This window comes from Gottfriedia luciferensis (genome assembly GCF_002156865.1).
Lineage (GTDB): Bacteria > Bacillota > Bacilli > Bacillales > Bacillaceae_G > Gottfriedia > Gottfriedia luciferensis.
This window is the reverse complement of the sequence record NZ_NCTA01000006.1, coordinates 115,343-173,013: the sequence shown is the minus strand read 5'-3', so window position 1 is coordinate 173,013 and position 57,671 is coordinate 115,343. Positions and strand designations below refer to the sequence as shown.

General features: G+C 31.2%; 58 protein-coding genes and 1 other annotated feature (2 of these 59 running past the window's edge). Of the genes, 37 read left to right on the top strand and 21 right to left on the bottom strand.

The genetic code is table 11. The annotated features are described in order from the left end of the window. The 5 genes from B7R67_RS07455 to B7R67_RS07435 form a co-directional block, all read left to right on the top strand. Window positions 1–21 carry the end of a response regulator transcription factor gene (locus B7R67_RS07455; protein ID WP_088069048.1) on the top strand. It extends 654 nt beyond the left edge of the window, so 21 of the gene's 675 nt are visible here — the last part of the coding sequence; its start codon lies beyond the left edge, outside the window; its stop codon occupies window positions 19–21. A 1-nt stretch (window position 22) separates the two neighbouring features. Beyond that, on the top strand, window positions 23–1,357 hold the full coding sequence (locus tag B7R67_RS07450) for a sensor histidine kinase (RefSeq protein WP_088069047.1): 1,335 nt from the start codon (window positions 23–25) through the stop codon (window positions 1,355–1,357). Between the two features lie 22 nt (window positions 1,358–1,379). Next, entirely contained in the window at window positions 1,380–2,027 is a 648-nt protein-coding gene (locus B7R67_RS07445) for a VTT domain-containing protein (RefSeq protein WP_088069046.1), read from the top strand. Window positions 2,028–2,270: 243 nt separating this feature from the next. After that, window positions 2,271–2,801 carry a hypothetical protein gene (locus B7R67_RS07440; RefSeq protein ID WP_088069045.1) on the top strand — a complete coding sequence of 177 codons (531 nt, stop codon included), beginning with the start codon at window positions 2,271–2,273 and terminating at the stop codon, window positions 2,799–2,801. Between the two features lie 31 nt (window positions 2,802–2,832). After that, window positions 2,833–3,963, top strand: a complete 1,131-nt coding sequence (locus B7R67_RS07435) for an MGDG synthase family glycosyltransferase (RefSeq protein ID WP_088069044.1) — start codon at window positions 2,833–2,835, stop codon at window positions 3,961–3,963. Window positions 3,964–4,500: 537 nt separating this feature from the next. Here the strand turns inward: B7R67_RS07435 and B7R67_RS07430 are convergent. Then, window positions 4,501–5,043 carry a polysaccharide deacetylase family protein gene (locus B7R67_RS07430; protein WP_088069043.1) on the bottom strand — a complete coding sequence of 181 codons (543 nt, stop codon included), beginning with the start codon at window positions 5,041–5,043 and terminating at the stop codon, window positions 4,501–4,503. Window positions 5,044–5,215: 172 nt separating this feature from the next. Between B7R67_RS07430 and B7R67_RS07425 the strand changes: the two genes are divergently transcribed. The 3 genes from B7R67_RS07425 (at window position 5,216) to B7R67_RS07415 (ending at window position 6,442) form a co-directional block, all read left to right on the top strand. Continuing rightward, window positions 5,216–5,806: an AAA family ATPase gene (locus tag B7R67_RS07425; RefSeq protein ID WP_088069042.1), complete on the top strand. Its 591-nt coding sequence runs from the start codon at window positions 5,216–5,218 to the stop codon at window positions 5,804–5,806. Between the two features lie 85 nt (window positions 5,807–5,891). Further along, the gene (locus B7R67_RS07420) at window positions 5,892–6,212 is read left to right on the top strand and encodes a YbjQ family protein (protein ID WP_088011817.1); all 321 of its coding nucleotides are present in this window, start codon (window positions 5,892–5,894) and stop codon (window positions 6,210–6,212) included. Then, entirely contained in the window at window positions 6,212–6,442 is a 231-nt protein-coding gene (locus B7R67_RS07415) for a hypothetical protein (protein ID WP_088069041.1), read from the top strand. Before B7R67_RS07420 ends, B7R67_RS07415 begins: the two co-directional genes overlap by 1 nt. Window positions 6,443–6,530: 88 nt before the next feature. Here the strand turns inward: B7R67_RS07415 and B7R67_RS07410 are convergent, their stop codons facing one another. Then, entirely contained in the window at window positions 6,531–7,598 is a 1,068-nt protein-coding gene (locus tag B7R67_RS07410; RefSeq protein ID WP_088069040.1) for a pyruvate kinase, read from the bottom strand. A 174-nt stretch (window positions 7,599–7,772) separates the two neighbouring features. Here B7R67_RS07410 and B7R67_RS07405 point away from each other — a divergent pair, with 174 nt between their 5' ends. Continuing rightward, on the top strand, window positions 7,773–8,327 hold the full coding sequence (locus B7R67_RS07405; protein ID WP_208615635.1) for a class I SAM-dependent methyltransferase: 555 nt from the start codon (window positions 7,773–7,775) through the stop codon (window positions 8,325–8,327). A gap of 220 nt (window positions 8,328–8,547) precedes the next feature. Here B7R67_RS07405 and B7R67_RS07400 read toward each other — a convergent pair whose 3' ends face one another. Continuing rightward, a complete protein-coding gene (locus B7R67_RS07400; RefSeq protein ID WP_088069036.1) occupies window positions 8,548–8,964 on the bottom strand; it encodes a hypothetical protein in 417 nt (138 codons plus the stop codon). Between the two features lie 157 nt (window positions 8,965–9,121). On the opposite strand from B7R67_RS07400, the gene B7R67_RS07395 reads away from it, so the two are divergent. After that, the gene (locus tag B7R67_RS07395; protein WP_088069034.1) at window positions 9,122–9,667 is read left to right on the top strand and encodes a GNAT family N-acetyltransferase; all 546 of its coding nucleotides are present in this window, start codon (window positions 9,122–9,124) and stop codon (window positions 9,665–9,667) included. A 95-nt stretch (window positions 9,668–9,762) separates the two neighbouring features. Continuing rightward, entirely contained in the window at window positions 9,763–10,551 is a 789-nt protein-coding gene (gpmA, locus tag B7R67_RS07390; protein WP_088069032.1) for a 2,3-diphosphoglycerate-dependent phosphoglycerate mutase, read from the top strand. A gap of 78 nt (window positions 10,552–10,629) precedes the next feature. On the opposite strand, the gene B7R67_RS07385 is transcribed toward gpmA, so the two are convergent. Next, window positions 10,630–11,976 (bottom strand): MATE family efflux transporter, encoded by a 1,347-nt coding sequence (locus B7R67_RS07385; protein ID WP_088069031.1) that lies wholly within the window; start codon window positions 11,974–11,976, stop codon window positions 10,630–10,632. Window positions 11,977–12,082: 106 nt separating this feature from the next. Here B7R67_RS07385 and B7R67_RS07380 point away from each other — a divergent pair, with 106 nt between their 5' ends. The 5 genes from B7R67_RS07380 (at window position 12,083) to B7R67_RS07365 (ending at window position 15,028) form a co-directional block, all read left to right on the top strand. Then, complete coding sequence (locus B7R67_RS07380) at window positions 12,083–12,775, top strand: SDR family oxidoreductase (protein ID WP_088069029.1); 693 nt, start codon at window positions 12,083–12,085, stop codon at window positions 12,773–12,775. A gap of 72 nt (window positions 12,776–12,847) precedes the next feature. Next, a complete protein-coding gene (locus B7R67_RS22065) occupies window positions 12,848–13,012 on the top strand; it encodes a hypothetical protein (protein ID WP_158095051.1) in 165 nt (54 codons plus the stop codon). 163 nt (window positions 13,013–13,175) lie between these two features. Beyond that, window positions 13,176–14,108 (top strand): manganese-dependent inorganic pyrophosphatase, encoded by a 933-nt coding sequence (locus tag B7R67_RS07375; protein ID WP_088069027.1) that lies wholly within the window; start codon window positions 13,176–13,178, stop codon window positions 14,106–14,108. Window positions 14,109–14,185: 77 nt separating this feature from the next. Next, window positions 14,186–14,698, top strand: coding sequence for a YfiT family bacillithiol transferase (locus tag B7R67_RS07370; protein ID WP_088069025.1), 513 nt, complete (start codon window positions 14,186–14,188; stop codon window positions 14,696–14,698). Window positions 14,699–14,833: 135 nt separating this feature from the next. Then, window positions 14,834–15,028, top strand: coding sequence for a hypothetical protein (locus B7R67_RS07365; RefSeq protein WP_088069023.1), 195 nt, complete (start codon window positions 14,834–14,836; stop codon window positions 15,026–15,028). 144 nt (window positions 15,029–15,172) lie between these two features. Here the strand turns inward: B7R67_RS07365 and B7R67_RS07360 are convergent, their stop codons facing one another. Beyond that, window positions 15,173–15,703 carry a GNAT family N-acetyltransferase gene (locus tag B7R67_RS07360; protein ID WP_088069021.1) on the bottom strand — a complete coding sequence of 177 codons (531 nt, stop codon included), beginning with the start codon at window positions 15,701–15,703 and terminating at the stop codon, window positions 15,173–15,175. Window positions 15,704–16,242: 539 nt separating this feature from the next. Here B7R67_RS07360 and B7R67_RS07355 point away from each other — a divergent pair. The 4 genes from B7R67_RS07355 (at window position 16,243) to B7R67_RS07340 (ending at window position 20,528) form a co-directional block, all read left to right on the top strand. After that, window positions 16,243–17,811 carry a flavin monoamine oxidase family protein gene (locus tag B7R67_RS07355; RefSeq protein ID WP_088069019.1) on the top strand — a complete coding sequence of 523 codons (1,569 nt, stop codon included), beginning with the start codon at window positions 16,243–16,245 and terminating at the stop codon, window positions 17,809–17,811. A 113-nt stretch (window positions 17,812–17,924) separates the two neighbouring features. Then, window positions 17,925–18,110 (top strand): twin-arginine translocase TatA/TatE family subunit, encoded by a 186-nt coding sequence (tatA, locus tag B7R67_RS07350; RefSeq protein WP_088069017.1) that lies wholly within the window; start codon window positions 17,925–17,927, stop codon window positions 18,108–18,110. Between the two features lie 333 nt (window positions 18,111–18,443). After that, window positions 18,444–19,634 (top strand): multidrug efflux MFS transporter NorA, encoded by a 1,191-nt coding sequence (norA, locus tag B7R67_RS07345; RefSeq protein ID WP_088069016.1) that lies wholly within the window; start codon window positions 18,444–18,446, stop codon window positions 19,632–19,634. 51 nt (window positions 19,635–19,685) lie between these two features. Next, window positions 19,686–20,528, top strand: a complete 843-nt coding sequence (locus B7R67_RS07340) for a MerR family transcriptional regulator (protein ID WP_088069014.1) — start codon at window positions 19,686–19,688, stop codon at window positions 20,526–20,528. A gap of 62 nt (window positions 20,529–20,590) precedes the next feature. On the opposite strand, the gene B7R67_RS07335 is transcribed toward B7R67_RS07340, so the two are convergent. Next, the gene (locus tag B7R67_RS07335; protein WP_142289528.1) at window positions 20,591–21,739 is read right to left on the bottom strand and encodes a tyrosine-type recombinase/integrase; all 1,149 of its coding nucleotides are present in this window, start codon (window positions 21,737–21,739) and stop codon (window positions 20,591–20,593) included. A 270-nt stretch (window positions 21,740–22,009) separates the two neighbouring features. Here B7R67_RS07335 and B7R67_RS07330 point away from each other — a divergent pair, with 270 nt between their 5' ends. Together B7R67_RS07330 and ltaE are read left to right on the top strand one after the other, a co-directional pair. Beyond that, entirely contained in the window at window positions 22,010–23,017 is a 1,008-nt protein-coding gene (locus B7R67_RS07330) for a helix-turn-helix domain-containing protein (protein ID WP_088069010.1), read from the top strand. A gap of 114 nt (window positions 23,018–23,131) precedes the next feature. Then, window positions 23,132–24,154: a low-specificity L-threonine aldolase gene (ltaE, locus tag B7R67_RS07325; RefSeq protein ID WP_088069008.1), complete on the top strand. Its 1,023-nt coding sequence runs from the start codon at window positions 23,132–23,134 to the stop codon at window positions 24,152–24,154. A gap of 73 nt (window positions 24,155–24,227) precedes the next feature. Here the strand turns inward: ltaE and B7R67_RS07320 are convergent, their stop codons facing one another. Beyond that, on the bottom strand, window positions 24,228–25,415 hold the full coding sequence (locus B7R67_RS07320) for a M20 metallopeptidase family protein (RefSeq protein ID WP_088069007.1): 1,188 nt from the start codon (window positions 25,413–25,415) through the stop codon (window positions 24,228–24,230). A gap of 682 nt (window positions 25,416–26,097) precedes the next feature. Between B7R67_RS07320 and B7R67_RS07315 the strand changes: the two genes are divergently transcribed. Beyond that, on the top strand, window positions 26,098–26,910 hold the full coding sequence (locus B7R67_RS07315) for an MBL fold metallo-hydrolase (protein ID WP_088069005.1): 813 nt from the start codon (window positions 26,098–26,100) through the stop codon (window positions 26,908–26,910). Window positions 26,911–26,959: 49 nt separating this feature from the next. Next, window positions 26,960–27,193 carry a cyclase gene (locus tag B7R67_RS07310; protein WP_088069003.1) on the top strand — a complete coding sequence of 78 codons (234 nt, stop codon included), beginning with the start codon at window positions 26,960–26,962 and terminating at the stop codon, window positions 27,191–27,193. Window positions 27,194–27,353: 160 nt separating this feature from the next. Here the strand turns inward: B7R67_RS07310 and B7R67_RS07305 are convergent, their stop codons facing one another. Both B7R67_RS07305 and B7R67_RS07300 read right to left on the bottom strand, forming a co-directional pair. Further along, entirely contained in the window at window positions 27,354–28,004 is a 651-nt protein-coding gene (locus tag B7R67_RS07305; RefSeq protein WP_088069002.1) for a DUF1062 domain-containing protein, read from the bottom strand. 341 nt (window positions 28,005–28,345) lie between these two features. Next, window positions 28,346–28,825 carry a PaaI family thioesterase gene (locus tag B7R67_RS07300; protein ID WP_088068999.1) on the bottom strand — a complete coding sequence of 160 codons (480 nt, stop codon included), beginning with the start codon at window positions 28,823–28,825 and terminating at the stop codon, window positions 28,346–28,348. Between the two features lie 249 nt (window positions 28,826–29,074). On the opposite strand from B7R67_RS07300, the gene B7R67_RS07295 reads away from it, so the two are divergent. Continuing rightward, window positions 29,075–29,371: a hypothetical protein gene (locus B7R67_RS07295; RefSeq protein WP_235822111.1), complete on the top strand. Its 297-nt coding sequence runs from the start codon at window positions 29,075–29,077 to the stop codon at window positions 29,369–29,371. Window positions 29,372–29,439: 68 nt separating this feature from the next. Here B7R67_RS07295 and B7R67_RS07290 read toward each other — a convergent pair whose 3' ends face one another. Next, complete coding sequence (locus B7R67_RS07290) at window positions 29,440–30,498, bottom strand: DUF3900 domain-containing protein (protein ID WP_088068998.1); 1,059 nt, start codon at window positions 30,496–30,498, stop codon at window positions 29,440–29,442. A 273-nt stretch (window positions 30,499–30,771) separates the two neighbouring features. Here B7R67_RS07290 and B7R67_RS07285 point away from each other — a divergent pair, with 273 nt between their 5' ends. The 3 genes from B7R67_RS07285 to B7R67_RS07275 all read left to right on the top strand — a co-directional run bounded on the left by B7R67_RS07285 (window position 30,772) and on the right by B7R67_RS07275 (window position 33,959). After that, on the top strand, window positions 30,772–31,704 hold the full coding sequence (locus B7R67_RS07285; protein ID WP_158095050.1) for a DMT family transporter: 933 nt from the start codon (window positions 30,772–30,774) through the stop codon (window positions 31,702–31,704). A gap of 63 nt (window positions 31,705–31,767) precedes the next feature. Beyond that, window positions 31,768–31,977: a binding site (T-box leader), on the top strand. Between the two features lie 141 nt (window positions 31,978–32,118). Further along, window positions 32,119–33,552: a proline--tRNA ligase gene (gene proS, locus B7R67_RS07280; RefSeq protein ID WP_088068994.1), complete on the top strand. Its 1,434-nt coding sequence runs from the start codon at window positions 32,119–32,121 to the stop codon at window positions 33,550–33,552. A gap of 47 nt (window positions 33,553–33,599) precedes the next feature. Continuing rightward, on the top strand, window positions 33,600–33,959 hold the full coding sequence (locus B7R67_RS07275) for a nuclear transport factor 2 family protein (protein ID WP_088068992.1): 360 nt from the start codon (window positions 33,600–33,602) through the stop codon (window positions 33,957–33,959). A 175-nt stretch (window positions 33,960–34,134) separates the two neighbouring features. Here the strand turns inward: B7R67_RS07275 and B7R67_RS07270 are convergent, their stop codons facing one another. Continuing rightward, the gene (locus B7R67_RS07270; RefSeq protein WP_088068990.1) at window positions 34,135–35,379 is read right to left on the bottom strand and encodes a helix-turn-helix domain-containing protein; all 1,245 of its coding nucleotides are present in this window, start codon (window positions 35,377–35,379) and stop codon (window positions 34,135–34,137) included. Window positions 35,380–35,582: 203 nt separating this feature from the next. Between B7R67_RS07270 and B7R67_RS07265 the strand changes: the two genes are divergently transcribed. Both B7R67_RS07265 and B7R67_RS07260 read left to right on the top strand, forming a co-directional pair. Beyond that, complete coding sequence (locus B7R67_RS07265; protein ID WP_158095049.1) at window positions 35,583–36,854, top strand: ATP-grasp domain-containing protein; 1,272 nt, start codon at window positions 35,583–35,585, stop codon at window positions 36,852–36,854. A gap of 142 nt (window positions 36,855–36,996) precedes the next feature. Beyond that, the gene (locus B7R67_RS07260; RefSeq protein ID WP_088068987.1) at window positions 36,997–37,227 is read left to right on the top strand and encodes an excisionase family DNA-binding protein; all 231 of its coding nucleotides are present in this window, start codon (window positions 36,997–36,999) and stop codon (window positions 37,225–37,227) included. Between the two features lie 66 nt (window positions 37,228–37,293). Here B7R67_RS07260 and B7R67_RS07255 read toward each other — a convergent pair whose 3' ends face one another. After that, window positions 37,294–37,545, bottom strand: a complete 252-nt coding sequence (locus B7R67_RS07255; protein ID WP_088068985.1) for an alpha/beta-type small acid-soluble spore protein — start codon at window positions 37,543–37,545, stop codon at window positions 37,294–37,296. 130 nt (window positions 37,546–37,675) lie between these two features. Between B7R67_RS07255 and B7R67_RS07250 the strand changes: the two genes are divergently transcribed. The 3 genes from B7R67_RS07250 (at window position 37,676) to B7R67_RS07240 (ending at window position 40,170) form a co-directional block, all read left to right on the top strand. Further along, entirely contained in the window at window positions 37,676–38,083 is a 408-nt protein-coding gene (locus tag B7R67_RS07250; RefSeq protein ID WP_088068983.1) for a cytosolic protein, read from the top strand. A 265-nt stretch (window positions 38,084–38,348) separates the two neighbouring features. After that, window positions 38,349–39,254 carry a beta/alpha barrel domain-containing protein gene (locus tag B7R67_RS07245; RefSeq protein WP_158095048.1) on the top strand — a complete coding sequence of 302 codons (906 nt, stop codon included), beginning with the start codon at window positions 38,349–38,351 and terminating at the stop codon, window positions 39,252–39,254. A gap of 136 nt (window positions 39,255–39,390) precedes the next feature. Continuing rightward, entirely contained in the window at window positions 39,391–40,170 is a 780-nt protein-coding gene (locus B7R67_RS07240; protein ID WP_088068979.1) for an undecaprenyl-diphosphate phosphatase, read from the top strand. 82 nt (window positions 40,171–40,252) lie between these two features. Here B7R67_RS07240 and ypeB read toward each other — a convergent pair whose 3' ends face one another. From ypeB to B7R67_RS07225, 3 genes are all read right to left on the bottom strand, one after another. After that, the gene (ypeB, locus tag B7R67_RS07235; protein WP_088068977.1) at window positions 40,253–41,572 is read right to left on the bottom strand and encodes a germination protein YpeB; all 1,320 of its coding nucleotides are present in this window, start codon (window positions 41,570–41,572) and stop codon (window positions 40,253–40,255) included. A gap of 15 nt (window positions 41,573–41,587) precedes the next feature. After that, window positions 41,588–42,322: a spore cortex-lytic enzyme gene (sleB, locus tag B7R67_RS07230; protein ID WP_407920384.1), complete on the bottom strand. Its 735-nt coding sequence runs from the start codon at window positions 42,320–42,322 to the stop codon at window positions 41,588–41,590. 263 nt (window positions 42,323–42,585) lie between these two features. Continuing rightward, window positions 42,586–42,969, bottom strand: a complete 384-nt coding sequence (locus B7R67_RS07225; protein ID WP_158095047.1) for a peptidoglycan-binding domain-containing protein — start codon at window positions 42,967–42,969, stop codon at window positions 42,586–42,588. Between the two features lie 158 nt (window positions 42,970–43,127). On the opposite strand from B7R67_RS07225, the gene B7R67_RS07220 reads away from it, so the two are divergent. Further along, the gene (locus B7R67_RS07220; protein WP_088068971.1) at window positions 43,128–43,466 is read left to right on the top strand and encodes a DUF3889 domain-containing protein; all 339 of its coding nucleotides are present in this window, start codon (window positions 43,128–43,130) and stop codon (window positions 43,464–43,466) included. A 957-nt stretch (window positions 43,467–44,423) separates the two neighbouring features. Here B7R67_RS07220 and B7R67_RS22740 read toward each other — a convergent pair. Then, window positions 44,424–48,566, bottom strand: coding sequence for a S8 family serine peptidase (locus B7R67_RS22740; protein ID WP_088068969.1), 4,143 nt, complete (start codon window positions 48,564–48,566; stop codon window positions 44,424–44,426). A 340-nt stretch (window positions 48,567–48,906) separates the two neighbouring features. On the opposite strand from B7R67_RS22740, the gene B7R67_RS07210 reads away from it, so the two are divergent. Continuing rightward, complete coding sequence (locus B7R67_RS07210) at window positions 48,907–49,797, top strand: LysR family transcriptional regulator (RefSeq protein ID WP_088068967.1); 891 nt, start codon at window positions 48,907–48,909, stop codon at window positions 49,795–49,797. A 112-nt stretch (window positions 49,798–49,909) separates the two neighbouring features. On the opposite strand, the gene B7R67_RS07205 is transcribed toward B7R67_RS07210, so the two are convergent. After that, window positions 49,910–51,364 (bottom strand): DUF1254 domain-containing protein, encoded by a 1,455-nt coding sequence (locus B7R67_RS07205; protein WP_088068965.1) that lies wholly within the window; start codon window positions 51,362–51,364, stop codon window positions 49,910–49,912. 322 nt (window positions 51,365–51,686) lie between these two features. Further along, the gene (locus B7R67_RS07200; RefSeq protein WP_088068963.1) at window positions 51,687–52,571 is read right to left on the bottom strand and encodes a LysR family transcriptional regulator; all 885 of its coding nucleotides are present in this window, start codon (window positions 52,569–52,571) and stop codon (window positions 51,687–51,689) included. 183 nt (window positions 52,572–52,754) lie between these two features. Between B7R67_RS07200 and B7R67_RS07195 the strand changes: the two genes are divergently transcribed. Both B7R67_RS07195 and B7R67_RS07190 read left to right on the top strand, forming a co-directional pair. Continuing rightward, complete coding sequence (locus tag B7R67_RS07195; RefSeq protein ID WP_167374907.1) at window positions 52,755–53,498, top strand: acetoacetate decarboxylase; 744 nt, start codon at window positions 52,755–52,757, stop codon at window positions 53,496–53,498. Window positions 53,499–53,513: 15 nt separating this feature from the next. Continuing rightward, complete coding sequence (locus tag B7R67_RS07190) at window positions 53,514–54,584, top strand: ketopantoate reductase family protein (protein ID WP_088068960.1); 1,071 nt, start codon at window positions 53,514–53,516, stop codon at window positions 54,582–54,584. Window positions 54,585–54,787: 203 nt separating this feature from the next. Here the strand turns inward: B7R67_RS07190 and B7R67_RS07185 are convergent, their stop codons facing one another. The 3 genes in view from B7R67_RS07185 to B7R67_RS07175 are tightly spaced (at most 21 nt apart) and all read right to left on the bottom strand, a layout consistent with a single transcriptional unit that may run on beyond the window. Continuing rightward, complete coding sequence (locus B7R67_RS07185) at window positions 54,788–55,885, bottom strand: GerAB/ArcD/ProY family transporter (protein ID WP_088068958.1); 1,098 nt, start codon at window positions 55,883–55,885, stop codon at window positions 54,788–54,790. Between the two features lie 21 nt (window positions 55,886–55,906). Further along, window positions 55,907–57,118: a Ger(x)C family spore germination protein gene (locus tag B7R67_RS07180; protein WP_158095046.1), complete on the bottom strand. Its 1,212-nt coding sequence runs from the start codon at window positions 57,116–57,118 to the stop codon at window positions 55,907–55,909. Continuing rightward, on the bottom strand, window positions 57,105–57,671 hold the 3' portion of the coding sequence (locus tag B7R67_RS07175) for a spore germination protein (RefSeq protein ID WP_088068954.1). Its footprint extends 999 nt past the window's final position; 567 of the gene's 1,566 nt are visible here — the last part of the coding sequence; its start codon lies beyond the right edge, outside the window; its stop codon occupies window positions 57,105–57,107. The genes B7R67_RS07180 and B7R67_RS07175 overlap by 14 nt, the downstream gene beginning before the upstream one ends.

Here is a 57,671-nt window from a genome sequence, read left to right as displayed (position 1 = left end):
GGCTATACAATCGAAAAATGAGATGTCATTATTTCAAAAAATTAGTAAACGATTAACCTTTTTTAACCTTAGAATTTTAATCATTTTTATTATTTTATTTAATATTTCAGTGGGGGTAGCACTTTCGTTTTATATCTATTTAGATCAAAAAAGTGACTTATTAACTGTTTTAAAGGGTGAAATAAAAGAAGTAAAAATGAAAGAATCAACTTTAAATCCTGATTATGATAATAATCACCATGAACACAAACAACATAAAAACGTTTATTTTAATTATCTATTAAATAAACATAACGATTTTGAAATTTACGATGAAACAGCACCAGGATACACAAAGGATATTGAAAAAGTATTAAGAAAAATTGATCCAAATCAAAATAGGGTAGTAATTAAGCGAATTGCTCCACATCATAAAGAAGAGCTAAATTTAATGATTATCACAGAAAAAGTTTATAATTCTTCCCATCAATTAATTGGCACAATCTATAGTGGTAAAGATTTATCATCAGTTGTTTATTTAATAAAACAATTTGTGAGTATTTCATTTTTATTATCAATTATCTTTTGTTTTATGGCGTATTACTTTGGGAAGAAAATCACTAACCAAGCAATGGAACCAATTATCGCATCATATAAAGAACAACAAGAATTTGTAGAAAACGCATCCCATGAATTAAGAACACCATTATCTGTATTACAAGCGGGGATTGAAGTATTAAGTATAGAGGAAGACAGGCTTTCAGATTTTGGTAAAGAAACATTAATGGATTTAAAAAAGGAATTGAGTGATACGCGGAATCTTGTACACCAATTACTGTTCTTAGCAAGAATTGATAATAAACAAATTGCTAAAATGAATATTGAAGAGTTCCAATTAGATACTTTTACAGAACAAATTCAAAAAGCTTGGCAATATAAAGCATCAGAAAAAAATCAAAAAATAGAAATAAAACAACTCCATAAATTAACGGTTCAAACTAATCAGGAAAGTTTTAAACAATTAATAAATATTTTCGTGGATAACGCTATTAAATATTCTCCATCAAATTCTACCATTACTTTGAATTATTTTGTCCAGTCAGAAAAGAAAACAAAGTATTTATTATTTGAAATTAGCGATTGTGGTATAGGCATCAAAAAAGAGCTGCAAGAGAAAATATTTAATCGTTTTTACCGAATCGAAGAACATAGATCGAGAGATGAAGGAAACACTGGTTTAGGCTTATCAATTGCAAAATCGATTATTGAGTCATTTAATGGAAAAATCATTGTTCAAAGTCAGCTTGGAAAAGGTAGTACATTTATTATGAAAATACCAGTCTCCGATATATTTAAATTAAATAAAACAGTGTCATAAAAGTGAATTTTGGAGGCTTTAAATGGAATTGATTAAAAAAATTATTGATCTTATTTTGCACTTGGATCAACATCTTATTTCTTTTGTCCATCAATTTGGATCATTAACTTATTTCATTATATTTATCATGATTGTGCTTGAAACAGGATTAGTTGTGACACCATTTTTACCAGGTGATTCATTAATTTTTACAGCTGGTGCACTAGCTGCTCTACATTTTTTAAATCTAACTGTGTTATTGATTATTTTAATCATAGCAGCAACATTAGGAGATTCGTTAAATTATTTAATTGGTCAGAAACTTGGGTTGAAAATTCTTAATAGTAAAAGAATGAAAATAATTAATGTTGAACATATTAAAGAAACTCAAGAGTTCTATAAAAAGAAGGGCGCAAAATTCATAGTATTAGCTAGATTTATACCAATCATTAGGACTTTCGCACCTTTTGTAGCAGGGATAGGAGAAATGAATTATTCAACATTTATAACCTACAACTTACTTGGCGCGACACTTTGGGCGAGCTTAATGGTTATTCTTGGTTATTTCTTTGGTAACATTCCAATCATAAAAAATCATTTTGGATTATTAACAATTGGCATTGTCATTATTTCAATCATTCCAGTTGTAAAAGATTTAATAAATAAATCTTCGAAAAAAAGCAAAATTTAACATAATTAAATTATTATTTAACAAAAAACGTATAAATTTTCACTTTATTTTCATTTTTCTTTTATACAATAGTTCGTGTAATCACTTGTAAGCATACTTAAATGAAATGAACAGACAAATAAAAATCATCTTGCAGCTAGTGTTCTAGATTATAGCAAATGATTTTCACATAATAAACAGAAATGAGATTTGAAAAAAGTTTAAATTATATATTATTTTTCGAAAATGAAAGGAAATACTGCAATGCTAAAAAATTGGGTGAAAAATAAAAACGAAAGAAAGTTAATTTATTTAAGTTTAATCATATCAATCATTATTTTGGGGTTGGGATGTTGGACAATTTTACATCAAAATGAACTTAATTTACAATCACATAATCCTTTAAAATCTTATGCAAAAAATAAGGGTTCCCTAGGTAGAATTGGAGTCTTTACTGCCTTTGCAATGTTTCCTTTATATTACTTAATAAGATTAAAGAAATTAAATGGACAAATAAAATTTAAAAAATTTATAGGTAAATTATTAAAATGGTGCAAATTAATACATGTACCGGTTTCTTTAATTGCATTTGTTTTGATTACAATCCATTCAGTTATCATGACATTTTTTCAATGGAAAACCAATGCAGTCTATATATCAGGTGTAATTACTTATTTATTATTAATTCCATTAGGAATTTTAGGATTCTTAAGATACAAACGAAAAGACAAAAACTGGCATTATTACCTTTCATTTGCTGTTGTCATTTCAATGCTTATCCATACCTTTATTTAATTATATTGTTTTTTATGAGAGGTTGATCATTATGGTATTGCAGCCTAAAATACTTGTCGTTACATCAAGTTTTGGAAACGGGCATAAGCAAGTTTCAAAAGCGTTAAAAAGCGAATTTGAACAATATAACTTTAATGATGTAACAATCATAGATATTTATGAAGAAGCTTATCCTAAAATCAATATTTTTGCTAAAAGTATTCATATGCAGTTATTCCAACATGCTCAAACAATCTATAAATGGTTCTTTTATGGAACCGAAAAATTATTTGATAGTGTTTTTTTTGACAGGTTATTGGAATTAAGTGGAAAGAGCATCAAAAGTATTCTACAAAATGAAAAGCCCGATATTATCATCACTACTTTTCCTGTTGGTTCAGTAGCAAAATGGAAAAAATATTCAACTCATCCATGTAAACTCTATACAGTAGTAACTGATTATTATATTCATCGCTCTTGGATTCACGATGAAATTGATCGGTACTACATTGCAACTGAGGAATTAATCGATCAAATGGTAAAATTAGGCGTTTCAAAATCAAAAATATTTGTTAGCGGTATTCCGCTTCGTGAAGAATTTAGAGATGTAGTTTCAATAAAAAAAGATAATAAATGTATTTCTAGAACAAGTCATCAAATTCTAATTGTTGCTGGTGCATTAGGGATTCTAAAAGATGTTGTAAAAATGGCAAAACAATTGATTCAACATACGAATCTTAATCTAATCGTTGTATGTGGAAATAATCAAATACTTTATAAAAAATTGATAAAACTGAAAGAATTGAATGAGGGTCGATTACAAGTTTTTGGCTATGTAAATAATATTCGAAGCTTATACAACAATTCTGATTTATTAATAACGAAACCGGGCGGAATTACATTATCGGAAAGTATAGCATGTAGTTTGCCGACTATTTTATATAAACCTACACCTGGTCAAGAGAAAGAGAATTCACGAATATTTGAAAATGCTGGAGCTTCAGTAACGGTAAAATCGGTTCAAGAGTTAATTGATTATATTCAACAATTTCTTTCAAAACCAAATTATTTAGAACAAATGAAATCTTCATTGACCTCTTTAAATAAAGGGTTTAGTTCACAGTTAATTGTGAATGATATTTTTGGATCATCGTTTATAAATAAAAAAGAGAGGGTTACTTAACTCTCTCTTTTTTATTGTTGTAGAAAAATTAATTACTGTAACAATTAAGTTATTTATATAAATTATTTTTCAGCGAATATGTGATTTGATGAATTCCACTGCAGGATGCTCGCTTTCCGTGGGGCGTGAGCTGAGTCTCCTCGGCTAGCCTGCGGGGTCTCAGCCTTCCCGCATCTCCCACAGGAGTCGAGTATCCTTTCGTTCCATTCAACTCTGAAAACATTTTATTATCACTTTTAAAGTAACACTTTCAAAGTTCATTAGAAAATAAAAGTATCAGCATTACAATTTAAACATGAAATTAAACTAATATTTAAAGTGAGATAGTCTTCTGATTAGTCTTTGTAAGAGGTAGACTTATTTTTCTCTTTGTTTACACTTTTCATCGATTCTTACAAATTGAAAATCGTTTCGAAAGCAATAATCTATAAAGTCTTCTAAAGCTTTGATTGTATTAGTAGGTGCATCTTCATCTGCTCCAAAAGTATTTCCATTGTCGTGTAGTAAAATGATTGAGCCCGGTTTGGTTTGTTTTTTTTAAAGGTTTAAAATTTCATCACTGCCGTTTTTGTTATCCCAATCATAAGCCATGACTGACCATAAGACTGTTTGGTATTTTTTATTAAAAATAGTTGGCAATGAAATTAATCCCCAAGGTGGACGGTAATATTTCGGTTCACTTTTTGTTATTTTTTGTATACTATTTGCTGTTTTTTCTATTTGGTTTTTTAATGCATTTGGGCTAAGCAACCAATTACATATGTGTTTGTAATTGTGAATGCCAATAAGATGGCCTTCTTCATGCATTCTTTTAATAATAGCAGGATTCTTTTCTGCCTCAGAACCTAATATAAAAAAGGTTGCCTTAATCGATTTAGATTGAAGTAAGTCTAATAGAATCGGCGTATAAATTGGATGGGGGCCATCATCGAATGTTAATGCAATCTGTTTATTGTCACTGTTATCTAATTGGTGAATTGCAAACTTTTTGAAAACTCGAGTTAGTAGAGCAGGAAATATTGCATAGATAAGAATAAGCAACAAACCGATTGTTCCGATTAATAAAACATAATTTAACATAATTTCTCCTTGCAAATCGTTAAAAATAGTTGACTCCTTTATTATATTCTAAAATCAATCTTTATTGGAAATAAAGGATATTTTCAAAGTTCAAAAAAAGACATCTAAGCTTTTATTGGGTTATAATAAATTTTAGTGTAGTAACAATTAGAAAATAAAGGAAGTAGTTAACTTGGGGAGTATTATTTCAATTCAAGGTTCAATGGCTGTAGGTAAAACTACTTTAGCAAAAAGATTAGAAAAGAGATTAAATCATTATCAAGTAGTTTACGAAAATCCTTATCCAATTGTGAATAAACGGAATAATTTAAGAATTGATTTACATACACTAGAAGGGTTTATACAAAACCAACGATTATTTATTGAAGCAGAAATTAATCGATTTAATCGTGTTCCAGATTCGAATATTATTTTTGATAGAGGTCCAGAGGATATAGAATTTTACACACTTTACTTTCCTATAGCAAATGGATATTCATGGGACATCGAGAATCATTTAAAGAAAGAACTTTTTGAATTACGAAAATGTAGATCAAAAATGATCGTTTATTTAGATGCTGAAATCGAGACGATCCAAATGAGAAAGCAAAATGATCTGACTAAAAGAAGGAATTCCTTTAATGAAAATTTGAAATTATATCAATTTGAAAAAGATTGGTTTAATCAATTTAACACAAACTATTTTGATGTAAATGATAAAACACCTGATGAGATTGAAGAATTGATAGTACAATTGGTAAGAGAAAATAATGAAGATAGATAAAGGGATTGGAACCCTTTATGTAGAAATTATTAACGATAGATACTATTTTAATAAAGGTATACGAATAATTTTTGGGGTGATGAACATGATCGTAGTAACGACAGAAAATATTGAAGGATATAAGCTTGTCGAAGTAAAAGGCCCAGTTTTTGGCGTAATTGTTCGAAGCAGAGGTTTAGGTGGAGACATCCTAGCTGGTCTAAAGAGTCTTGTTGGTGGAGAAATCAAACAGTACACTGCAATGCTAGAGGATGCTAGAAAAGAAGCAATGGACCGTATGACAAAAAATGCCAGTGAAATGGATGCGAATGCAATTATCATGATGCGATTTGACTCTGGGGAAATTGGTCAAAACATGAGTGAAATCGTTGCTTATGGTACCGCTGTAGTAGTTGAGAAGATATAGTGAAATCATTTGTAATCGGGTTCTATGGAGTCCAAATATTAGTTTTTTTAGCTTGTTTACTTCTAGGTTATTTTATTTATGACAAACGTTTTAATCGAAATCATGGTGATTCAATTCCTAATGGGTTTGAACGGACTAATGAGGTAAACATTGATCCAGTAACAGGTGAGAGAACAAGAGTATACTATAATCATGACACTGGTGAACGTTTTTATAAAAAGGAAAAATAATTTGATGATTCAAATGGAAAGACACCCTTTTAACATGAAAAGAAAGGGCGTCTTTTTTTTATCTAGATCATTTCGAAATGGTAAGCGATTAGTTCATTGTCGAATTGATTAACTCAATCATATCTGCAAAATCAAATGGTGATTTTGACTTAACAGTTTCAGCAAATTGAGAAATAAGTTTTAGAGTATCTATACTTTGAATCGGGAAATGACCAGCTGCGCTTTCAGCGGATAACATGACAGCATTTGTACCATCCATTACTGCCTGGAAGACATCTGTAACTTCTGCTCTTGTAGGTAATGAACTATCTACCATGGATTGTAACATTTGGGTTGCGGTTATCACATAGGTATTTGTTGCATTACATTCATGAATCATTGCTCTTTGTAATAGTGGAATCCATTGGAAAGGAAGTTCTACTCCTAAATCACCTCGTGCAATCATAATCGCATTAGTTTCTTCATTAATTTCTTGGAAATTTCTAATGGCTTCAATTGTTTCAATTTTAGCAACTAATTGAGGACATTTTTCTTTTTTTGAATGTATAAAACTTCGAATTTCTTTTAAATGAGATGCTCTTCGGATAAATGAACACGCAATAAAATCCAAGTCTTGTTGTAAGATGAATTCAATGTCCTTTTTATCCTTTTCTGAAATTGCTGGTAAATTTGTAACGACTCCAGGTAGATTCACACCTTTATGAGAGGAAATTTCGCCACCAGTTTTAACTGTTGTAATAATTTTCGACTGCTCAATATTTTTTACAAGCAATTCGACTGCTCCATCATTTATTAGAATACGATCACCAGACTTAACATCATTCATTAAACCATGATAATCAACACTTGCTTGATTTTTATCACCTGTTACATCATCAATTAAAAGAGTAAAAGATTGATTTGCTTCAAGTATTATTTTTTCACCTTCAATTTTACCCAATCTAATTTTAGGTCCTTGTAAATCACCTAAAATTTTAATTGGTTTACCAGTCTTTGTACTGATTGATTTTATTAATCGAATAACATTTTGATGACTTTCATGGGTGCCATGTGAAAAATTCAACCGTGCAATCGTCATACCGTGTTCGATCAATTCAGTCAGTATTTTTTGATCAAAACTGGCAGGACCAATCGTACAAATTCGATCTATTGTCATTTTATCGCCTCCATTTAATGGAATTATTATGCCCAAGACGCAAAATTTAAAAAGAAATATAATCTGACAAAATACGATATGGAAAACTGAATTTAAATACTTTTGAAGGATATTAGTTAATGAACACAGAACTTACTTTAAATGTAAATTTGATTTGAGGTGAATCGATTGGTAATGAAACAAGAAGTAATTAGAGTCGAAATTGGAGCAGGAGAATTTAACAATAATCCAGATTGGATTCGAACTCGTGAAGAAGAACTAAATTTATTAGAAAAATCAACATGGGAAAATAAATTCAAAAGAAATTCGATCACAGCCATTCTGGCAGAGCATGTATGGGAGCATTTAACATATGATGAAGGCTTAGAGGCAGCAAAAAATTGTTATCACTATTTAAAAAAATCCGGTACTATTCGTTGTGCAGTACCGGATGGATTTTTCCAAGATGAAGTATATCAAAATATCGTAAAAATAGGTGGTCCTGGACCATTAGATCATCCAGCAGCTAGTCATAAAATAGTTTATAATTATAAGACTTTCGTAAAATTGTTTGAAACTGCAGGATTTGAAGTGAAATTACTAGAGTACTGTGATGAAGATGGAAATTTTCATTTCAATGATTGGGATGGAAAAGATGGTGTAATTTTTCGATCCAAAAAATACGATCCGAGGAATCAAGGTGAAAAAATCCAGTTCCCATCGATTATTATTGATGCAATAAAGAGGTAATAAAGGCAGGATAAGACAGGAAAGGCAGGGAAAGCAGATTGGGCAGGACTTTTAAAATTCTTCTCTAAAGTCTTTTAAGTTTTTTTACATTTCTCCTTGATCCTGCCTTTCCTAGCACCTGTTCTTAAATCCTGTAGTGGAATTCAAAAAGTCACATTCTTATTTACTTAGGACAATATAAGTAGAAAAAGAACTGAAGATTCTTCAGTCCTTTTTTTAATTAATACACCATAATCCCTTTAATTTCTTTTATAATTCGTTCGATTTGGCCCTGAAACATCATTGATGGAATGAAAAGAGATTCCTCAGGATGACTAACTACTAGATAAGCACTATATGAAGGTGTTTCTTTATAACGATATTGTAAGTTTACTCTAGTTATATGATGAGGAGGAATTGTTCGCTTAAATCCCCAGCGTACATATGTAACACCGTTTTCATTTATCGTTATGACCATACTTCGGATATATCCAAAATAAGCTAGAAAAACGCATCCTAAAGAAGCAAATAATAAATAGGACGTAGTTTCCTTAGGGAAACCATGTTCTTGTACAAAAGAAGTAAAACATGTTACACAAATAGTAAACAAAATAAATACTAAAAAATTTGATAGTTTTCCACTACTTCGAAATTTCATTATTAGATGCCTCCTCTTCTATTTTGCCTATTAAGCTAGTTTATGCAGAAATAGACAATAAAAACGTCTTTTAATCAATTTTAATGAAAAATAACTAAATTTAGGTTTATTTAGAAGTAGTAGGAACTCAAAAAATGGATGATAAAAGGAGAAGAAAGTGAAAGTAGAAACCCAGAAATATAATAAGAACGAAATTAGTTATACAATAAGACATGCATTAGAAAAGGATGCAAATGATTTATCTATATTAAGAGTACGAATAGACGGAGAAACAGAGAATTTAGATAGGGAGCAAGGAGAGGGATATATTGATCCGATTTCTTTTAAAAAGCTAATTAAAACGGATATAGATCGGTTAAATAATTTATTTTTAGTAGCTGAAGTCCAAGGTGAAATCGTAGGATTTTCTAGATGTGAAGGAAGTTTATTAAAAAGATTATCACATAAAGTTGAATTTGGTGTTTGTGTTCTAAAAGATTACTGGGGCTATAGTATTGGAAAGAATTTATTAGAAAAATCAATTTCATGGGCAGACTCCAATGGTATTAAAAAAATCAATTTAACTGTATTACAAACTAATTCGAATGCGATTAAATTATATGAAAAATTAGGATTTGAGATCGAGGGAATTCTAAAAAATGATAAGGTTCTATCTGACGGTAAATATTATAATACGATCATGATGGGAAGATTTATTGATTAATCGCTAAAAGTGTCAATTCCATTCCAAAATTACAGAATCAAATACTCAATTTTTCAGCAAACTAGTATATATTTATGATTTAAAAGGAGATTTATATGATTAAACTCGTATTAGTCAGACACGGTCAAAGTATATGGAATGTTGAAAATCGATTTACAGGATGGACAGATGTTGATTTAACTAACAGCGGACTAACAGAGGCTAGAGAAGCAGGCATTATTTTAAGAAAAAACGGATTTACGTTTGATGTGGCTTACTGCTCTGTACTAAAAAGAGCGATTCGGACATTATGGATTATTTTAAATGAAATCGATATTATGTGGATTCCTGTTTATAAGACGTGGAGATTAAATGAACGACATTACGGTGCTTTACAAGGATTGAATAAGGCTGAAACAGCAAAAAAGTACGGTGATGAACAAGTTAATATTTGGAGAAGATCGATGGATACTAGACCACCAGCTCTAGACCCTAAAGATCCAAGATATGAAATTAATGAGCCTCGATATAAGGAATTAAAAAAAGGTGAATTTCCACTTACTGAAAGTCTTGTAGATACTGAGATAAGGGTTTTGAACTATTGGGAAAAAGAGATTGCTCCTACATTAAAGTCTGGTAAAAAAGTTATCATTTCTGCACACGGGAATACGTTAAGATCGATTGTACAATATCTTGATCAAATTTCCGCAGATGGAATCGCTTCACTTAATATACCAACAAGCATACCTTTAGTTTATGAATTAGATAATGATTTAAAGCCTATTCGGCACTATTATCTAGGGATGGATGGGGAAGTTCCTGCAGGTGTAATTCCTAAGCATATGCCGATTGAAGAACTAGATGAAATTGATCGTAACAATTCAAATCGTTTTCAAGATGAATAAAAAGTAATAAAAGGATAGAAAGCCATTTTAGCTTTCTATCCTTTTCAGCTTGTAGACAAAGTCCTATTAATCTGATATTCAGACTGAAAGTTTTAATTTTTTATTTTGTAGTTGAACTAAACGGAATGTTAATGTAATTGCTGAGACACTTAAACCAACTATTAATCCTACCCAATATCCTTTAGCACCTAAACTCGTATTTGAAAGTGCATAACCTACTGGTAAGGCAATGATCCAATAAGCTAAAATCATCATCACCAATGTTACATTCACATCTTTATAACCTCTTAATGCACCTTGGATTGGTGCTGCGAAAGCATCAAATAATTGAAACATAATTGCAAAGATTAAAAAGCCACCAGCCAAAAGTTGTACAGAAGAATCATTTGTATACCAACCAGCAACATCATATCGGAAGAAATAAATAATCACACCAAATACAGATGCGATTGATACTGCTAACATCAAACCGATTTTGCTATATTCTTTTGCATTTTGGAAATCTTTTGCTCCTACTTCAAATCCTACAACAATTGTTAAAGCCATTGAAATACTTAGCGGTACCATATAAAGCATACTCGCAAAATTCATCGCTACGGTGTGTGCAGCGATTGTTTCTGTATCAAATTCACTTAATAATAGTGTAACAACTGAAAATACACTTACTTCAAAAAAGATACTTAAACCGATTGGAACACCTAATTTTAAAATATGTTTCCATGCTGTAAAATCAACACGAGCAACATTCTTAAAAATATTAAAGGTTCTAAATGGTTTTTTCGTTTTAATAATGTATACTCCGATACCGAAAATGATCCAGTAAGTTATTGCAGAGGCTACACCTGAACCAACTCCCCCTAATTTAGGAAGACCTGCTTTTCCAAATATAAGGAAGTAATTTAAAATAACATTAATTGGAACTGAGATGATCGTAATGAACATAGTTGTTCTTGTTTTTCCTAATCCATCGATAAATTGTCGAATGACAGTGTATAAAAATAATGGTAAAATTCCAAATGATAATGCAAATAACCAATGTAAAGCAACTCGATGAACTTTTGGATCTAGGTTCATATGATTTAAGATTGGGTGAATTGAGAAAATACCGATTATAATAATCATAATTGCAATGATCCCTGCTAAATAGATTGCTTGCATAATAAGTGGAGCTATTTTCTCATCCTCTTTTGCACCATTCAAATTAGCTACCATCGTTGTAATTGCAACTAATATCCCTGTTAACCCCGTACTAATTGGTGCCCAAATACTAACTCCAATTGCAACACCAGCTAAGTCACCCGGACTACTATTTCCTGACATGATCGTATCAAAAAATGACATAGAAAATAATGTCACTTGTGTGATTAAAATCGGAAGAAGTAGTTTAAAAAAACGTACTATTTTATCTTTTTTAGTGGTATTCATTTATTCTCCTCCCTAAACAAACACTTTTACAATTGTATCATGTTTTGGTTTAATTGCTATAATGAAATCATATAAGTAAATCATTCAAAAGAAAGTTGGTTGTAAATTGGGTAATCAGGTAGTAGTAATTACAGGCGCAGGTAGTGGCTTAGGAGCTTCTTTAGCTAAAAAGTATTCTGAAAGTAAAGCTCATATTTGTTTATTAGGAAGAACTGAAGATAAATTAAAAGAAATTGGTAAGAAATTACCAAACAATTACTCAATACATACAGTCGATGTATCAAAACATGATGATGTAAAACGAGTATTTGATACAATTATTCAAACATATGGCAAAGTTGATTTATTATTTAATAATGCAGGTGTTGGAATATTTGACATTGCTGAAGAATTAGACGAAGAAGCTATACATAGTATGATTGATATTAATTTAAAGGGAACAATATTTTGTTCACAGGAAGTATTAAAACAAATGAAAAAACAAAATAGCGGTACAATCGTCAATATAGTTTCGACTGCGGGCTTAATTGGCAAAGCAACAGAATCCGTTTATTGTGCGAGCAAATTTGGCGTTAAAGGCTTTACAGAAAGCTTAGTAGTTGAATTAACAGGATCACCAATTACTGTATTTGCTGCATATATGGGCGGCATGAATACTGATTTTTGGGCAGGGATTTTTGATGAAGATAAAACATCCAAAATGATGAACCCAGATGATATTGCTGAGATTATTATTGATAATATAAAACCTAGGAAAAATATTTCAATACCTGAGATTATCATTAAAAATATAAAATAGGTATTAGTTCTCTTATCTTTTACACAAACTAATTAAGAAAAATCTAAATTGTTTTTTGTAAAGGAGAAAAGAATGAGTAAATCAAAAAAGAGCGAAAAAAGTAACAAATTTAATGAAAGAAATTTTGATGAGCTTTTATTAAAAGATGACAAAATAGCAGATGATATACCGATTGAATGGCTTCCTAAAAACGAACCAATTACTGAAAGCATGTCGTACAAAAATTCTGATGAATAACTACATTATGAATAGTCAATTTGGCTATTCTTTTTTATTTTGATATGGTATTATTATTGTTGAAATTTATGTAAAAGCCAAATATTTCTACTATTGATGAAATAGTGTAGCATTGCAAATACATATTAAATTTTAAAAACAGGAATTAGTTAGGAGAATTTTGATGGAAAAAGTACTAGTTTTTGGTCATAAAAACCCAGATACAGATACAATTTGCTCTGCAATTGCATATGCAGAATTAAAAAAAGCTTTAGGTTTAAATGCTGAAGCAATTAGATTAGGAGAAGTAAGCGCTGAAACTCAATTCGCTCTTGATACTTTTAATTCAGAAGCTCCTCGTTTAGTTGAAAAGGTTGCTACAGAAACAAATAACGTTATTCTAGTTGACCACAATGAGCGTCAACAAAGCGCGGATGACATCGAACAAGTTCGTGTACTTGAAGTGATTGACCACCACCGTATTGCTAATTTCGAAACAAGCGATCCTTTATACTACCGTTGTGAGCCAGTTGGTTGTACAGCGACAATTTTAAATAAATTATATAAAGAAAATAATATTGCTATTAAAAAAGAGGTTGCTGGTTTAATGCTATCAGCAATTATTTCTGATACTTTATTATTTAAATCACCAACATGCACTGATCAAGATGTAACTGCTGCTAAGGAACTTGCTGAAATTGCTGGAGTAAATGCAGAAGAATATGGTTTAGACATGTTAAAAGCAGGAGCAAATCTTGCGGATAAGTCAATTGAATCATTAGTGTCACTTGATGCAAAAGAATTCCAAATGGGTAACTTCAAAGTAGAAATTGCACAAGTAAACGCTGTAGATACAAACGATGTTCTTTCTCGTCAGGCTGAATTAGAAAATGTACTTGAAGGCATTGTATCAACTAAGGGCTTAGATTTATTCTTATTTGTAGTAACTGATATTTTAACAAACGATTCAGTGGCTGTTGCAAAAGGAACTGCTACAAATGCAGTTGAAAAGGCATATAATGTTACTTTAGAAAACAACACTGCTGTTTTAAAAGGCGTAGTATCTCGTAAAAAACAAATTGTTCCTGTTTTAACAGAAACTTTTAATACACTTTAATGATTAACAAACAACAAAGTCTTACGTAAGGCTTTGTTGTTTTTTATATAGAAATGGGAGAAACGGGGGATTTAAAAATGGAAAATTTAAAATATCCAATCGGTAGATTTACCACACCATCAAGCTATAGTCAAAATCAGCGTCAAGAATTTATTAAAATTTTAAGAGAAGCACCAGAAAAATTTAAGGAAGCAATCTACTCTCTTACTGAAGAACAATTAAACACACCTTATCGAGAAGGTGGTTGGACACCGAAACAAGTTATACATCATGTTGCAGACAGCCATATGAATAGTTTCATTCGATTAAAACTTGCATTAACTGAAGAGAATCCAACGATTATGCCATATGATGAAAATGCTTGGATTACATTAAGTGATTCAAACTTTGATTTTCATAGTTCATTAAAAATTATTGAAGGAATCCATGAAAGATACGTTACTTTACTAGAATCATTAAATGAAGAACAGTTTAAGCGAACTTGTTTCCATCCTGAATTAAAGATCAATATGAGCGTTGATTTTCTTTTAGCATTGTATGCTTGGCATAGTCAACATCATTTAGGGCATATTTTCTTAGTAAAAGGATGAAACCTAACAGTAAGATTAAACTAAATGAAAATAAAGGTACATGAAAATCATTTAATTTCTTCCTTTTACGAAACTTGACTAAATTTGTAAATTTTAGGAAAGGATAGTAAGAAACTGTAAAAGGAAGTGATGGGTTTGTCTCAACAATTTGAAAATATACCTGATTTTGAACTTTTGGAAAGTAATCCAGCATTATCCATTCATGAACTGTCATATCATTATGATATGAGTTTTAATGATATTGCTGAAATTAGAGGAATATCTGTAGAAGATTTATTAAGCTACTATCAGACAAATACTTCTCAAGATTCGTTATTTTATTTCGAATAAACTTAATGACAAGCTGAGCCTAAATCCTTTTAGGATCGGCTTTTTTGCATCATTGTAGTATCTAACTATTCTATTTACTAAATACTAACTATAAAGTACAAATGTTATATTAATGAAACAAAAGCAGTTAAGCCGAATATTAACTTAACTGCTTTTGTTCTTTTTTATTTTAAGCCGCCAATCATGACATTCCATAAATTTACCGATTGGATATTCAAAATTGCATTTTCCATTCAATTTAAAATTAAGTTTTTCGCAGATTTTATTTGAAGCAATGTTTCTAACCGAAGGAAATGCGTGAATATATTTATGCTTTGATTCATTTTTTGCTTTCTTAATCGCCTTATTTACAGCAATTGTTGCAATTCCTTTTCTTTGAAATTGGGGTAAAATACTCCATCCGATTTCATAAACATTCTTATTATTCCATACTCGATCCCAATAGCCTACAGTACCAATCTTTGTTCGGCAAGGTAGTAAAATGATTGTATACATTTGTCCAGTGCCTATTCTACTCATATCAAGATAATGTTTATGTCGAAACATAATTTGTTTGTAACTTTCAAGTCCGCCAAGATATTTCATCACAAAACTAGTATTTAAAGACAGAAGTAAATTAAGATCTGTTTCAACCCAAGGTTCAATAAGAATTTTTGATTCATTTATTTTAGACAATTAATTCACTCCATATTTTTTAATCGTTTTTTATAGAAATAACTCAGCTTTAACCTCTTTGTAAGTCAGCGGGTCTGATCCAGCGTTTAGAAAAGTTAAAACTAAAATTAATCATATTAAAATAGTATTCTAAAGTGAGCATGAATTTCTAATTAAATAACACAAAATAATAGAGAAACGATGCTTTTATTCGTATTTTTCAAAATGTAAATGGATCCATATGTACTACACTGTTTATTACATATGGTAACATGGAATAATTTTAGACAAAGAATTGACTTTGCTTAGACAAAAATGCTCAACCATTATATATAGAATTTTGACAATAGTTTACATAAATCATTGTTTTTTTGGGGGAATTAATAAAAGTTATTTAGAAATTGGGGACTGCATTATGAGCAGTCTTTTTTTTACGCTTTTTTGTGCTAAATCCTGACACATATGTGTAGAAAAAAGATGAAAAAAATTCCTTTATGGCTTGTCCTTTTTCTTATAGTATTATTTTGAGAATATTTAGAAAAATCGGAAGGAGAAAAAGGATGGCACATACCCCTATTTTACGTATGTTAAAAAGAGCTGCAACTCAAGCAGCAAAAGCTTATGAAAATGATAACCGTGAACAAACTAGTTACAGTCGCAGACAGTTTTTAAAAGGAGCAGCTGCTTTATCTGTAGCGGCCGCTGTACCAACATTTGTTTGGAATTTTGATTCGATTAAGGCGCAGGCCGCAGGCTCTAAAGTTGTAATTATCGGTGGTGGTTTAGCCGGTTTAACTTGTGCATATCGTTTAAAAGAACGTGGCGTTGTAGCGACTATCTATGAGGCAATGAATCGTGTAGGTGGTCGTTGTTGGACAAGAAGAAATTATTTTGCTGATAATCAAATTTCTGAAAATGGAGGAGAACTTATTGATACAGGCCATAAGGCAATCCGGAAGTTGGCTAAAGAGTTAGGTTTAACGTTCGATAATTTACTTGCTGCTGAAGAATCAGGCAGTGTGCCATTTTTTTATTTTAGTGGAAAGCCTTACACGTTTGATCAAGCAACTTATGATATGCAATCAATCATGCCTCAGCTAAATAAAGATTCAAAAGATGCTGGATATCCCACTACCTATAACCAATATACCGTACGAGGTAAACAACTTGATAATATGTCAATTACTGATTGGATTGAATCATATGTGCCAGGAGGACTCAATTCAAATTTAGGTAAATTATTGGATGTTGCTTATACAATTGAATATGGAGTGGAATCCTCAGAGCAAAGTAGTTTAAATCTCATTTATTTATTAGGTGGGACTGATCAATCTGAACTTGAAACATTTGGTGAATCTGATGAAAAATATCACATTCGTGGTGGAAATGATCAAATTGTTTCCTTATTAGAAAATAATTTAAATCCACAAATTAACTTAGGTTATAAACTAAAAAAGATCGTAAAAAATTTAGATGGAACGTATACATTATCATTTTCTGATAAACCAGATGTTATTGCAGACATTGTCGTCATGACAATTCCATTTTCTATTTTACGTAGTGACGTTGATTTTTATAGTGCGGGATTTAGACCAATGAAGGTAAAAGCGATCAATGAACTTGGTATGGGAACGAATGCTAAATTGCTTGCACAGTTTTCAGATCGGCACTGGCAGAAACTTGGAAATAACGGTTTAACCTATTCAGATACTGGCTATCAAAATACTTGGGAAGTTACTCGAGCTCAAGATGGAAAAAGTGGTATTTTAGTAAAATATACTGGTGGAAAAATAGGAGATTCATTAAATCAAGGTTCATTGTCATCTCAAACGAATAAATTTTTAAATCAAATTGAGCCCGTTTTACCAGGTATATCCAAAAAATGGAACGGAATTTCATCAATCGTTTATTGGCCAGGTATGTCTTGGACAAAAGGCTCGTATTCTTATTTTAAAAAAGGCCAATATACATCCTTTAGTGGAATTGAAGGTGAACCAGAAGGTAATGTCTTTTTCGCAGGTGAGCATTGCTCACAAGATTATCAAGGTTATTTGAACGGAGCTGTAGACACTGGTGAAGAGGCAGCAACTGAAGTATTAAAAGCACTGAAAGCTACTGTTACAAATTAATTATGTTAAATTTCTCGTTTAATGAAGTAAAAGGGGAAAGCTTGTTAAAGTAAAAATGAATTGAAAACGACTAAAATAGTTAAATGACACCATAAAAAGAAGGAGGTTTCCCTATGTTGCCAAATATCGGAATACCTGGGTTGATTTTAATCTTACTGCTTGCTTTAATTATTTTCGGTCCTAAAAAGCTACCTGAGGTTGGGAAAGCATTTGGCCAAACTTTAAGAGAGTTTAAAAATTCAACCCGTGAGCTTACGGATGATGTAATGAAGAATAATGAAAACGAAAGAAAAAGTTAAGTAACTGCGTAGTTTGATAGAGTTATCTTTTTATTTTTCTATGGATAAATTGTATTACCAGATCGACATTTTGTCGGTCTTTTTTGTGTGACGGGCATTCGCAAAGGGGGCTGTCCTAGACCGCACTCTTTATTTTTTTCATAGACAGAGAACTTTGTTGTGACGACTGGACGATAAAATAAAACTATGAATTCTTCCTTGTACATGTACAATAATCCAAGGTAAATAAAATGAAAACGAATTCAAAAAAAAGCAATGATAAACCCATTGACTCTACCCTTGGGGGAGGCTTTACATTATATTTTGTAAAGTTTTTCAAAGGAGTTGATGAATATGAAAAAACAAAATATGATGTTGATTTTAGTATTGGTGAATTTATTCATCGTGTTCTTAGGGATTGGTTTAGTTATTCCGGTTACTCCTTCAATTATGAATGAGTTAAATATATCTGGTTCTATTGTTGGCTATATGGTAGCTGCCTTTGCTATTACTCAATTAATCATTTCACCAATTGCTGGGCGTTGGGTGGATCGATTTGGACGGAAAAGAATGATTATTATCGGGCTAATCATCTTTAGTATCTCAGAGTTTTTGTTTGGAATTGGAAAAACGATTGAAGTTCTTTTCATTTCACGTATGCTAGGAGGTATTAGTGCAGCATTCATTATGCCGGCAGTAACTGCATTTATTGCTGATATTACAACTGTTGATACACGAGCAAAAGCACTTGGCTATATGTCAGCAGCTATTTCAACAGGTTTCATAATTGGTCCTGGAGTTGGAGGCTTTCTAGCAGAAATTGGTCCTCGTATACCATTTTTCTTTGCAGCGGGAATAGCTGTTCTTGCAGGAGTCTTATCTATTAGCGTCCTTCCAGAACCAGAAAGAAATCTCGAAAATATTGAAGTAAAAGAACAAAAGCCAAGTTTTAAACGTATTTTTTCGCCAATGTATTTTATTTCTTTTATGGTAATCTTAATTTCACAATTTGGATTATCAGCATTCGAATCGTTATTTTCACTATTTACCGACCATAAGTTTGGTTTTACTCCAAAGGACATTGCCATTATGATAACTGGCGGTGGTATAATAGGAGCGATTGCTCAAGTTGTATTTTTTGATCGACTAACGAAATCGATTGGAGAAATTCGTCTAATTCGATATAGCTTAATTCTCTCTACAATACTAGTATTTTTAATGACAATTGCGAACTCATACTTTACGATTTTACTTGTTACAATTACTGTATTTCTAGGATTTGATTTAATGCGACCAGCTGTGACAACATATTTATCTAAAATTGCAGGGAATGAACAAGGATTTGTAGGTGGTATGAACTCGATGTTTACAAGTATTGGTAATGTAATTGGACCGATTATTGGTGGGATTTTATTTGATATCGATTTTAATTATCCATTTTATTTTGCTACAGTATTATTAGCTAGTTGTGTTGGTTTGACGATTTCATGGAAGATGCCAGTCTATCGTACAGCTAATGTGAAAAAAGCGTATTCTTTGGAATAAAAGATACGCTTCTTTTTCTAAAAACTAAGGTATTTAGGGAAGTGAGAATAGATGAAAGATAAACTTTATACAATCGGTGAAGTGTCAAAATTAGTAAATATTTCAATTAAGGCACTTCGTTATTACGATAAAATCAATTTATTTAAACCTGCATATGTTGATCCAGAAACGAACTATCGATATTATAAAGACTCACAAATTCATCTTCTCGATCTAATTAAATCATTAAAATATATTGGTACTCCATTAGAAGAGATGAAAGAAGTACAAGGTTTAAAAAGAGATGATTTCTTTGCCTTTTTAACAGAACAAGAAAAAATTGTAAGAGATAAAATTGATTCGTTAGTAGAAATCGAAAAAATTATTGCAAATGCTAAAAAGGGTTTACAAAAACAAAAGGAGTATCCTGCATTTGGGGAAGTTTTTCTTACGTATGAAGAAGAAATACAAATTATACAGACAAAGGCTGTAGGAATTGTTCCTAAAAATATTTTAAATTCATCTTATAGTAAGTTAAAGAAATTTGCTGCGTCAACTGAAGGATTCAGAAACAATGGGTATGGTGCAATTTATCCTTTTAAATCTTACTCGAATGTGAATGAAGTTGTTTATGAGTATTTATTTACACCAGTACTAACAAAAAAACAACTAACTTTACTAATGTCGGATACAGAAGTCGCAAAAATTCCAAAAGGAAATTATGTTTGTATTACTTTTAAAAGCGAAACGCCAGATGATTATTTTAACAATTTACAAAAGTTAATTAAATATGTGGACGAGAATCAAATCTCGGTTAATAGTGATATTTATGAGTCGTTAATACATACAAATTATTCGCCAGATCAAGAAGAAGAATTTTTAATTGAAATGAGAGTTTTAGTGAATGAGTCATAAATATCAGAAGATAATCTTATTATGTAAACTAATAATAAGCTCCCAAATTTAGGGAGCTTTTTTTAATACGCTTCATCATCCCAAACATTACTTGCATGTTGAGAACGATTCATCATTTTTGCTAAATACAGTTCAGTTGTTTGGATACTTTCATGACCTAAACTTCGACTAACTTGATAAATATTCGCACCTTTTTCGATCGATCGACATGCATAGTGATGTCGAAAGAAGTGAGGGCTAATATTACCGGTTCGTTTAGAATCGGTTACAAAAGGGAGGGCAGAGTCTTTAATCATCTCAATGACATATTTAGATAAGTATTTAAAAGAATAGTGGTGATTCATTTTATTTGGAAAAAATGGATTTGTATCAGTTTTTGTAATTTGATTTGATAATCCGCGTCGTTCTCTTAATTTACAAAGATCCATAAATACATGATTTAATATTTTAACTTCACGTTTTTTATTACCTTTTCCGATAATTTCAAGCCAATATCCATTTGTATCTTTAGAAATATTACCCCAATTAGCTTCTGCAAGTTCTCTTATACGCATTCCAGTTGTTGCTAATAGTTTTATTAATGTCGTTTTTAAGATATTGCCTTTATAAAATTCAAGCAATGCTTTTACTTCGTTTTCCTCTAAATCACGATTCGGCAAGTCATCCTTTGTAATTTTCGCATCTAGTATACGAGTATAAATAGGCACTTGAATAAAGCTTGATTCAAATAAAAATTTAAAGAAGCTTTTTAAGATAACAAGTTTCCTAGAAAGAGTCGTAACACGATAAAGTTCTTGCTTTTTACCGTAGCGATAAGTTGAAAGCCACTGTTGATATGCATCAATATGTCTTTGCTTTAAATTTTTAAAAAGAGAATTTTCTATAAAACCATCTACATCTTGACGAAGAAACTCCTGACTATTCATTAAATAACGATAGAATTGTAACAATTCTCTTATGTACTCTAATTTTGTACTACTTTTTCTTTGTTTTGATTTTTGGATATCTTTTCTCTGATGTACGTAATAGTAAATCATATCTACGTCAGAGAAACCTTCATAAATCATTTGATGATTTTTCTCATTTTCAAATTTAATTTGTAAAAGGCTCGAAATATAAGTATCGTCGATTAAATACTCTATTGTTTTAAGATCTGAAGGCATGGCTATTGGAAATTGTGTTGAATTTGAAATAAGAAGGTTTGATTCCATTACCAAGTAATTCACCTCACAAATTATTGTTTTAAGTCATTTATTTTTTAAGTAGAAATAATCTATTTATAGTTTATATCATTTAACATGATTAATCTATTTTTAAAGTAGAAAAATACAATATTATTCTACCTTAAACAAATATAGTGTATTTATTAAATTATAACTATGTATAATTATATAGTTAACGTTTAAGTTATATTTATAGATTGGTTGAAAATTGATATGATATAATAGTGCTAATAAAAATATAAAAAAGGAAGAAATCAAATGTTAGAACAAGATCAAACAAGAAAAGAGATTGTTACAACAAATGAAGTAGTAGAACTACTAGGAATTTCGAAACAAACTATCTACAATTATGTAAAAGCGGGTAAACTGAAACTTGTTTATGAAGATTGGCAAATCGATGGTACGATGAAGTTTTATTTGAAGGATATTAATCTGTTAAAATCTCAAAATATAAAGCCAGATGGCTTAACCGTTCTAGAAACTGCAAATTTACTAGGGGTTTCTAAAGCATCCATCCATCAATACATAAGGAATGGGAAAGTAACGTCAAATAAAATTAATTTTAAAGGTAGATTAACTGTTTTTATTCCAACGGAAGAAGTTGAAAAGTTAAAAGTTTCAAATAAAAACAACGCTAAGAGGAAAACTTTTTTCACGAAAAATCATGAGTTTATTCTATTCGGTTTATATAACATTCCGAACTCAAATGAAAAAGCTAGAATAGTAGAGATTCATGACACTGGAGAAATTGTCGCAAAAACGAATATGGGGGAACTTCTAAATAAAGAAGAGCTTTTAACGAAAGGCTTTGAAAAATCATATGAAGTTAAGCAGACAAATCATAGTACGAAAAGAGGAAGTATTACGTTTCACTTCCCATTTCCTCAATCAATAAATGCACCGATATTTGGAATCATTGATGAATTTTATAAACAGATTGGCATTCAAAATATGAATCTTTATTTAGTCGGTAATACAATAAAGATTGAACTAAAACCAAACAAGCTTCCATATCATACTGATCAAATTGAACAGGATTTCGAGATATTACAAAATTGTTTAATCGATGGAAAACTTTCAAGTAGACCAGGATACATTGTGCTTTCGAGTAATCAGGAGCAATTAACAACTTTTGTGAAGGATGACATAAAAGAAAAGATTAAAAACATTGCAATTGAAAATAATACTGGAATTGAGGATATTACTGAGAAACTAATACTTATCGGTTTGAAAGTATACGAGAAAAATAATGGATTTAACATGTAAAAAAAACAGTCGATTTGAGACGATTTAATGGACAACTATATTAAAAACAATTTTTAAAATCGTCTGACAGACCGGTTTAGATAATTCAGAAATTTTTAATAAAGGAGAATGAAAATGAAGTATATTGATTTAAGAAGTGATACAGTAACAAATCCTACCGATGAAATGAGACAAGCAATGTTTTTAGCTGAAGTCGGTGATGATGTTTATGGGGATGATCCAACAGTTCAAAAATTAGAAACTTTAGCTGCTTCGATGATTGGAAAAGAAGCTGCACTTTTTGTACCAAGTGGGACTTTCGGAAATCAATTAGCTTTATTTACACATTGTGATCGTGGGACTGAGGTAATTCTTGGTGAAGATTGTCATATATTCGAGCATGAAGTTGGTGCAGCGTCAATCATTGCTGGAGTACATTTACGTACATTACAAACAACAAATGGTAAAATGGATATTAAACGAATTAAACAATCGATTCGTCCAGATGACATACATTATCCGGAAACTTCATTAATCTGTTTAGAAAATGCATATTCAAATGGATCTGTTGTCGATCTTGACTATATGAATGAAGTGTATAGTCTTGCGAAAGACGCAAACATCCCAGTACATTTAGATGGAGCAAGACTATTTAACGCTGCTTCCTATTTGAAAATTGACGCAAAAGAATTATCACAATATAGTGATTCGGTTATGTTTTGTTTATCAAAAGGACTATGTGCACCAGTTGGTTCAATCTTAGCGGGTAGTAAAGAATTTATCGAAAAAGCGAAAAAGAAGCGTAAATTACTAGGTGGTGGATGGAGACAATCTGGGTTTTTAGCAGCCGCTGGTATCATTGCATTAGAAAAAATGACCAAACGATTACATGAAGATCATGAAAATGCACTATATTTTGCTGATCGTTTAAGTGAAATTCCTTCTATTAAGGTCGATTTATCCAAAATTCATATTAATTTAGTTTTCTTCCAATTAACAATTATGAAACGCACACCTGAAGAAATTGAACAAATTTTTAAAGAAAATGGAATCATCATTTTTGCTCCAGATGAAGATGGAATGATGCGGTTTGCAACACATTATTGGATCACAAAAAATGATATTGATAAAGTAATTGATGTAATGAAATCGATCTAATTAAGCTTTAAGTTTACTAGACTTAAAACAAAAAAGTGAAAATCATGAAGCCAATGATTTTCACTTTTTTGTTTTAAATTGTTTTATCCTTTAATAGTTTAAATACAGATTGAACCATTAATTTTACGCCAACTTTTATTGCTTCTTCATCGACCATAAATTTTGGATGATGCCAGCCATAAGTTATTCCTTTTTCCTTATTTCCAGAGCCTAACCATAAATAACAGCCAGGTACTTTTTGTTGATAAAATGAAAAATCTTCTCCACCCATTGTTGATTCCGCTGTCACAACATGGTCAGTTCCTACTGTTAAAATTGCTGCTTCTCGAACGACAGATGTTATTTTAGAATGGTTAAAGACTGTTGGTACCAACAGTTGGTAATCGATTTCTACTTCTCCACCAAGTGAATGAACAAGATTTTGAACCATCGTTTCAAATTTTTCATGTATTTGCATTCGAACTGATTCATTTGAAGTTCGAACAGTGCCTTTTAAAACTGCAAATTCAGGGATAACATTATGTGTATTCCCGGCTTGGAATGCTCCAACAGTTATAACAGCAGATTCTTTTGGTGAAATTGTTCTACTAACTAGTGTTTGTAGAAGGCTAACTACTGAACTTCCAATCACAATCGGATCAACTGCTTTTTCAGGAAGTGCTGCATGACCGCCTTTTCCTTTAATCTTAATCGTAAAATCATCTACACTTGCCATAAGGAAACCTTCTTTGACGCCAATCGTACCAACTGGAAGATCGGGCATATTGTGAAGCCCGATAATTGCCTTAACATCATTAAGTAATCCTTCAGCAATCATTGACTCAGCGCCACCTTCAGATTCCTCAGCCGGTTGAAAAATCAATCGAACAGTACCTGGAAGTAAATGTTTAAGTTCCTGTAAAACAAACCCAACTCCAAGTGCAATAGTAGTATGAACATCGTGGCCACACATATGGGAAATTCCATCAATTACTGAACGAAATGGTAAGTCCGATTCCTCCTGAATTGGAAGTGCATCAATGTCAGCGCGTAATGCAACTGTTGGGCCATCTAAGCCTTTTATTTCAGCGGCTGTACCTGTTTGACAATTCAAAGATAATCTTTGGATATTAGCCTTATCTAATTCTTGATTAATAAAATTTGTTGTTTTGTATTCTTGATTACTTAACTCAGGATACATATGCAAATGTCTACGAATTTCTAAAAGGTTTGAATAATATTTATCTACTAATTCGTTGATTTTTACTTCTAAATGATTCATCTTGAGATCTCCTAATCATATTACCTAGAATGTTTTATTATGTAGATAATTGTATATTTATTCTTGAGTGCATTCAATCTATTTTTGCTATTTACCAAGATTTATAAAAAAAAATATTCATAAATAGAGAGAAAGGTAAGAGTTGTGTTATTACTCTACATAAAGGTTAGTGAAGTACCTTTTAACGTAAAATTGAATAAAAATACTAACATTCTTTATAAAATAAAAATATAAATGTCCGGCAAATTACCCGACACAACACTAGTTCATTAGACCAAAAATTTTAAAGGACAATTGAGTTTCTGCTTTAGCTACTTCAAATTTAAAAATGGGAATGAGGATGAATAGATGGCGATTGTTTTACTTGCAATACTATTTATACTTTTAGGTTTATCTTTTTTGTGGATAGCTATTTTTGGTAAAAACAAAAAGGGAATAAGTAGAATACTATTATTCATTTTAGGTATAGGTGTTGAAATTATAGCATTATATTTAGTAAATTTTTATTTGTTTTTTCAGAATTAGTAGTGTTCGAATTTTTTATGTATCCACCGATCAAGTACGATGAAAAATTTGATCTTTTTATTAGGCTAAAAGCTAGTTTATTTGAAAAGAAAAGGAGTTTTTTAATAAAAAATAGAATATTAGAATTGTTTGCATGAATATAAGGAGATGAAAGCTGATGTTCTTAAAGAAAAATTCTACTTTAGGAGAAAAAAATGGTGTTTCCTATATAAATGGACAAATTAAGTTTCAAAGTATTTCTTTAAATGTTTATTGTTACTTAGTTGACGGTGTCTTAATTGATACCGGAGCACAATCCTTACATAAACACTTTGAATCATTTATAGATAAATCTGATTTCGACCAAGTCATAATTACTCATTATCATGAAGATCATACTGGCTGTGCCGCATATATTGAAAAAACAAAAAATGTACCAATTTATTTAAGCGAGAAAACAATTAATTATTGTACAAAAAAGGCAGACTATCCTTTGTATAGAAAACTCTTTTGGGGTAAAAGAAAACCGTTTCATGCAAATCCAATGCCCAAAAATTTTACATCTAAAAATGCCAAATGGGACATAATTGATACTCCTGGTCATTCTTTTGATCATAATGCTTTTTTAAATCGGGATACAGGTCAATTATTTACGGGGGATTTATTTGTAAGTGAGCGGACAAAAGTCGTGTTAGCTGAAGAAAACATCCCAAAAATTATTCGCTCATTGGAACAATTATTACTTTATGATTTTCAAGATGTTTTTTGCAGTCACGTAGGGTTTATGAATGATGGTCGCTCTGCACTCGAGAGAAAACTAACATACTTAAAATCAATCCAACATGATGTATTAACGTTATTTAGAGAAGGAAATACAATTGAAGTTATTTGTAAAAAGTTGTTCCCAAAAAAATATCCAATTATTAAATTTTCTAGTGGAGAATGGGATTCACTACACATCATTGCATCAATCATTAATGAAAATAATTAATAGGTTATGTATATACTAATTTACTAAAATCTAACAAAGGGGGACCAAAATGGATAAGAGAGTTCAATTCGACTTTGAAATCGATTTTACGAATGGTGGTGGATTACAAGGACAAGATTTTCGACTGGATATTGAGGGAGATGATATTTCTGACGAAGAGTTAGCAAAGTATATCATAGAGGATATGAGGTTGCTAATGGTTGGTGAAGTTAGAATTCTTAACAAAAAAATAATTAATGAAAAACATAAGCGAATATCCGCTGATGAAAGATCTGAGAAATAACTTCTGCAGACTTGAAGAATTCAAAAATACATCCGAAAAATCCAGATTTCCATCTTATGAAATACAAATAGAAAAAAGCCTAATTTCTCGGGATTACATGGAAGAAATTAGGCTTTATTTGTTTCATAAAAGCACCCAAAATTAAAGAAAGGGAAGGGGATTACTTATTTTCAAAGACTAACGTTGAGTTCATCATTTTTAGTGCATCGTTAGTAATAGTTAGTTTGATTTGTTTTTCTTTTATTTTATGCTTTCTTATATTAACTTCGGGAATTGTGTATATATAACCGTTTTCTATCATCTCTAAAAGCTTTTTTCTTGAAACGATTAATTTATCTTTAAGTAACTTGTCTAGTCGAAGATTAAAACTATATGGTGACTCAATGTTAATAAATATTTCTTGTGACAGGTTTTTAAGAGAATCAATGTTTTCGCCTTCTGCGACATAATCAACGTTATAGAGGGCTTCGGCTTGATTACTCCTATGTGTTTCCATATCAAAGGCATATTTCCATGCAGTTTCTTTATCATTTCTTGACATTCTATTAAATAAGCTTTTATCTATATCTACTGGATTAATTCGAGAAAAGATCGTTAAGTTCCATGTAGAATTACATTGATTATATTTATATATTAACCATACATCTATTTTTTGTTTATTTGCATTCATTCTAAATAGTTCACTGCAATAAAATTCCTTTTTATTTTTGCATTTATTACAGTTCCTTAAAACGAATGGAGTGGTCTTCGGCTTTATTGTCCAAGTAATTATATTTTTGTCATTCATAGAGTATTTTTGTTTACAACTCATCACTTTCACCTCGAAAAATGTTATTTGAACATTCTAAAAGTTATTTGCGTGAAAGTGTTATTTTATCATTGGACTCACCCCTTTGATAAATTTAGAAATTAACGAATGAAGAATTCATTGGACTATACCTCACTTTCGAATATGAATAACTTAATACTACCAAAATTTCCCTCAAGTGCAAATACGCATATATAAATTGTAATAGTGATAACAAAAAAAGATTCTATTTTTTTGAAATCGTTAAGTGCTGAAAACACGCTGAAATAAAAAAGGCTAAGAGAATTTCTCTTAGCTTAGTCATATCTGAGCTTTGAAACAAAGTAGATAGTTCTTTAACATTATTATTTTATAAATGTACTAGGCATGACAACAAGAACGACTTCTCCACGAGCACAAAGAACATCATTTGCAAATACTTCTGTGTGAACTTTCCATTTTTTAGGATGGATTTCTTCAACAGTCCCAATTGCTTTTAGCGGAACATCTTGTGGAGTTGGTTTAAGGAATTCAACATTAAGTTTAGCAGTAACAAACCTAGTTGGTATTGAACCATCACCAATTTCGTTTCCATTCTTGCGCTGTAAAGCAAGCGCGGCAGAACCTGTCCCATGACAATCAATTAACGAGGCTAATAATCCACCATAAATAAAACCAGGAATTCCCATGTATTTTGATTCAGGTGTAAAGATCGTTACAGTTTTATCACCTTGCCAGCCAGTTCGAAGATGGTGACCATCTTTATTTAAACGACCACATCCATAACACCAAGCGAAATCATCGGGGTAGATATCTTGTATTGCTTTTTCAATTACTTCTTCCATCACTCATCCTCCTTAATAATCTATTCATTAAATTCAGTGTAATATAAGCGAGCGGTAAGTCATGTTGTATACTAAATATATACAAGAATTTCTTAACGTACAATAGTTTGCTGATAATTCAGTTAATAGAAATGATACTTATATAAGGAAAATGACTTTTTATTAACGAAAAGCCTTAATGAAAATCACGGCTTAGAAATTAAGTAAAAGCTGATTAATAAAAATCTGATTTCATAGGTGGTGAATGAATTGGAGAAATCTTCGAAAGCTACCTGGATCCGATGGTATGAGGATGGAATGTCGTTTGCAACAATGAGAGAATCACATGAATGGGCTTATAGTGTCATATATAATGAGATAGGGAATTTATATGATGGTTACAAAACGACTGATGAAAAAATTGCGTCTTCATTAGTTTTTGAATTGGTTCGGTTAAACACACTTACAGGAATGAAGTATGAAATATTTTCAGACTATGAAAATGTTAATAATCGTTTGGTTTTTATGGTTTGGGTAAAAAAGTACGAAACAGAGAATGTTTACTAATGCCCAGACATGCTTTTGTTAAATAATGTAAAGCTACATATTTATAAAAAAAAGAGCCGCTTGGCTCTTTATTTTTGTCTTATTTTTTCGATGACAAGATGTATTTCATCAGGCTTTAAAAACTCAATCGGCGAAAATCCTTTTTCAAATTGGAGTGTATCAGCTTCTAAAATAACTACATATCGTCCATTTACTTTAGCAATGTGTAGATTATCTCCAAAATCAGCTAGTAAACCTTTTACTGAAAAGTGATCAGCTTTAAATGATAGTTCAATTTCTGGTGTATGTTCGACGATTTGTGCCGCTGCTTCAATTACTTCGTCGGGAGTAAAGTGTTCCTGAATTTCACGCTTTGGACTAGCTGCCCAAACTTCCATTGCTGCATCAAATTGTTGTCTTTCAACACTTTCTTCTTCAAAAACATCTTCAATTTTATCGTAAACCATTGTCATTACTTGGGATTTAACAATTTCAGGCATTGATTCTGAATACGATACAAATTTTAAAAAGTCCTCAAAATAACGAGCATGAGAGGCTTGATGAATTTTTAATTCATTTTCCGAAATCATTCCTAATTCTTCCATATAAGGATATTGAATTGATTTCATATTCTTCGTTGTAATCGCCATTTCTACTGTCTTTATAAGCGTAGATTCATCTGAGATAGAGGCTACTTTTGGTTCGAAATCGCATTTTAAGACAAAAACAAAAGGGTCATCGAAATATTTTCTTAGTTTTGCTTGGATCACTAAAAATGCTCCACCCCGGACAGCACTAGTATCAATATAGTTAATAACTAAAGTCTCATTCTCAGCTTTAAAATCTTCAATTGATTTTGCATTACGAACGCGCTGAAATAGATTATAATTTGGATTTGAGTCTAATGAATGACCTTCCTCAACAATAAAGTGACCTAATTTTGTTGGGACAGATTCAGATTTTGGATGTTTTTCAACTTTTCGATTCACAATTCGTTCAAGTTCACCTTCTAAAAATCCCTTTAAAGCACTTTCTTCAAACATTGATTCATCTAGTGTTTGAAAATGTTTATATCGTTTGTCGGATTGTTCACCTTTTCCTTCAACTGTTACAACGTAAAATGATAAATATGTAATTTCAAAATCCAATCCAATCACCTTTTTCTATTTTCTGTATTTAAGTATATGGATGAGCCGATATACAGTCAATCTAAATAGCAAAAAGACTTAATATTATCATAATTATAACTAAATAGAATATTTTTAAGTGATGAGACAAATTACTCTCACATTATGATAGAATAAGGATATAATTTAATATATGGACTCAAATAAAAATTATAAGAACTTAGATGTGTGATGTCACATCTTTTTTTCTTGCAGTTTTTAAAGAATCCAATGATATGGAGGGAGGATGAGAGATTGAGAATAGAAAGAATAGCTACCATCTCATTAATTATTGTAACATTACTTTGGGGCACAACATTTGTAGTAGTCCAAAATGCAATCGCATATGTAGAGCCATTTGCATTTAATGCATTCCGATTTATCCTCGCAACTTTAGTCCTTTTACCATTTTTAGTTAAAAGAAAACAAAAATCTAATTTATCTTTTAAACAAGTCATGATCACAAGTGGTATTGGGTTTATGTTATTTACAGGATATGTCCTTCAAACTTTTGGATTAAAGTATACAACATCCTCAAAATCTGGTTTTATTACAGGATTATGTGTTGTGTTAGTACCAGTTCTTTTATATTTAGTCTATCGTGAGCGCTCGAATTGGTCGACTGTAATCGCATGTTTAATTGCGTTACTTGGATTAAGCTTTTTAACATTAGGCGATTCATTTTCTGTAAATCTTGGCGATATATTAACTCTTTTTGCCTCAATTGCATTTGCATTTCATATTATCTTATCTGGAAGATTTACGAAGCAAATGGATCCAATCACCTTTACAACGATCCAATTAGCAACGGTTGGAGTATGTAGCACTATTTTTTCGCTTATTTTTGAGGATAATTCCGTTTCATTTTCAAAAGAACTGTGGGTTAATCCGACATTTATATTCGCGGTTATTATTACCGCAATATTTTGTACTAGTTTAGCTTTTTGGGTTCAAATGTTTGCTCAACAACATATTTCATCAACGAAAGCAGCATTAATTTTTATTTTTGAACCTGTTTTTGCAGCATTTACGGCCGTTATTTTTGCAAATGAAACATTATCAATTCAAACAATTATTGGTGGTACTTTTATCGTAGGTGGCATGTTATTATCTGAAGTACCATTACCTAAAAGACGTTCAAATGAAGTAAAAAATGAAACAATCTATAAAGAAACGAAAGAAATTTAAAACAAATGGGTATAATACTCATTGACAGAAAGTTTTTGTTAACGTATTATAACTTTAAATTAATAAATGACTTAGAAAAGGAATAGTAAGTTTATAAGCTTTATAGAGAGGGAATGGATGGTGAAAATTCCTAAGTAAGTAAGCTGAACCAGCCTTGGAGTCTCTGTACCGAACTAATAGTAGGCTACAGCGGTTTTCCCGTTAAAGATATTAAGAGATTATGTAGATTTTTACATAATAAGTAGGGTGGTAACGCCATGAATGGTCCCTTTTGATCATTCATGGCGTTTTTTGTTTTTTCCAAGCTATTTATGTATTTATCTACGTAGTAATTAGGGTGGTAACGCCGAGAATGGTCCCTTCAGATTATTCTTGGCGTTTTTTTGTATATAAAAATTGATAAGGGGTAAAAAAATGAGTACTAAAAAATTTGTTGAAGCCATTACAGATATGGATGTTGATTTTGCACAATGGTATACAGATATTGTAAAAAAAGCAGAATTAGTTGATTACTCAAGCGTTAAAGGATGCATGATTTTAAGACCTTATGGATATGCGCTTTGGGAAAACATCCAAAAAGAATTAGATTTTCAATTTAAACAAACAGATCATGAAAATGTCTATATGCCAATGTTTATTCCTAAGTCATTATTACAAAAAGAGGCTGATCATGTAGAAGGATTTGCTCCTGAAGTTGCTTGGGTTACACATGGTGGCCATGATGAATTAGCTGAACCATTAGCAGTTCGCCCAACTTCAGAAACGCTTTTTTGTGAACATTTTTCAAAAACGATTGAAAGCTATAATGATTTACCAAAATTATATAATCAATGGTGCTCGGTCGTTCGTTGGGAAAAAACAACTAGACCATTTTTAAGAACAACAGAATTCTTATGGCAAGAAGGTCATACAGCTCATGCTACCGCTGAAGAAGCACAAGCAGAAACAATTCAAATGTTAAATGTTTATGCTAATTTTTTAGAGAATTTCTTAGCGATTCCAGTTATTAAAGGTCAAAAAACTGAAAAAGAAAAATTCGCTGGTGCAAAAGCAACGTATACAATCGAGAGTTTAATGCACGATGGCAAAGCGCTTCAAAGCGGTACATCTCATAACTTTGGTGATGGATTTGCAAAAGCATTCAATATTCAGTACACAGATAAAAACTCTAAGAGACAATACGTACACCAAACTTCTTGGGGCATGACAACAAGGGTAATTGGGGCTTTAATAATGGTACATGGTGACAACAGCGGTTTAGTATTACCTCCAAAAGTTGCACCAACACAAGTAATCGTTATACCAATCGCACAACATAAAGAAGGTGTTATTGATAAGGCAACAGAGTTAAAAAATCGTATTTCAAAAGTTGCTCGCGTGAAAATTGATACTTCAGATAAAATGCCTGGCTGGAAGTTTAACGAATACGAAATGAAGGGGATTCCAGTTCGTGTTGAAATCGGGCCAAAAGATATTGAAAAAAATCAAGCGGTTTTAGTAAGAAGAGATACACGTGAAAAAACAATCGTTTCTTTAGATGCATTAGAAGAAAATATTGCTAAATTACTTGAAGAAATTCAATCATCTTTATATGAAAAAGCATTAAATAACCGCACTGAAAAAACATATGAAGCTACCTCAATGAATGAATTAAAACAAATAAGTGATGCAAAACAAGGTTTTATCAAAGCTATGTGGTGTAAAGATCTAGCATGTGAAGAACAAATTAAAGAAGAAGTCGGTTTAACATCAAGATGTATGCCATTTGAACAAGAACAAATCGATGATGTATGTGTATGCTGTGGTAAGAAGGCTGAAGTTATGGTTTATTGGGGTAAAGCATATTAATCTAATTTCTTAACTAAACATAAAATAATTAAGTAGGTGAACGGACGATGGAAAGTTTGATTTCTCTAAAAGAACATCTATTAATGTTAGAAGAAAAATTACTTAAACCAGAAATTCGCACATCCCAAGATGAACTAAAAAAATTACTAGCAGACGAATTCTTTGAATTTGGCAGTTCTGGAAGAGTTTTATATAAAGATGAACAACTTGAAAATGGTATAGGTATTGTAAAGATGACGTTAACGAATTTTGAGCTTCATCCACTATCTGAAGAAATTGTCTTGGTAACCTACAGAATCTTTAACGAAATAAAAGAGCAGCATACTTTACGAAGTTCTATATGGAAATATAAAGATGGGGGATGGAAGATGTATTTTCATCAAGGAACCCCAACTGAGTATTTGTGAAGTGTATATTCAAAAATAATAAAAAAAAAACACGAATCAAATGATTCGTGTTTTTTTATGCACCTGGTAAAATGCGATTACTTAAAGGTGTCATTGTCATATCGTCTGCTGAAGCATACGGTAACGCTGTAAATATAACTGACAAAGCTAGAATAAATATAAATTTTTTCATTATTTAATCCTCCAAGGTATAGTTAATTTGATAATTATTCATATAATCCAATATTTTTTGACCATCTTTTATAGAAATTAGATATTGAATATACTCTTTAGTTAATGGTATAAAAAATTCTTTATTTTTAATTTCATATAAAAAAGGAAGGACAGTATTACTTAAATAATTGAAGTATGTTTCTTGATTATTACATAGTTTATATTTATATAAATTAAAAATCATAAAATAATAATCTACGTTTTTTTCTTTTGCTTCCTTAATACCTTCATTAATTATCTCAATAATTGTTGCCTCATTTTCTAGTTTTCCAACGTAGATGCATCTCATATACCCAAATAGTGCAGTCAAATAATTGACACTTTCCTTGGATCCAATAGTTAATGCCTTTTTATAGTAATTTCGAGCTTCATTATATTTTTTAAATTTATATAATTGATAAGCAAAATTATGTAATAAATATGCTTCCCTATCTTGATCTTTAATTACTCTTACTGAATCTAGTAAATTTTCGTATCTTGATTCAATTTCATTAAATAAGAGATGTGTTTCCTCTTCAAGTAATATAAGTGCAATTGTTTCAGTATCTAACAATCTATGATAATTATTTGTATAAACAAAATACTCTTTAGCTTTTTGACAATGGTGATATGAAGAAATATGTGCGTTTAAATGACAATATGCAAGTGCTAGATGATAATGAATTTCAGGATTATTATATGATTCAAAAGATACTTTCTTAAGATATTCTATTGCTTTATGTAGTTCATATGTCTGAATATAGTATATTCCAAGAGTATGATTTAGTAAATCTTCTTCAAGTTGGGGTATTTTTTGATTTTGAATTTCCTTAGAAAATAATATATTTTTTGCTTCTTCTATTCTTCCATCCAAAAGTAATTGTCTTGTTTTTAATAGTAAAAATCTTATATGTAACGGTGTTATATACTCAAACTCTTGTATTTCAAGCGAGCTTAATACTTCTCTAGCTTTAATTTTATCTTGAAAAATAATCAGTTTTTGTAAGGTTTCAAGCATTTTTTGTACATTTTTAAGCCTATCAATCTCTTCATCTATATCAAATCCCATTCGTTCACAAAGTAATGAGATTGTTTCATCCGAAACCTCAGTTAGTCCTCTTTCAATTTTACTAAGATGTGTTTTTGAACAGATTCCGTGCCCTAGTTCCTCTTGGGTGAGGCCTTTTTTTTGACGAAAATATTGAATAATTGATCCTTTTTCGAACATATATTCCACTCCAAAACCCCAATTTACAGAATTATAGTTTTATTTTAGTCTAAATAGTAATAAAAGTCATGGGCTAATGGTACATTTTTCTACAAAAACATTGTTTTTCCAACATTTTTCGTTATGCCCATTGTTATAAGCTTAAAAGGGAAGTTTAGTAAACAGAAATGATTTATTAGTAAATTAGAATGGGAGGATTTATTATGGAGAATCTATTAAATCAAAGTAAACATATACTAATTGTAGGTACATCTAATTATTCCTCTAAATTAACAGAAACGAATTCATTCATTCGTACAAGTGTAATTTGTCGAGCATCTGAAATGCCTTTTTTACATAGAGCACAAAATCATGAATCAATTATTGTGATAAAAGATGATGCATCGGTTGAGCAATGGATTGAATATGCAAAAAACTTGCATCGAATGGATCCAATACAACAAGTATCATCTTTCGAGGAATTAGATCAAGATAAAGCTAGTGCGATAGCAGATGCATTAAATATTAAGTTTCATGATGCAGATACAATCCGCTGGATAAATGATAAATTTGAAATGCGTAAACGATTAAATGAAATTAACTTTGAGTATACACCTGCAATGCTTGTTACATCAGTAGAAGATATTAAACAGTTTGCTAAAGAGCATTCATATCCATTGATTTTAAAGCCATCAAAAGGCAAGTCTAGTACTGGTATCTCGGTTATAAACTGTGAAAAACAAATTGAGCAAGCATTTGAATGGTCTACTAATGCAACCGCACCAAGACTTGATCATTCTACATTAATGATTGAACCACTTTTAGAGGGCAGAGAATTTAGCGTAGAAATCATATCTGAAAATGGTGAGCATTTTGTATTCGGTATTGTAGAGAAATTTGTTGACCAAATTAGTAAGGTCGAAATTGGTCACGTATTTCCTGCAGAATTACCGAGAAATACAGAAGAATCTATTAAAGAATATGTTCTTAAGTTTTTAGATTCAATCAATCTTCAAAATGGATTCACACATACAGATGTCATATTAACAGCAGATGGTCCTAAAATAATCGAAACTCATTTAAAGCCACCTGGTGATAAACTACCAGAGCTTATCTTTGATTCAATCGGAATAAACTGTATTCAATTTTTAATTGATCAAGAAGCTGGCATTCCCATTAAAGAAAATATTTTAGAGCAATTAAAATCTAAGAGTAAAAAAAATAAAACATCTGCAATTTGGTATTCATTTGTAAATTTCGACGGTATTTTAGAAACGATTCAAAATAAAGATGAAATCAAGGAAATGGAAGGCGTAGCAGAGTTTAGTCAGCTAATTTCTGATGGAATACATGTCAGTAGACTAACTAGCTCTTACTCTCGTATTGCATTTGTTCGAACAATTCATACTAAAGCAGATCAAGCTTTATTAATTGCACAAAATGCAATTCAAAATTTATTAATGTTTTTAAGTGTACGTGGCCATTCATATTTATGATTGCAGAGTTAATTACTCTGCTTTTTTTTGTCCTAATTGATTGATGTACAAGTATTAAAGTCAGAATTACTAAGTCATCTTTATAACCGATCTAAAATCTATGGTAATATATGATAGTAAATGTTTGGATAAGGAGAAATTTATGTATTTAACAATAAAAGAAACAGCGGAGTACTTATCATTAGATGAAGTTTATATTAAACAATTAATACAAGAAAGAAAAATAAGAGTTGTATACGATGGTGAACAATATTTAATTTACAAGGAACAATTTAATAATCATCTAGATCAAATAGAAAAAATGAAAAAAATGATTGCAGACTATTATAATGAACCAATACCGGAAGATATAGACGTTAAGGATGAGGATTAAGATAAAATCAGATGAATAAGAAGTTGCTAAATAAAGTAGCTTCTTACTAATCTGATTTTTTTATATTTATTTTTTATTTAAGTTTTCTTGAGCCATTCTAACTAATTCTTTTACCATACTACCACCGATCCGACCACCAACTTTTCCATTTTGGTGAGAAGTGAGATTCCCATTATATCCTTTCGTTAATGGTACCCCAACTTCTTCAGCTGCTTCGAACTTAGCATCTTCTGGTTTAGATGCATTAACTACTCTGGCCTTTAGAGCATCTAAAGCTTTTCTTGATTCAGGTACTAAAATTTTATTTTTTCTACTCATCATATCCACTCCTTTCATAATAGATTTCCCTTCTATTCATTTTTTATTTAATGGAAATAATTGCTATAAAATAGGGAATGTTACATAATGAAGTCATATGATAAAAAATACATATTAAAGGAGAATTTAAATGAAATCATTTAATGTTACTTTTCACAAAGAAGATAATGTAGATAATATGTTAATTCAAAAGCTTAATGATGAAGAATACCATAAATCAACTGAAGGTGGAACAAGACATCTTTTCGAAATTGATACAAACATTGGCTTTTTTGTGTTTTTAGACTCAGAAGATAAGGATGGGAACGTATCGCATCTAGTACTGCAATATAATGAAGAAGATGAAGAGCCAGTTGCATGTTATTCGTTTGCTATGAAAGACTATTATGAATTCATGGCTTTATATTTAAATGATTTAGAATTTATTGATGAAACAGAAGGTGAAGAAGAAGTTGAACTAGAAGCTTCAAGTTCAATTCATCATTTAGTTCATTTATTATTCCATGTGATTGAAGAAGGAGAAGATATAGAAGTTTAATTTTCCAATTAAATGTATATTCTTCCAAAAAATTCCGGGTTTATATATTTTATTTTGTATTTTTATTCAAAAAATATCAAAACCCATGTTATTTAATTTAAAATTAAGTTTTCTTTAAAATACTCTTGATTCGATTATCAAGAGTATTTTTTTATTTAAAAACGGAGATTGTATTCTATTTATCATAAAAAGATTTCCGTTCAATAAAATTTATACAAAGGTTAAATAGATTTGTTTAAATATACTTGAATAGGAGTCGATCATATTGAACTTACCAAAGTCTGTATTGATTAAAGAAATTGGTCCTCGCATAAATTTTCAATATGAGTCACGATTATCAAATGAACAAAAATTAAAGTGGATTAACCAATTGATTGATAGTGGATTAAATCATATCGAAGTAGCGACATTTATACATTCTGCAAATAAGCAACAGTTTAATGAATCTGCTGAACTAGTATTAAAGTTAAAAAAGGATAATAACTTAAAATACAGCGTGTTAGTGCAAAATAAAAGGGGGTTAACAAGGGCGTTTGTAGTAGATGCAGACGAAATAAACTTTTTTCTATCAACAAGCGAAACAAATAATTTAAAAACAAAAAATTGCACAATCAAACAATCTTTAAAAGAGATAAAGCAAATGACAACGATTAGTAAGGAATATAATAAGTTTACTCGTGTTTATATTACGACAGCATTCGGATGTCTAGATGAAAAAGTAAGTCATCAAAAAGCAATCGATTTAGCATCCGAATTATTAGATGATGGCGTAGATGAAATAACCTTTGTTGATTCTCTCGGAATGGCAACACCTCTCCAAGTTAAATTATTTATGGAAGAACTATTAGTAAAAATACCTAAAGAACATTGTTCAATGCAATTTACGAATATGTATGGAAGAGGAATCGCTAATATCTACACATCACTTTCATATGGAATTAAGCGATTTGACACTGCTAATGGTGGATTCGGAGGATGTTTTCCTGCTAATGTAAAAAATCGGATGACTGTAACCGAAGATTTAGTCTCATTTTTGCATCAACTTGGGATCTATACAGGAGTAAATGAATGTAAGCTTTTAGAAGCTACCGCCTATATTTCGAATCAATTAAAAGAAGAACCTACTAGTAAATTGTTTACTATTTTACATACGAAAAAGCATCTAATATAAAACAGAAAAATAGGACTTTGTCTACAAACTGAAAGCATCTAAAATGATGCTTTTTTATTTTTGCCCTTAATATTTTGGACAAGAATTAAATATTTTTGCATATAATTTATTAATTTGAATGAAAGGGGGAAGGAATATGTCTATCATCGAAGCAATTATATTAGGCATCATTCAAGGGTTAACTGAATTTCTACCAATCAGTAGTACAGGACATTTGTATATTGGAAGACATTTATTTGGTCTAGATGAAGCGGGTCTATTATTGGATACTCTAATGCATATTGGTACATTGTTAGCTGTTTTTGTATTTTATAAAAATGAATGGAAAATGTTATTGAAGAAACCCTTTTCAAAATTAACTACCTTATTAGTTGTAGGGACATTACCTGCTGTCGTTGTCGGTTTATTATTTAAAGACTTTTTTGATAAAATCTCAGTCTCAGGTAAAACAATTGGGTGGGAATTTATCTTTACGGGAATCATTTTATTTTTAGCAGATAAAAGGCGAAAAGGGAAGAAAACAATGGAAGAACTAACATGGGTAGATGCTTTATTCATCGGCTCATTTCAAGCTCTTGCAATTTTTCCAGCGGTATCTCGTTCTGGGTTAACAATAGCCGCTGCTTTATTTAAAGGGATGGAACGTAAAAGCGCAGCATATTTTTCATTTCTATTATCAACACCTGCGATTGTAGGCGGGATCGTCTTTCAAGGGAAGGATCTCTTAGAAGGGAAGACAGAGCATATTGCATTTTTCCCATTATTCCTTGGAACATTAGCGTCTGCATTATTTGGATATATGGCAATAAGCTGGATGATTAATCTACTAAAGCGACAGTCTCTAAATATTTTCGGATATTATGTTATTTTTTTAGGAATAAGTATTATCATTCTTCAGCATTTACATATTTTTTAGAAATTTAAAAGTTAATGAAATCTGCTTATAAGAAAAGGGAAAGCACAGGTTAAAAATTCACCTGTGCTTTTAGTAATTAAGCTTATAGTTTTTTAACTTTTTCTTCTCTACCATTCATTGCATTTATGTAGATATCAAAAGTATCGTTATTATATGTACCTAAAAATTCATAAGTAAGTATTTCTTTATTAAAGTCATTTAGAAGAATCGCTAATCTTTCTTCTTCAACTTTTACGTTTTTATTAAGTTTCGCTCTCGCTTGTTCAAGCGTAAGCTTTGGCGTGGGAATCGTACGTACATGATTTGACGTAATATAGTTTTTTGCATTAAACCCAATGATTTGACCGTTATCTAAAGCAACTTTTAACTGAATTGATTCAGGATAGATCCGTACGTTATTAACTGATTTAACGTATTGAAGTACGCCAATTGTATCGTACTGAGAGCTATCGTATAATTCCATATCCTTATAGTTTTTTGAATTTAAATAGTTTAAACCTTTTTTCACCGCATCATCTAAACTAATTTGTTGTTTATTAATCGTTCTAGTTGTAATAAAAAATATTGGTAAACCAGCAGTTTCAGTTATTTGCATATAAGTATCAGCGGTTGGGTTATTATGTGCCATTGAAAGCGCATAAAAAGGTTCAAATCGATCGTTATTACTTTTTGTAACTTGAATCTTGCTTACATTTTTTAGAGGTACAAAGTCTTGTGCAATTTTCTTAGCTTCGTTTCCGTTAATTTTTTTACCCGTAAGCTTTCTTAAACCTTTCGATTCATCTTGACCATTCGTAAAGGTAGGTCCAAAATCTTGCTCAGTCGTTGCTTTTGTTTTTTCAATATTATTAAATCCATCTATGATACTATTGTCTCGAGACGCTTTGCTTTCTTCGGACATTTGACTAACATCAATCCAACTTAAATTTTTATTCATAATATTTGTTTGAACACCTCTAAGGCCATCCTGAATTTTCTCAGCAGTTTGATACATTCCTCGAAGTGAATTATATTCTTGATTTGTTAATGGTTCCTTTTCTAAATCTCTTACAGCTGTTTTATAGCTGAAATTTGCAACTCCAGTTAAAAAAGCCTGCGTTTTATCAAATGGTACAAATTTAAGTGGAAGCTGTGCAATATCAGACTTAGATTGAATCGAAATTCGCCAAACATCCGCTAAAGCAGGGGAAAGGGATGTTCTTGAATTCATTGCTAGCGTAGTACCGATCTTATCATGTAATAAATCAACGTCGTATGTTAACTCGTTAAAGGCTCTTTGGTAGTTATTTTCAGCCCTTAAATTCATTTCTTTTAGATCACGATGCTGCGTATAGCCCCAATAGCCAGAACCGATAACAGCGGCTGTCAAAGCACCGACAATAATCCAACTACCTTTCATAATTACACCTCACTACGATTATTTACAAAAAATATGTTGACCAATTGTTAAAATAATAGGGCGACCACGAATCCATTGATTTGTTGCTGTTTTAGGATTGTAGTAATAAATACAGCCAGTTGTTGGATCCCAACCATTAATCGCATCAATTACTGCTTTTTTTGCATTTGCATTTGGTGTTAAATTGATTTGACCATCAGCTACAGCAGTAAATGCTCCTGGTTGATAAATTACACCAGCAATCGAGTTTGGAAAAGAAGCATTCGTTAAACGGTTTAAAATAACCGCTGCAACTGCTACTTGCCCAATATATGGCTCACCACGAGATTCACCATAAACTGCATTAGCCATTAATTTAATGTCATTATCTGTATAGCCATTCGGAGCATTAACAATCGGTTTATTACCAGGTTTTGCATTTGTATTGTTCGGTTTATTTGTATCAGGTTTTGCAGGTTTATTATTTGCTGTATTATTTGTAGAGTTTCCATTATAATTTTTTGTTGCTTTCGTTAGCTTTTCTTTAAGCTTCGAACCTGCAATTCCATCAACCTTCATACCAAATTCCTTCTGAAAGTTTCGAAGTGCCCAATAAGTTCCCCAGCCAAATATTCCATCAACCTTACCATTAAAAAACCCAATAAATTTTAGTCTACCTTGGAGTTCTTTAACATCTTGGCCAGTTGATCCACGACTAAGAACTTGACTTGTAAATGCACCAGCCTGTTTTTTAGGTAAGTACGTACTTACCATTAAAATTGAAATCGATATTATGCAGAAGATAATAATTGCTGCTTTATAATGAAATTTCTTTTTCAAAATAAATCCTCCTTGTACATACATATAGAATTACTATTTGTAAAAAATTTCTTTTTATTAACAAAAAGCGTAAATTCTGAAATAAATTACACGCACAATGCTCGAATAGTTAATGTAGAGAGTTCAAATAGTAAGGATAGAAGGAAGGAGGAGGTCATATGAAAAAAACATCCAGAACACTATTCGTCTTCATGTTTTTATTTTGTATTTTCATCAAACTTCATCCAGTAATCGCAGAACCAGTGTTTTTTTGTATTGTTCGGTTTATTTGTATCAGGTTTTGCAGGTTTATTATTTGCTGTATTATTTGTAGAGTTTCCATTATAATTTTTTGTTGCTTTCGTTAGCTTTTCTTTAAGCTTCGAACCTGCAATTCCATCAACCTTACCATTAAAAAACCCAATAAATTTTAGTCTACCTTGGAGTTCTTTAACATCTTGGCCAGTTGATCCACGACTAAGAACTTGACTTGTAAATGCACCAGCCTGTTTTTTAGGTAAGTACGTACTTACCATTAAAATTGAAATCGATATTATGCAGAAGATAATAATTGCTGCTTTATAATGAAATTTCTTTTTCAAAATAAATCCTCCTTGTACATACATATAGAATTACTATTTGTAAAAAATTTCTTTTTATTAACAAAAAGCGTAAATTCTGAAATAAATTACACGCACAATGCTCGAATAGTTAATGTAGAGAGTTCAAATAGTAAGGATAGAAGGAAGGAGGAGGTCATATGAAAAAAACATCCAGAACACTATTCGTCTTCATGTTTTTATTTTGTATTTTCATCAAACTTCATCCAGTAATCGCAGAACCAGTGTATGAACCTCCATATGCAAAATGGGGAAAAATAGCCGTATTAAGAACCATCGAAAAATATCCCCAAGCAGATGTAGTTGATTATTTACACATAGGAAGAGAACAAAAAAACTCAACTGTCTCATTAGAAAAATTTAAGCTCTGGTTAAGAATGAAAGATGGAAGCAGGGAATTTGGTGTATTTGTAAATGTCGAATTTGATCCAAGAACAGATAAATATTTAGGGATTACATATACTGAAACTGATCGATAAATTGATTAAAAACATCGCTAATTTAGTGATGTTTTTAATATGTGGTTATTTAAAAGAAGTAAATAGACTTTTTAAGATTTGTTGTGAAGTAATTATATAAAATGGGAAAAATAAAAGAGTGACAAAGTGACATATTTTATAAATAATTACATCAAACTTTAATTCAAATTGTTAAATAGTTAAACAATTTAAATAATTGAGTTTAAAAAATTAGTAAAGCTGCAGCAGAAATTTGAAAACTAAATAAAAAGCAAAAAAAGTATCTGCTAATTAAATTAAATGATGTAATAATCATTATTTAATTTTTAAAACTCAAAATTTCATTTAAATTAATATGGAATTTTAGTGCAAATTAATTAAACTGAACTAAATAAGCATTTAAATTTAGATTTTTGCTTAAAATATTAAAATGAATTAGATCATCGGTTTATAGTTAAATTTTCTGTTTCATCTCAAAACATTAAGAATACTTATGTATTGAGATGAGATTTATTGTTTTTACTTCAACTTCCTATAATATATATTATGTAAACTAGAATAACACAAGAAACCTAGAACCACGTACTTACACGTACTCACCTCCTATTAAATCATTATTAGGAGTATTCTTGATTCCCTAACACTATAATTTTTGGATGTCTTTTGCACATGAATATTCAACATGCCATTGATAAATTTTTGATCAATTCTTGCTTCGATTTTATGACTGATGTTGAATCTCCATATTGCATATGAAATTAAGTAAACTCGTGATGTTCTTTAAAAATATTTTTAAGTAATAGCTAGATCCCCGCTCATTGTTTTTGGTTATATCGCAAATATAGATATTTGCTAATTACTCTTACAAGGTAATAATAAAGTTTGATCCAAAACGTTTGAAATTCTTCTCCTAGAATAAAAATAAATCACGCAAATAAATTACGTGATTCATTTTTTAAGATATGAAAATGTAAAAATTTATTGAATTCCTAACTCATTTTTAATATCATCCAACGTTTTTCCTTTATATTGTTTAACTGGTTTTGGAACGTTATCAAATGCAGTGTTTTGTAATAAGTAGTTCTTCTCTACATATGCAAAGTCTTTCGCATCGACTGTACCGTCGAAATTAATATCCGCTGATCGTTTATTTGTTCCCCAATATGTTTGGATTGTTAGAGCGTCTTGAATATCGATAACATTGTCTTTATTAACATCTCCCGCAGTAGCAGTATCAATCGTTTCAGTTCCTAATCTCAATTTATATCCGTATATATATCCATCTAATGTATTGTAAGCTTTATCGAATTTACTTGAAGTTGTAAAATGACCCGGAATATCTGTGACGATCGTAAATTCATCTTTCGTAACAGGCAACCCAGAAATAGTAAACTGACCTCTTGTATCCATTGTGCCTGTGTATGGTTTACCTTTACTATCTATGACTGTTACTTTTGCTCCTAATTTCGTATAATCTAATGTCTTCAACGTACCATCTGAATTTTTGAAAGTTTCAGGTTGAATATAACCAATTACACTAGAAAAATTCGGCAAAATATTAATTGGCACGACCGCTGTAATGGGTTTAGTTACAGTATTGTCAACACTTGTAAATGTCGAATTTACACTGTAAAAGCTAGAATAAGTGTATACGTCCTTTAAGTCTGGTATTTTAATTGTAACGTCAACCATCGGAATATCCCCAGATACATCTTGTGAACCATCAAATACCACATCTACATTTGATTTCACTGTTGTACTTGTTGGATTTGTTGTTGTTACATTTAATTGTCCACCAAGTTTTTTAGCTTCTGGATTTAAAGCAATGTTAACAATATTTGTATCTAAAGTACTCGTTGTAAAGTTATAGTTTGCTAGTTTTAATTTACTTGCATTATTAGCAGTTAATGTTACAGTCAACGTATCTCCTACTTGTGCATTGACTTGATTTAATCTCGTAGGGACATTTGCTTGTCCATAAACATATGGTGTACCCTCTTTTACAAATAAATATTGTTTCATACCGTTAAAGTTTGTTGCTTGGTCAACCCCTACAAATCGAACATTTAACATAGGTAAATTTGGATTCATCGTTATTTGGTCTTTCGCATTACCATTTGCATCTAATGAAAGTTTTCCAGTTAAGTTAAAACTATTATAATAGTAACCTATCGTATTTTGTGATTGATCTGTATTTATTCCCTCAGTTTTCATTTGATCGACAATTTTATCATTAATTGACGCAGAAACTGGAATCGTTTTTTGATCTGGCTTATATTCGATAAATGGATTACCCGGTTTTTCCCCTTCTACATGAACGTCAAATTGACTTGGCATTGTATTATCAATAAATAAGTCTTGTGAAATTGTATGTGCGATTCCTTTATCATCATAACCAATCAACTTAAGTTTATAATGACCTTCTTTTGCTAAAACTGGCTTCATGTTAATAGGATTATTTGTATCACCTGTAAATGGATAATAATACCCCATAAACGGTTGAATATTGTATTGAACTCCTTCATCGTAATAATTACCATCAAATTCATTTGTAATTCCTAAATCTTCACCTGTTGTTACATCATAAAGTACAGCGTCTATATATCTCATATGAGATTTTAATGAAAAGGTTGCCAATAAATAAGGGTTGAATAAAGGTGTACTTAAATTATTTCGATCTGTTGACAGCGATTGACGTTTAAGAGTCAAATCTTGGAAACCTTGCTCAACGTAGTGTGTTCCAAATGGGACACGGTATGTTTCAGATGAATTATCTTTATTTGTATACACTACATACCCTTCGTAAATTCCTTTTTCAGCAGTTTTAGGTATGTTTAAAGATACTTTGATTTTCTTTTGGCTACCACCATTTAATGTAATTGATGATGGTGCTTGAATTGTTACTCCGTTTGCTACAGCATCTTTTGATCCACGAAGACCCCCTTGGTAATTGACTTTTACATCAAAGGTTTTTGCTTTTTCTCCGCTATTCATTAATGTTACTGTACGAGAATCTGAAAGATCATCTCCCGTGAAAACTTCATTACCAAAACTTAGCGCTCCTGTATCGATGTTTATTTGTTTTTCTTTTCCGTTAATAATAGTCGGAGTATTCTCTTTCACTTTAATTTCAACCGTAGAATGAATAGCTTGATAAGGATCAATACGACCCGCACCTTCTTCAAATACTGAATATGGTTTGCTTAAAGGGTCAGCTGTATTCATTAAGATTGATTTTACATCTTCTGGTTGAAGGTCTGGTTTTGCTTGTAATAATAGTGCTGCAACACCTGCTGTAAATGGAGTTGCCATTGAAGTACCAGACATCCGCTCATAAGCGTATTGATAATTAGTTGGATCATTTGGATTATGTAAAAATCCTGGCACTGTTGATAATACATTAACCCCTGGTGCCGTAATCTCAGGTTTAATTTCATAATTTACACGAGTCGGTCCACGTGAACTAAAATCAGCTAAATTATCTCCCGTAGTTGAAATATTCCCAATATCACTGAATGCAAATTGAGTGTTACCTGCAGAAATTTTTTGTTTCAAAGCAAGTCCATCAACATTTGTTAAATTAAATGAAGGAATAAAGTCCGAACTTTCTCCTAAATAAAATGGCATATATCCTTCAGATGCCACATTATCGTAAATAAGTATAGCTGCTGCACCTTTTAATTTCGCCTGTAAAATTTTATCGTTAATTGTACTGGTTCCGCGAGCAACTAATACTACCTTTCCTTTTACATCTAAATTCGTGTAATTGCTAGCTTGTCCAACTCCTGGAACATTAACGATCGTGTAATTGTTACTCAAAAGTGTTGATAGATTATCACTAAAATTTTTTGCCAGTAAGTGCATATCTGAATTTACATTATCAAGATGTCCTTTCACTGTAGGAATTTGTGTTGGTACATCACTTGCGCCTACTGTTAAAGCCAAAGCAGCTCCGCCGGGAGTACCTACTGTATACATTCCATTCCCGGAATTACCAGCAGCCACAACTGCTGTTACACCGCTTAATACTGCATTATTAATTGCAATACTTTCCGGGAATAATGGATCATTATAGTTAGCCCCTAATGAAAGGTTCATAATATCCATTCCATCTGATACAGCTTGCTCAATCCCTGCAATAATATCTTCAGTCGAACCACTTCCGCCAGGACCTAGAACTCGATAAACATATAAATCAGCTCCAGGAGCTACTCCTGTAGTTGCATACTCACTATCATTTATTCCTTGACCGACAATTGTCCCCGAAACATGAGTTCCATGTTCCGTCATATAAGTTGTTGCTCCTGTAGTACCTCCAGGCTTACCTGCCTTTACCCAATCATCGTATGTTGTTTCCATTGGATCATTGTCGTTATCAACGAAATCATATCCGCCTTTATATGCATTCTTAATATCTGGATGGTTATAATCGACTCCTGTATCGAGTACTGCAACTTTTACACCTTTACCTGTAAACCCTTCATCGTGTAATTTATCGATGTTTAAATATGACCGTTCGGCTGCCATACCTTGCCCTTTTGCTTCATTAGATGGCTGTGCTTCTTCGGTTGGTTGTTCAACCTTAACAGTAGAATCGCTATAAATAGCTTGTACTACTCCTGATTTTAGTAAATCCTTTATCTTATTTGCAGGTACTTCTATTGATACTCCATTAAATGCATGTTTATATTCACGTTTGATTTTATATGATCCTTCTGACTTTGTTTTAAAAGTATCCATTAAGTCAGATTTAAAAGTCGTATGATCTTCATCTACATTGTTCTTTGCCTGTTCATCAGACAAACTTTTCCCTTCGACTGCAGCTTCTAACATAGCAGCTTTCTGTGGTTTATTTTTAAATTCAACTATTACGGAAACATTACTAGAACTCTCAAGATTAACACTTGAATCTAAAAATAGTCCTGATTGATCGTTGTTTGAAAGTTTTTCTAGAGCCTGTCTTTGAGCCGGACTTAAATTCGCTAAAATAGACTCTGCTTTTGATAAACCTTCAGCATTTGTAACATTTGATACCGGTATGATTGGAGCTAAAATAACACTAGATGATAATGCAAATACAGCAAAACTTTTCGTCATTTTACTATTTCGTGCTTTTCTCATGATCCTTTGTTTACCCCCATTTTTTCTCTAGTAATCCAGAATAAAATACCTAAAAAATAGAATTCTATCATTCATTACTAGTAGTTTATTTAGACAACATGATTGCCTATTATTATTTTAAATTTTCAGCCTATTTAAGTATAATAGTGAAAATTTAACAGGTATTTAAATTTCACGAAATTCCACATGAGATATGAATGGAATGAAAGAAAAAAATTATAAATATTTTGATAAAAAGATTAGATTGATATCACTTTCGAATAATTATTACAAATATTCTGCCTACTAATGTATAATAAAAAAAACTTGTTTGATTTATGTAATACTACGGAGGAAAAGGATGTACATAGAGAAGATTAACTATCTTATAGAAGTTGCAAAAGAAAGATCGATTATTAAAACAGCTGAGAAACTCCATACTTCTCCTTCGGTAATAAGTCAATTCATTACCCAAATGGAAAAAGAATGGGGATTAAAGATTTTTGTACGCACCAAAACAGGCACCCTTCCAACTGAAGAAGGTAAAATTGTTTTAAGGAAAGCAGCTGAAATTTTATCTAAATACGAAGAATTAAAAGAAATGATCAGTACTCAAGCTAACATAAAAAAATCAATATTAAAAATATCATATGTTCCCAGTTTAACGAATGTAATATTTAATACGGTTTTGGAGCTAAAAAGGGAATCACCAGATGTTGATGTATACATGTATGAAATGAGTCCTATGGAAGTAGCAAATCATATTAAACTTGGCAAGTCCGACTTAGGATTGCTTCCTATGAATGAAGCTCAATTAAAAAGTGAAATTGATCTTCATTATAAAAAAATAATTGATGGGAAATTGTGTATTTGTGTAGGGAAGGATTCTCCATTAAGAAGGTTTGATGTCTTAACACCTGAGGATATAAAAAATGAGAAATTTGCTTTATATAATGGTGAGCACGTAAAGCGAATTTTTGATCTTTTCTTTGATGAAGTTAACATTCTTTTTTCTGCTACAAATACAGAAATCATAAAAAATGCAGTTGTAGAAGGATTGGCCATAACATTAACATATGAAAAGACTTTAAATACAGACATAAATGTTTTAACTGGTAAGATGTATACGATTCCAATTGAATTACCTAATTTTAATCCTAACCCATTATGGACTATTCAAGCTAACAATAAACCTGTATCGAGTATTACTAAGAAATTTCTTCAATTACTGAAAAAGGAAATTAATTACTAAATAAAGAACCCACCTTACTTAGGTGGGTTTTACTTGTTGCCATCATGTTGATTTAAATACTTTACAATACCGTTGTAAGCCTGAATACTAAGTATTGCTCGATTTCGAATGATTAATTTATTTTTTGCACAGAAGGCATTTTATAACTACCATTCAACACATTAAAGCTAGGCTGATAAAAGCGCATTATTAATTTAAAATCTCCTTCAGGAGCAGGTAACCAGTTTGATTCGTTCCCTTTTGGTAGATCGTGTTGAATGTAAATATCTAATGAACCATCTTGATTATATTTAAGATCATCTGAAAAATTACCTATTTTATAACGGTTTATTGGATTTTTTACTAAATAAAAATCTGTCCCGTACATAGTTAATGACCAAAATGCCTGCACATCAGGTAATTTCCCTTTATCAAAATGTAATACATATTGATATTTTCCGTTTAGTTGAGTGCTAGTGTTATCAACTAAAGTGCTTGAGTAAAGTGCCTCTTCAGGAATATGTGCAACTGTACCATTAAATGCGATAACAGATCTTAATAAATAATTATGTCCGTATACACCACCATCAAAACTAAAATGCCAATCCTTAGAAGATGCTCGCTGCTGAGCTTTATATTTAATAATGTCAATAGCATCTTTTATTGCACGGTCAACCCCTTTTAATGTGTCTTGACTAATATTTTTCAGCGGGTCTTTCACAGTAGGATCGATACCAATTTCTTTAAATTGATCTAAAAATGAAAACTCCTCTTGGCTAGGCATATTTTTACGAATCTTTTCATTTAATAACGTCAAGAAATCTTTAGATGTTAGCGCTTCCACTTTTGAATTCGTTAAAAGAACGTTCCTTCTTTCGTTTAAAATTGGATTCTTCCCATCTAACTTTGTGATTGTAAATTTCTTCTCTAATTTAACTGCTTCGGTTAAATCATTGTCATTTCTAACTAAAATTCTACCTAAAGCCCAAACATGATCAGTTGGTGCTTGTATCTTTGTAACCCCCTCTGGCAAAGTACCTTTCCAATTAGGTGGTACAATTACGAAGTGTCCTTCTTTGGTTCCTGTCGTTCGTCGACCAATATAGTTAAAAGTATTGTCCCATGCATCAACAAGTTGAATACTATAATAGCGGTCATTTGTATCAGGAACATTTACCATAACTGGATACTTAGAGAGATCTAACCATGCATCATAATATAATGTATCATTATTTGGTGCCATTGCACTTTTTTCGTCTGCAGTTGCTAATGTTTCACTATATCTAAATTTATTTAATAACAACCAATCATTCGATTTCGTAGTCGCTCGAAGCTGTTTCGTACGGTCTAATGAGAGTAAAGGATATCCATAAATAAATGCTTGTAACCCTAAACTGTAAGCAAGATTTTCAGCTGGTGAAGGTGTTACAATACTCTCTTTCTCAGATAATTTTGGTGAGATAACTGTGTTCTTTGTAACTCCTTTCATTTGATCGTTTGTTTTTGCTGATACTAATGACATAACAGGGCTGAACGAAAGAAATACAGTAAGAACTGCGGAGACATGAATCAATTTACGTTTTGACATAATACTCCTCCTATATTTGTAAAATCAGATGAACATCTGTCCACTATTTTATTTTAAATTTTCAGATAATTAGTTTGAATAGTTAAATTTTGAACTAGTATTCAAATTTCACGAAATCTTATGGTACTAATTGATAGAAAAGCTTAAAAATCATTTAATGGCGCTATTCAGCATCATAAATATACTAAACAAAAGCACCATCTCTTTTACGAATATGGTGCTTTTTTTATGTGTGCAAACGATTATTTTAACTCATTCGTCATTATTATCTTAGTCTTATTAGCTAATAAACTTTTAGTTAAATAATTTCTATTTTTGAAGCTTAGTCAATAAATAATTGTGCAGTGAATTTTTCGATTATTGGAGTTACTTTTTCTTCCTTTCTAATTACTCTCCACAAGTAATATGGGATGGTTTTATACTTTTTTAATCTAATAGTCACTATTTGATCTTTAATGTGCTGTGGGAAAAAATTGACGAGATAATTTGGCCAAATTGTCACAGCATTTCCATTTATTATCATTTGAAAAATCGCTTCAACATTATTAGTAGTTAAAGAAATTTCATTCCTCGATTTTTCAGATAATATATTTTGAGTAATTTTTATTAAGTAAGGGTCATTATATAAGACGATCATTTCATCTGATAAATCCTCACCAGATATATTCTCTTTAAATCTTAAATCTGACTGTTTATTTACAATTAATACTGTCTCCCCTTTTATTAATGGCTCCCAGTTTAAAGACTCCTCTTCAAGTTTTGAACTAAATGATAAAAAGCCAAAATCTGCGTCTCCATTCTTTACTTGGCTCAAAACTACTGCAGAATCCCCCTCAACAAGTTGGATATTAACATGTGGAAATTCCTTTCTAAATCCAATCGTCGTATTTATCATTTTTGAAATAATTCCAGGAATTGTTGCAATAACAAGATTCCCTTTATTTTCACTTTTTAATAACGAGATGTCATTTTTCATTCGCTCGATATTTTTAAGAACGCTAACAGCATGCTGAATAACTACGTTTCCTTCTATTGTTGGGATTGTACCTTTTCTTGATCTTGAAAAAAGTTCTACATCCAACTCCGCTTCAAGTTGAGCAATTGATTGACTAATCGTAGGCACTGTCATTCGATTTTTTTTAGCTGCATCTGTAAATGATCCTAATCTTCCTACATCAATCAAATATTGAAGTTGGATGATATTCATTAAACTCACTTCCTTAAATTTTTTTTAAACATAATTAATTTTTATTAAATATATTTTACTATAAATCATCGTTTATACTACTTACTATTAAATCTTTCAATTTAATAATAAGCTAATCGGGGATACTTTCTGTTCGACGAAATGTCAAAATAACAGAATTCCCGCTGATGGAGGGTAATTAAAATGAACATTCAAAACGTATCAAAACACTTAACAACACCATTGACTTCTCAAGCATATCCGTTGCCTCCATATAAGTTTGTAAATCGAGAATATTTAAATATCGTTTATCGAACTGATATGAACGTCTTACGTGAAATGGTCCCTGAACCTTTAGAAATAATTGAACCTTTCGTTCGCTTTGAGGTTATGCGAATGCCTGATGTTTCTGGACTTGGATCTTATACTGAATCAGGTCAGGTTATTCCAGTTGTCTTCAATGGAGAAGAAGGTGACTATGTTCACTCAATGTATGTAGACAATTTCCCTGCCATAGCAAGTGGACGCGAATTATCTGCCTACCCGAAAAAACTAGGAGCACCAAATTTATACGTGGACTCAGATACATTAGTCGGGACACTTGATTATGGTTCAATACGAGTTGCAACCGCCACAATGGGTTATAAGCACGTACCAATGGATCAAAATGATGCACTGAAAGAAATTTCTCGTCCAAATTATATGATAAAAATTGCAACTGGATATGAAGGGCAACTAAGAATATGTGATTTAGTACGAACTCAAATTACTGATATTAAAATTAAAGAAGCATGGTCAGGTCCTGCAAGACTGCAATTATTTGAACACGCCCTAGCACCTTTTGCTGATCTACCGGTATTGGAAATTATTTCAGCATCACATATTTTAACTGATTTAACTTTAAATGCAGCACAGCCAGTATTTAATTATCTTGATGCAAATAAATAATAGGAGTGATTTAAAATGAGAATCGCAATTTTAGGAGTAGGTTCATTAGGAACAATCATTGGAGCTTTTATAGCTCAAGGTGGAAAAGAAGTAGAATTAGTAGACGTTAATCAAGCACATATTGATGAGTTAAACAAGTCGGGTGCAAAAATTATTGGTTCTACAAACATCACTGTACCAGTAAAAGCAATTACGCCAAAAGAAATGACAGGAAAATATGATTTAGTTCTTTTACTTACAAAACAACTTTATAATGATTCGATTTTAACTGAATTACTACCTTTTTTAGATGATAATAGCGTGGTTTGTTCGTTACAAAACGGTATCCCAGAAGAAAAAATTGCTACACTTATCGGGAAAGAACGTGTAGTTGCAGGTTCAGTAGAATTTGGTGGTACTTGGGTTAAACCTGGTGTATCGAAATTAACTACAGCATATGAAACTTTTAAGGATCATGCCTTTGAAATTGGTGAACTTGATGGTTCAATTACCGATCGAATCCAACATATAAAATCCATCTTAGATCTTGTTGGAAACACTGTGATTTCTACTAATCTTGATGGAACAAAATGGTCTAAACTATTAGTAAACGTAGCTTTGAGTGGAATGTCTGCAGCGCTTGGTTGCACATTTGGTGAAGTAATAGAGAATAAATATGGTGTAATAAGTGCAGTTCATTTAGCGGATGAAACAATTAAAGTCGGCAAAGCAAAGGGGATAAAATTTGCTTCCATGCATGGTTTCGATATAGCTTCTATCGAAATAAAAAATGAAATAGATATCCAAAATCGAGTTGAAACATTTCGAACGATTTTTAAACCACAATCTTTATTAAAAGCAAGTATGTTACAAGACCTTGAAAAGAAAATTAACACAGAAATAGATTGTATTAATGGAGTTATTCCGTATCATGCAAAAGGAACAGGAATTTTAACACCCTTTAATGACTTAGTTGTAAAACTTGTAAAAAATGCAGAAGAATATAGAACTATTCCGAAATTCGATACTAATATTCAATACTTTAAAGAATTGGTTAATGAGTTAAATCTAGTAAGTTATCATTATAAAAAAAGGGTTGATTCTTGAAAGTTTTTTTAGTATTAAAATAAGAGTTTACACACCTATAACATATCAACCATTTTCAATAACAATTTAATACATTACAAAAAAACAAACCATAAGTAATCTTTTTGGTTTGTTTTTTAAATCCTTCTACCTAATTGTTTAGTTTTGAACTTTAAAAAATTGACACTCTATTCTCAATTGGGAATTTGTGTTCAATAATCAACCTAACCATAAGTTATTTTATTTCGCACAAACGAAGTAATTAGCAATATAAACGGCAGAATAATTTGTAAAGGAATATGTATGTAATAAGGCACAAGTTTTAGTCCTATATAAAGATGTTCTACGGAATTGGATGCAATGTATTTAGACAATACATATGTTATTAAACCAATTGGTATGATTAATCGGTTAGGATTTTTTATTTTCAATAAATCGGCAAACCCAATGACTGAGCAGTAAAAGAAAATTAATATTTTAAATAAGCCAAAAATCACTAAAAACATTACGATAAATGGTTCTAGTCTTGTTATAAAATTTGCCAAATTTATCAAACTAACGCTTGTCAAAATTGGAAATGTATTATTAATAACAGTATCTTCACCTAAGATTGCAATATGCCAAGCAGCTGAAAAGCTTAAGTAAAATCCGCTTATTAAAATAGCGCTAAGACCTATTTTTCTTGCTTGATTAGACTTTGATAAAAATGGTAGTAGCATATTAAATGTAATCATTTCTCCAAATGGAATTGTTATTACAGTTGGGAATAGTGTCTGTAGGATCGGCTTCCAACCATCTCCTAAAATCGGTAATAAATTTTCAGAATCAGGTAATTTATTAAGCATTTCTAATGTGAGAAAAACTACGATGATTAACGATACAATTATTAAACCTAATGTTGAAAGACGAGAAAATGCTTGTAATCCAGTTGCTGCTATATACATAACACTTATTATCATTAAAAATGCAATCAACTTCATTGAAGTGTTTTCATATGCAGTTGTAATTAATAAAAAGGAGAAATCTCGAAGGACACGAGCAGCTAGGTACATAAAATATAAACAATAGATTACCCCGATTGGCCACCCTATAAATTTCCCCAATATCTTTTGAAGTAAACTTGTAAAGATTAAATGAGGATAATATTGATATAGGCTAGTATAAATTAAATATAATACGCAACCAATCCCTGTCCCTAGTAGCAGAACGATCCAATTGTTTTTTCCTGACTCTTTTCCTACTTCAATTAATAGAGCACTACCTAATTCAAATATCACTATTAAACTAAATAACTGAAAAGAGTTGATTCTACTCGCATTCATCTTTTGTTCCCTCCCCTAGACTTATTCACGTTCTTTCCCAACGTTTGTACGCATTCCTGTTCTTTCAATCGAGAGTTCAACTTTGACGTTTAGTTTTGCTTTTTTTTCTAACTGATTCCAATTTTTTTTATTTTTATCCCACTGTTTTGGATGGTGAATTGCAAGTTTATGTCCTAATGAAAAAGCTTCACAATTATTATCACTACTTTCTATAATCGCTTGCTTTATTTCTTTTTCAATTATTTCCCCTGCTTTTTTCTCAATTTTTTCTATTGTTTTTGGTTTGTTAAAATTCCACGCGCAGGTTACTTCTTCAATATTTCCATCCATCTTTGCCTTCAAGTTAACAACAGGAATTTTATTTTTTAATTCAACTTTAGTTTTTGCTTTTGATTTATTAATCGTTACAGAGATGAATTTATGATTTCCACAAGGGACAGTCACATTTGTTTGCCGCAAAGTATTATTTGCAATCTGTAATGCACGAGCTTTTTTCCCATCCATCCAATGCACAAGTTTATCATTTCTGAATAAACCAATTCCTTTTGTTATTAACAACGAAAAAGGCTCTTGGGACTCTAATTCTTCTATTTTGGAAGCCTCTTCAGGATTTCCTTGAAAACCAATACCACTAATAAAAACATCTGTTCCAACTGAAGTAGCTCTTTGTACGATTTTAATAACTGGCTCTACTGAACTTTCTCCTAGGACAGTTTCAGTGTTATATATTTGATTGATCAATGATTCACTTGGAATAGAATCCAAAGGAGTTATTGCTTTTAAGATAGATTGTGCCGAAGTGTCCCTTGCTATTATGACTGGCACTCTTGATGGTATTTTAGGATCCCTTTGAAGTGCATCGGTGACTTTTATAATACTGTCTTTTGCTGTATTTTCATCAATGATTACAACGGCAGTATGTGCATAGAAACTCTTTCTAGATATTTTCTTTGACGAATTCCGTGCCGCCTCTGATATTGTTCGGCCTATGCCTGTATAATTAACAACTGGAACCCCTTGACCACCACCCCCGGAAGTTGGATTAGATGTTTGATTCGGTTTTACGATTTGAAATGTAACTTGATATAAGTCTTTAGTTGGATCTGGTTTATCTACTGCAAAACCTATTACAAACGCTAAACGATTTACTTCTGAATAGTTTCCGCATCCATTAAGTCCTAAAACGATACTCATTAAACATATAAAAATACATATATACTTAATTTGCTTCATCTGGCTCACCATTTTTAGAATTCAATCGATTTTTATTCTTTTCTTTTGCAGTAGAAGGACGTTTTTTCATTAAATTCCATGGTAATCGTAAAAAGGTATCTTTTTGTTCATCTAAAATAAATGGTGCTACAGGACTCAAATAAGGAACACCAAAAGAAGATAGTTTGCACAAATAAGCACCAATTGTTAATAGAAGAAGAACGATCCCATATAATCCCATATAAGACGCCGCGATCATGAAAATAAAACGTAAAATACGGGCTGTAATCGCCATATTATAATAAGGGATGGTAAAGCTAGCAATTGCCGTTATTGCTACAACAATAATAGTAGCTGCTGAAACTAAACCTGCTTGAACTGCTGTTTGTCCTAATATTAATGCACCGACAATAGCACCTGCTTGACCTACCGCTTTTGGCATACGAACTCCTGCTTCACGTAATAACTCGAATGCAATTTCTAGTATCATTGCTTCTACAATTGTAGGTAAGGGGACGCCTTCTCGCTGTGCAGCAATACTTATGATTAATATAGTGGGAATCATTGCTTGATG

Excerpts from the sequence above, each read along its gene's own strand:
- B7R67_RS07270 (WP_088068990.1), bottom strand. The coding sequence starts at position 35,379 with ATGTTCGAAAAAGGATCAATTATTCAATATTTTCGTCAAAAAAAAGGC.
- B7R67_RS07375 (WP_088069027.1), top strand. The coding sequence starts at position 13,176 with ATGGAAAAAGTACTAGTTTTTGGTCATAAAAACCCAGATACAGATACA.
- B7R67_RS07220 (WP_088068971.1), top strand. The coding sequence starts at position 43,128 with ATGAAAAAAACATCCAGAACACTATTCGTCTTCATGTTTTTATTTTGT.
- B7R67_RS07320 (WP_088069007.1), bottom strand. The coding sequence starts at position 25,415 with ATGAATCATTTAGAAGTAAAAATCAACGAATTAGTAGATAAATATTAT.
- B7R67_RS07250 (WP_088068983.1), top strand. The coding sequence starts at position 37,676 with ATGAAATCATTTAATGTTACTTTTCACAAAGAAGATAATGTAGATAAT.
- gpmA (WP_088069032.1), top strand. The coding sequence starts at position 9,763 with ATGATTAAACTCGTATTAGTCAGACACGGTCAAAGTATATGGAATGTT.
- B7R67_RS07195 (WP_167374907.1), top strand. The coding sequence starts at position 52,755 with ATGAACATTCAAAACGTATCAAAACACTTAACAACACCATTGACTTCT.
- B7R67_RS07440 (WP_088069045.1), top strand. The coding sequence starts at position 2,271 with ATGCTAAAAAATTGGGTGAAAAATAAAAACGAAAGAAAGTTAATTTAT.
- B7R67_RS07210 (WP_088068967.1), top strand. The coding sequence starts at position 48,907 with ATGTACATAGAGAAGATTAACTATCTTATAGAAGTTGCAAAAGAAAGA.
- B7R67_RS07385 (WP_088069031.1), bottom strand. The coding sequence starts at position 11,976 with ATGAATACCACTAAAAAAGATAAAATAGTACGTTTTTTTAAACTACTT.
- B7R67_RS07340 (WP_088069014.1), top strand. The coding sequence starts at position 19,686 with ATGAAAGATAAACTTTATACAATCGGTGAAGTGTCAAAATTAGTAAAT.
- B7R67_RS07355 (WP_088069019.1), top strand. The coding sequence starts at position 16,243 with ATGGCACATACCCCTATTTTACGTATGTTAAAAAGAGCTGCAACTCAA.
- B7R67_RS07410 (WP_088069040.1), bottom strand. The coding sequence starts at position 7,598 with ATGACAATAGATCGAATTTGTACGATTGGTCCTGCCAGTTTTGATCAA.
- B7R67_RS07265 (WP_158095049.1), top strand. The coding sequence starts at position 35,583 with ATGGAGAATCTATTAAATCAAAGTAAACATATACTAATTGTAGGTACA.
- B7R67_RS07260 (WP_088068987.1), top strand. The coding sequence starts at position 36,997 with ATGTATTTAACAATAAAAGAAACAGCGGAGTACTTATCATTAGATGAA.
- B7R67_RS07200 (WP_088068963.1), bottom strand. The coding sequence starts at position 52,571 with ATGAATATCATCCAACTTCAATATTTGATTGATGTAGGAAGATTAGGA.
- B7R67_RS07335 (WP_142289528.1), bottom strand. The coding sequence starts at position 21,739 with ATGGAATCAAACCTTCTTATTTCAAATTCAACACAATTTCCAATAGCC.
- B7R67_RS07205 (WP_088068965.1), bottom strand. The coding sequence starts at position 51,364 with ATGTCAAAACGTAAATTGATTCATGTCTCCGCAGTTCTTACTGTATTT.
- B7R67_RS07370 (WP_088069025.1), top strand. The coding sequence starts at position 14,186 with ATGGAAAATTTAAAATATCCAATCGGTAGATTTACCACACCATCAAGC.
- B7R67_RS07185 (WP_088068958.1), bottom strand. The coding sequence starts at position 55,885 with ATGAATGCGAGTAGAATCAACTCTTTTCAGTTATTTAGTTTAATAGTG.
- B7R67_RS07330 (WP_088069010.1), top strand. The coding sequence starts at position 22,010 with ATGTTAGAACAAGATCAAACAAGAAAAGAGATTGTTACAACAAATGAA.
- B7R67_RS07300 (WP_088068999.1), bottom strand. The coding sequence starts at position 28,825 with ATGGAAGAAGTAATTGAAAAAGCAATACAAGATATCTACCCCGATGAT.
- B7R67_RS07255 (WP_088068985.1), bottom strand. The coding sequence starts at position 37,545 with ATGAGTAGAAAAAATAAAATTTTAGTACCTGAATCAAGAAAAGCTTTA.
- tatA (WP_088069017.1), top strand. The coding sequence starts at position 17,925 with ATGTTGCCAAATATCGGAATACCTGGGTTGATTTTAATCTTACTGCTT.
- B7R67_RS07400 (WP_088069036.1), bottom strand. The coding sequence starts at position 8,964 with ATGAAATTTCGAAGTAGTGGAAAACTATCAAATTTTTTAGTATTTATT.
- B7R67_RS07430 (WP_088069043.1), bottom strand. The coding sequence starts at position 5,043 with ATGTTAAATTATGTTTTATTAATCGGAACAATCGGTTTGTTGCTTATT.
- B7R67_RS07305 (WP_088069002.1), bottom strand. The coding sequence starts at position 28,004 with ATGAGTTGTAAACAAAAATACTCTATGAATGACAAAAATATAATTACT.
- B7R67_RS07420 (WP_088011817.1), top strand. The coding sequence starts at position 5,892 with ATGATCGTAGTAACGACAGAAAATATTGAAGGATATAAGCTTGTCGAA.
- ltaE (WP_088069008.1), top strand. The coding sequence starts at position 23,132 with ATGAAGTATATTGATTTAAGAAGTGATACAGTAACAAATCCTACCGAT.
- sleB (WP_407920384.1), bottom strand. The coding sequence starts at position 42,322 with ATGGTAAGTACGTACTTACCTAAAAAACAGGCTGGTGCATTTACAAGT.
- B7R67_RS07450 (WP_088069047.1), top strand. The coding sequence starts at position 23 with ATGTCATTATTTCAAAAAATTAGTAAACGATTAACCTTTTTTAACCTT.
- B7R67_RS07190 (WP_088068960.1), top strand. The coding sequence starts at position 53,514 with ATGAGAATCGCAATTTTAGGAGTAGGTTCATTAGGAACAATCATTGGA.
- B7R67_RS07445 (WP_088069046.1), top strand. The coding sequence starts at position 1,380 with ATGGAATTGATTAAAAAAATTATTGATCTTATTTTGCACTTGGATCAA.
- B7R67_RS07310 (WP_088069003.1), top strand. The coding sequence starts at position 26,960 with ATGGATAAGAGAGTTCAATTCGACTTTGAAATCGATTTTACGAATGGT.
- B7R67_RS07240 (WP_088068979.1), top strand. The coding sequence starts at position 39,391 with ATGTCTATCATCGAAGCAATTATATTAGGCATCATTCAAGGGTTAACT.
- proS (WP_088068994.1), top strand. The coding sequence starts at position 32,119 with ATGAGTACTAAAAAATTTGTTGAAGCCATTACAGATATGGATGTTGAT.
- B7R67_RS07435 (WP_088069044.1), top strand. The coding sequence starts at position 2,833 with ATGGTATTGCAGCCTAAAATACTTGTCGTTACATCAAGTTTTGGAAAC.
- norA (WP_088069016.1), top strand. The coding sequence starts at position 18,444 with ATGAAAAAACAAAATATGATGTTGATTTTAGTATTGGTGAATTTATTC.
- B7R67_RS07275 (WP_088068992.1), top strand. The coding sequence starts at position 33,600 with ATGGAAAGTTTGATTTCTCTAAAAGAACATCTATTAATGTTAGAAGAA.
- B7R67_RS22740 (WP_088068969.1), bottom strand. The coding sequence starts at position 48,566 with ATGAGAAAAGCACGAAATAGTAAAATGACGAAAAGTTTTGCTGTATTT.
- B7R67_RS07315 (WP_088069005.1), top strand. The coding sequence starts at position 26,098 with ATGTTCTTAAAGAAAAATTCTACTTTAGGAGAAAAAAATGGTGTTTCC.
- B7R67_RS07405 (WP_208615635.1), top strand. The coding sequence starts at position 7,773 with ATGAAACAAGAAGTAATTAGAGTCGAAATTGGAGCAGGAGAATTTAAC.
- B7R67_RS22065 (WP_158095051.1), top strand. The coding sequence starts at position 12,848 with ATGAGTAAATCAAAAAAGAGCGAAAAAAGTAACAAATTTAATGAAAGA.
- B7R67_RS07180 (WP_158095046.1), bottom strand. The coding sequence starts at position 57,118 with ATGAAGCAAATTAAGTATATATGTATTTTTATATGTTTAATGAGTATC.